Here is a 56127-nt window from a genome sequence, read left to right as displayed (position 1 = left end):
GCGGTGTCGTGCCGGCGGTACGCGCGCATCACCGCCGCGTCGGCCGGCACCGCCGCCATCGGGGCGTCCCAGGCGGGGCTGTTGTCCAGCCCGGACTCCCACGGGTGCACGATGCTGGCCAGCCCGCCCCCGCCCGCGTCGCGCCGCTCGGCGAGGTAGCGCTGCTGGGCCACCAGCCGCGGATAGAGCCGGCCCAGCGCCGCCCGGGTGGCCGGGCCGGGGTCACGGCGGTGCACCAGCCAGGCGGCGAGCGCGTGCACCGGCGGCTGGACCAGCCCGGAGGTGGCCACCGCCGGCGCCGCCGCGGCCACCTCGGTACGCCAGAAGTCCGGTCCGGGAAAGTACGCGCCGACCCGCGTCGCCGGGTTGAACACGATGTGCGGCACCCGCCCGTCGGCCCACTGGGCCCGGAACAGGCTGTCCAGCTCCCGCCACGCCCGCTCGGGACGCACGTGCGCCAGCCCGATCGCGATGAAGGCCGAGTCCCAACTCCACTGGTGCGGGTAGAGCGTGCGCGAGGGCACCGTGTGGTCGTGCTCCCAGTTGCCGTCCAGGGTGGACAGCGCGAGACGGCGCAGCCGGGTGAGCGTGCCCGCGCCGGCCGTCCCCGCGCTCACGCCGGCCCCCCGCTGCGCTCCGCGCCGCCAGGAGACACCACCGCCCGGCACCGATGATTCGCTCGCTCACGCTCGCTCATGCCGCCGCCTGCCGGGGCTGGGCGTGCCGCAGCACCGTGGCGGCCTGCTGGAGGGCGCGTACCGGGTCGCCGCGCAGCCGGCACTCCAGGGCCAGCCAGCCCCGATAGTCGATCTCCAGCAGGGTCCGCAGCAGCGCCGGCCAGTCGAGGTGCCCGGCCCCCGGCTGGTAGCGGTTGGAGTCGCTGACCTGCACGTGCCCGAGATACGGCGCGGCGGCGCGCAGCGCCCGGTGCACGTCGTCCTCCTCGATGTTCATGTGGAAGGTGTCGGCGACCACCCGCACCGACGGCAGCCCGACCGCGGCGCAGAGCCGGACCGCCTCGTCGAGCCGGTTGACCATGTGGTCCTCGTACCGGTTGAGCGGCTCCAGGAAGAGGCTCACCCCCTCGGCGCGGGCGTGCTCGCCCAGCTCGCCGAGGGTGTCGACGAGCAGTTGCCGGTCGGCGGCGGGCGAGCGGGGCGGGTCGAAGGGTGGCAGCCGCCGGGAGAACATCCCCCACGCGGCGGGGGTCATCGCGCCCACCCCGCCGATCTCGGCGATCACCGACAGCTGGGAGCGCAGGTTGCGCACGGCGTCCCGGGACCGCTCGGCGTCGAAGTCGCCGATGAAGTGGTCCATCTCGACGCAGACGGTGGGCATCACCACCCCGGCGGCGCGGGCCCGGCGCAGCTCGGGCAGCCGGCGGGCGAGGGCGAGGTCACCCCGGCCGCGCAGCTCGATGGCGTCGTAGCCGAGCGCGGCGGCCAGAGCGTACTTCTGGATCAGGTCGGTGCCCGGCAGGAGCTGTTCCTGGCAGGCGATCGGAATGGTCATCTCATTCGCGGCGTGGATCCCAGCTCTTCAGTGCCGGGGGAACGCCGCTCCCTCCCCTCGGGCAACGTCTTGTCTGGACTGCCGGCATGATCTGGGGTGTGGGTGTGGTGGTGAAGCGGGCGTACAGGTACCGCTTCTATCCCACGGTTGAGCAGGCTGATCAGCTCAACCGCACCTTCGGCTGCGTGCGTAAGGTCTACAACCTCGCCCTGCAGGCGCGCACCCGCGCATGGTCGGTCGACGGACAGCGCAGCACCTACGTGCAGTCCTCGGCCTGGCTGACCGAGTGGAAACGCACCGACGATCTGGCGTTTCTCAACGAGGTGTCGTCCGTGCCGCTGCAACAGACGCTGCGGCACCTTCAGGCCGCCTTCGCGGCGTTCTGGAGCAAGCGTGCCCGCTACCCGCGGTTCAAGTCCAAGCGCAAGTCCCGGGCGTCGGCGGAATACACCCGCTCGGCGTTCCGCTGGCGCGACGGACAGCTCACCCTCGCCAAGATGGACGCACCGCTGGCCATCGCGTGGTCGCGGCCCCTGCCAGCCGAGCCGTCGACGGTCACCGTGTCCCGCGATTCGGCCGGCCGGTGGCACGTGGCGATCCTGGTCGAGGATCCCGGCGTGCAGCCCCTGCCCCCGCAGGCCACGGCGGTCGGCGTGGACGCGGGCATCACCAGCCTGCTCACCCTCTCCACCGGCGAGAAGATCACCAACCCGCGACATGAGCGCGTCGACCGACGCAAGCTGGCCAGCGCACAGCGCAACCTGTCTCGCAAGACCAAGGGCTCCGCCAACCGGGCCAAGGCCCGCCTGGCGGTGGCCCGCATCCACGCCCGCATCGCCGACCGGCGGCGCGATCACCTGCACAAGCTGTCGACTCGACTCGTCCGCGAGAACCAAACAGTCGTGATCGAGGACCTCAGCGTGCGCAATATGCTGCGCAACCACCGCCTGGCCCGCGCCATCTCCGACGCAGCCTGGTCGGAACTGCGCCACATGCTGGAATACAAAGCCGCCTGGTACGGGCGCACCGTGATCGCCATCGACCGCTGGCATCCGAGCACGAAGACCTGCTCGGCATGCGGACGGATCAACACCACGATGACCCTCGCCATGCGCGTCTGGACGTGCCCGGGCTGCGGCTCGGAACACGACCGGGACGTCAACGCCGCCAACAACATCCTCGCCGCCGGGCTGACGGAGAGGTAAAACGCCTGTGGAGGGCCGGTAAGACCCCACCCGCGCATGCGGCGAAGGCACGACCCAGCGAAGCAGGAATCCCCTCGGGCGACCGAGGGAATCCCCGCCCTTCAGGGCTGCGGAAGATGTCAACGGAACCTCAGCACGACTTGGAGGGCCTCAGCGTCACCGCGGTCGAGCAGCGCCAGCGCGTCGGCCACCGCGCTGGCGTCGACGACGTGGCTCACCAGCGGCAGCGGGTCGACGCTGCCCTCGGCCACCAGGTCCATGAAGGTGTGTGCGACGCGGGCACCGGTCCACCGGCCGGCCATGCCGGGCGCCGGCGTCGGCCCGGACACCTGGGCCGCCACCAGCTGGATCCGGTTGTGGTGGAACTCCTCGCCCAGGCCGAGCCCGTCGGCCTGGCCCTGGTAGAAGCCGGCGGCCACGACGCGGCCGGCGTGGGTGGTGGCCCGGATCGCCTCGTGCAGCGCCGGGTACGCGCCGGACAGCTCCAGGCAGACGTCGGCGCCGCTGCCGCCGGTGGCCCGGCGCAGCACGTCGGCCGGGGACTCGACGGCCGCGTCGACGACCAGCCGGGCGCCGAACCGCCGGGCGTGCGCCAGCCGGCCGGGCACCCGGTCGACGGCGACCACCCGGGCGCCGGAGAGGGTGGCGAGCCGGGTGGCGAGCAGCCCGATCACGCCCTGCCCGAAGACCCCCACCCAGTCACCGAGGTGCAGGTCGCCGGCGAGCACGGCGGTGAGCGCGATGGCGCCGGGCCGGGCGAAGACCGCGGCGAGCGGATCCAGGCCGGCGGGGAGCGGATGCACCAGGTCGGCCGGCACCACCGCCTCGGCGCGGTGCCCCCAGATGCCCCAGACGACCTGCCCGGGTTGCCGGTCGGTGACCTCGGGCGCGACCTCGACGACCTCGCCGACCTCCTCGTAGCCGAAGCCGACCAGCGGGTAGGGCACGGCGGTCTGCCGGGGCACGAACATCCGGGTGACGTCGTCCCAGTCCTTGCTCAGTCGGGGATTGCTGCCCCGGTAGAGGGTGAGCTCGGTGCCGGCCGAGATGCCGGAGTAACAGGTGCGGACCCGGACCTGGCCCGGCCCGAGTGGATCCGGGGGGCAGGGCTCGAGGCTGATCCTGCGCGGCCCGGCCAAGGAGACAACCCAGTTGACCATGAGTCACATCCCGGTAGCACTGGGTTCCATCCTAGAACAAAAAATCGGTATATGTCTTGTAATTGATCAATCGACGGCGTTGAATCCCTCATGTACCCTTCGAGAGGAGTGCCACCGATGTCAGCACCTCCGATGCGGATGCTCGCCGCCACCCTGATCATGACACTCACCGGGGCCAGCCTGCTGGCCTGCGGGGACGACGATTCCGGCGGCGACAGCAACAAGATCACGGTGTGGAGCCTGGAGGACGTGGCCGACCGGGTCACCGCCACCAAGGCGATCATCGCCGACTTCACCGCGAAGACCGGGATCACCGTCGACCTGGTCACCGTCAACGAGGACCAGTTCCCCTCCCTGATCGCCTCCAGCGCCGCCGCCGGCGAACTGCCCGACGTGGTCGGCTCGGTGTCGCTGGCCGGCGTCCGCACCCTGGCCGGCAACGAACTGCTGCACCCCACGGCGAACGGCGAGGTGGTGGATTCGCTCGGCCGGCAGACGTTCTCGCCGCGGGCGCTGGAACTGACCTCCGACGACGGGCGGCAGCTCGCCGTGCCCAGTGACGGCTGGGGTCAGCTGCTCGTCTACCGCAAGGACCTCTTCGCCGCCGCCGGGCTGCCCGCCCCCGACACGTACCAGAAGATCACCGACGCGGCGCGGCGGCTGCACCGCGACGGCGTCGCCGGCATCACCGCGGCCACCGCGCCCGGCGACGTGTTCACCCAGCAGACCTTCGAGCACCTGGCGCTGGCCAACAACTGCCAGCTCACCGACGACTCCGGCGCGGTGAAGCTGGACTCGCCCGAGTGCGTCGAGGCGTTCCGCTTCTACGGCGACCTGATGCGGAACTGGTCGGTCAAGGGCGGGCAGGACGTGGACACCACCCGGGCCACCTACTTCGCCGGCAAGGCCGCCATGCTGGTCTGGTCGCCGTTCATCCTCGACGAGCTGGCCGGGCTGCGCAACGACGCCAGACCCACCTGCCCGCAGTGTCAGGCCGACCCGACCTTCCTCGCTCAGAACAGCGGCTTCGTCACCGGGATCCAGGGCCCGAACGGCAGCGGACCCGCGCAGTACGGCGAGATCAGTTCCTGGGCGGTGCTCGACGGCGCCGCCGCCGGCCCGGCGAAGTCCTTCGTGTCGCACCTGCTCGACGAGGCGTACCCGCGCTGGTTCGGCATGTCACCGGAGGGGCGCTTCCCGGTCCGCAAGGGCACCACGGCCGAACCGGAGAAGTTCCTCACCGCCTGGAACACCAGCCAGGCCGGGGTGGACGCGAAGAAGCCGCTGGCCGAGGTGTACGGCGACGAGGTGCTCGCCGGGCTGCGCCGCAGCCCGGACACCTTCCAGCGCTGGGGCCTCACCCAGGGCCAGGGCAAGCTGGTCGGCGCGATCCTCGGCGAGCTGCCGGTGCCCAAGGCGCTCAGCGACGTGGTCGCCGGCAAGTCCGACGCCGCCGCGGCCGCCGGACGGGCCAAGAAGGACGTGGAGGCCATCAAGGCGGGCGTCAATTGACCACCACCGCACCCGGCACCGGCCGCTCCCCCACCCGGGAGCGGCCGGCGCCGGCCCGCCGCCGCCGGCCGCTCACGCTGCGCCGCCGCGAGTCCCGGGCCGGGCTCGCCCTGGTCGCCCCGACCCTGCTCGTCGTCGTCGCGGTGATCGGCATCCCGATCGTCTGGACGGTGGTGCTCGCCTTCCAGCGGGTCCGCCTGGCCACCCTGCGCCGGACGGGCCTGTTCGGCGAGTTCACCCTGGACAACGTCGAACGGGTGCTGAACACCCCGGGCTTCGCCGACACCCTCTGGACCACCCTGGTCTACAGCCTCGGCGCCACCGCCGGCTCGATCGCGCTCGGGCTGGTGGCGGCGCTCGTGGTCCGCCGGCCGTTCCGGGGCCGCACCCTGGTCCGCGCGTCGATGCTGCTGCCGTACGTGGCCCCGGTGGTCGCCGTCACCTTCGTCTGGCAGGTGATGCTGGACCCGCAGCTCGGCATCGTCAACGACTGGGGCCGGCGGTTCCTCGGCTGGGACACCCCGGTGCCCTTCCTGTCCCAGGAGTCGACCGCCCTGGCCACCGTCATCGCGTTCGAGGCGTGGCGCTACTTCCCGTTCGCGTTCCTGTTCCTGCTCGCCCGCCTCCAGGCGGTGCCCGGCGAGCTGGAGGAGGCCGCCCGGGTGGACGGGGCCACCCCCACCCAGCGGTTCCGGCACATCCTGCTGCCCCAGCTGATGCCGGTGATCGCCATGCTCGGCGTGCTGCGCTTCATCATGACGTTCAACAAGTTCGACGACGTCTACCTGCTCACCGGCGGCGCGGCCGGCACCGAGGTGGTCAGCGTCCGGGTCTACCAGTTCCTCACCGCCCGTACCGACATCGGCGCGGCCGCGGCGCAGGCCGTCGTGCTGGCCGTGGTGCTCGTCGTGTTCGTCCTGATCTACCTGCGCTTCTTCGGACGGAGGGTCGAGTGATGGACCGGGACCGGGTCGAGACGGTCAGCCTGCGCTGGCTGCGCCGGCTGCTGATCGCGGCGTTCCTGCTGGTCACCGTCTTCCCCTTCTACTACATGCTGCTGCTGTCGGTACGCCCCATCGAGCGCCTCCTGCTCGACCCCGGCTCGCTCCTGGTCGGGCTCGGCGAACTGACCGTCAGCACGTACGCCGAGGTGCTGCGCACCGCCGACGACGGCGGCCGGGGCTTCCTCACCTTCATGCGCAACAGCGGGCTGGTGGCCGTCGCGGCGACCCTGCTCACCCTGCTGGTGTCGATCCCCGGCGCGTACGCCGTCTCCCGGCTGCGGTTCTTCGGCCGCCGGCAGGTCCACTTCCTGTTCCTGGCGGTCTACCTGTTCCCGTCGATCGTCATCGCGATCCCGCTCTTCGTGGTCTTCACCCGGGCCGGGCTGCGCGGCTCGCTGTTCGGCCTGATCCTGGTCTACATCTCGCAGACCCTCCCGGTCTCGGTCTACATGCTGAAGAACTACTTCGAGACCATTCCGGTCAGCCTGGAGGAGTCCGCGGCCATCGACGGGGCCGGCCGGCTCGGCGTCATCCGTCGGGTCAGCCTCCCGCTCGCCGCCCCCTCGATCATGGCGGTCGCCCTCTACGACTTCATGATCGCCTGGAACGAGTTCCTCTTCGCGCTGCTCTTCCTCGTCGACAAGCCGAACCGGTGGACGGTGTCGCTCGGGCTGGCGCAGCTCGCCGACGGGGTCGAGGTCCCCAAGACGGTGCTGATGGCCGGCTCGGTCATCCTCACCCTGCCCATCGTGATCCTCTTCTTCGCCAGTGAGCGCCTGCTCACCGAGGGTCTCACCAGCGGGGCCGAGAAGGGGTGACGGGCCGTCGGCGGGGCGGACGCCGGTGACGCCCCGCCGACCACCCGGTCACCCGGCGCACACCCGCACAAACTGGCCGGTCAGTTACCCCACAGGCCGCCCCGTAGGCCGTAGCATCGGGGCCGGCCCGCCCCGGGCGGCCGGGGGCGACCCGGTCGACCCGCCGCGCGTGGACCGGCCGCGACGCGCACCAGCTTCTACCGACGCAGATAGAGGAACCGGCGATGAGTCAGACAGGGCAGGAGAACCACACGGGCACGGCGGGCGAGGACTACACCCGCCGGCTGCAACGACTGGGCGGCGCCCGGTGGAAGCAGGTGCTCGACGTGCAGGCGCCCTACCGCTGGAACCTGCGCCGGCTCCAGCTGGGACGCACCCTCGACGTCGGCTCCGGCCTCGGTCGCAACCTGATCAACCTGGGCCGCGACAGCGTCGGCGTGGACCACAACCCCACCTCGGTGGCGCACTGCCGGGAGCTCGGGCTGGAGGCGTACACCACCGAGGAGTTCCTCGCCTCCGAGTACGCCCGCCCGGGCGCCTTCGACTCGATGCTCGCCGCGCACCTGCTCGAACACATGCCGGCCGAGCAGGCCCGCGAGGTGATCTCGATGTACCTGCCGTACCTCCGCTCCGGCGGCCGGGCGGTGTTCATCACCCCGCAGGAGCGCGGTTACCGCAGCGACGCGACGCACGTCCGGTTCGTCGGCTTCGCCGAGGCGGCGGAGACCTGCCGCGACCTGGGGCTGACCGTCGAGCGGCAGTACTCGTTCCCGTTCCCCCGCGCGTTCGGCAAGCTCTTCACCTACAACGAGTTCATCACGGTGGCCCGGCTGCCCTGACGCCGCGGCGGCCTCGATAGCGTTGGGGGCATGGCCAACCCCACCCGCTGGGCCACCGACACCGGCCCGGAGCACTCGCAGTGGTACATCGACCGGTTCCGCCGGCTGGCGGCCGAGGGCGCCGACCTGGCCGGTGAGGCCCGGTTCCTGGACGCGATGGTGGCGCCCGGGTCGCGGATCCTCGACGCGGGCTGCGGCACCGGCCGGGTCGGTGCCGCGCTCGCCGCCCGCGGGCACACGGTGGTCGGGGTGGACGCCGACCCGGCGCTGGTCGAGGCCGCCCGGGCCGACCATCCCGGGCCACGGTGGCTGGTCGCCGACCTGGCCGAGCTGGACCTGGCCGCGGCCGGCGAACCCGAACCGTTCGACGCGGCAGTGGTCGCCGGCAACGTGATGGCCTTCGTCGCGCCGGGCACCGAGCCGGCGGTGCTGGCCCGGATCGCGGCGCACCTGCGTCCGGACGGCGTGATGGTGGTCGGCTTCGGCACCGACCGGGGCTATGCGCTGACCGAGTTCGACGCCCACGCGGTGGCCGCCGGGCTGCGCCTGGAACACCGCTTCGCCACCTGGGACCTGCGCCCGTGGCGGGACGACGCGGACTTCGCGGTGACCGTGCTGCGCCGCCCCGCCTGACGGGCGCTCAGGTCGGGGCGGCCACCACCCGGGCCGCCGCGGGGTCGAGGGTGGCGCCGGCGGGCACCAGGCTGACCAGCCCGGCGGGCAACCGGGCCGGCCGGACGTCGCGGTAGCCGAGCATGCCGAGCACCTCGCCGCCGGCCAGCACGTACCGCCGGCCCAGGTCGGTGACGACGGAGATCGCGCCGCCGCTCGCCCCGGGCGCGGCGACCGACTCGACGACCGCGCCCCGGCCCGGCTCGACCAGGACGTGGTCGGCCAGCACGCCGCCGCCGGCCGGTGCCGGGGTACGGGGCGTGGCCCCGAGGTCGGGCAGGGTCGCGCCGAGCCGGACGTCGACCACCGCGCCGTCGTCGCCGAACCGGGCGCAGAGCGCGGCCCCGTCCGGGGCGGCCAGCCTCGGCGGCACGGTCGGCGGGGCGGCCGGGCCGGTCGGCGCGAGGTCGGGCAGCTTCGGCAGCGCGGCGAACCGGCCCAGGGTGATCGACTCCGGCTCGCGCTGGCCGGTACGGGCGAGCAGCAGGCTGGCCTGGAGCTCGGTGATCCCGGCCAGCCCGTCGCGCAGCGCGACGGCGTACTGCCGGCCGCCGCCGGAGTTGCGCACCAGGTAGACGTCGCCGATCCGGGCGCCGGACACCCGCTCGGAGGGCTCACCCTCGTCGGGCAGTGCCAGCGGCGCCAGGTCGGCGCCCGCCGGGAGCACGTTGAGCAGGGCCGGGGCGACCGGGACCGCCCGGGCCCGGGTGGCCGCCAGCGCCGCGAGCACCCGGTTGGCGTCCCGGACGAGGTGCCGGCGGTGCTGCCAGAGCAGGTGCAGCCCGCCGTCCGGGTGCCGCAACAGCAGCGCGTCCTCGCCGAGCGGCCGGCCGCCGGCGGCGTCGACGCCGACCAGCAGCGCCGATCGGGGCGCTTCCGGCGCGGTCGGGGCCGGAGGCGCCGAGCAGACCGTCCAGGGCGCGGTGACCAGCCGGCCCGGGGCGGGCAGCGAGTCGGGGGCGTCGGCGATGCCGAGCGGGAGGCCGCGCGGCACGCCGTCGATGGAGCGGCGGGAGACCAGGACGGTCTTCGGCCGGTCCGCCCCGATGATCAGAAGCGCGGAGGCGTAGTTGAGCACCGGGTGCAGCTTCTGGTCCCGGTAGACGAACCGGGCGCCGGACTCCTTCTCCACGATCACCGCGCCGGCGTCGCGCCACTTGGTGCCGCCCCCGGCGAACAACCCGTAGAGCGCGGCGCCGCCCACCCCGATGGCCGCGACCAGGACACTGGCCAGCGCGGCGCCGGCCAGCCGCCGGAACGGCGACTGCGCCGGGTCGGTCTCGCGCATGACCAGCGCGGCGACCGCCCGCTGGACGGTGAACTGGTAGGAGTGCAGCTGGTCCTGCCGCGACGGCATGGGATCCCTTCCGGCGAGTCGGTCGGGGCACAGGATAAGCGCTGCGTCGATATCCCGACGACCCTGCGTCGCGGGCCACCGCGACCGGCTGGCGGCCAGGTACCCCCGGGGGTATGCTGGGCATCGTGAAGCTACGACCCGAGATGACGGCGGACGCGCTGACCCGGCTCAAGCGGGCCCGCGGGCAGCTCAACGCCGTGATCGAGATGATCGAGACCGGCCAGGACTGCCGCGACACGCTGACCCAGCTGGCCGCCGTCTCCAAGGCACTCGACCGCGCCGGCTACAAGCTCATCGCCTCCGGGATGCGGCACTGCAGCACCGCCCGCGAGCGCGGCGAGCAGCCGGAGATGACCGAGGACGAGCTGGAGAAGCTGTTCCTCGCCCTGTCCTGATCCGCCCTCCGTCCGTCCCGGTGTGACCACACCGGGGCGGGGTAGCCGCACGGGCGGACGTCTGCCCATAGCATACCCCCTGGGGTATTTCCGAAAGGATCGGCCATGACCGTCCAGGTCTCCGTCATCACCACCTCGTCGCTGGGTGACCGCAGCTACCTGGCCCACGACGGCGAGGTAGCGGTCGTCGTCGACCCGCAGCGCGACGTCGACCGGGTGCTGGCCCTCGCCGGCCGGCTCGGGGTCCGGGTGACCCACGTCGTCGAGACCCACCTGCACAACGACTACGTCTCCGGCGGCCGGCAGCTGGCCCAGCTGACCGGTGCCCGCTACCTGCTGGCCGACGCGGAGCGGGCCGACTTCGACCGCACGCCGGTGACCGACGGCGACGTGCTGCCGGTCTCGCACCGGATGCGGCTGCGCGCCGTCGCCACTCCCGGCCACACCTTCCACCACCTGTCGTACGTGCTGGACACCGCCGACGACGGCGGCTGGTCGCCGGCGGGTGTGTTCACCGGCGGCTCGCTGCTCTTCGGCACGACCGGCCGGCCGGACCTGCTCGGCCCGCAGCACGCGCACGACCTGGCCCGGCACCAGCACGCGTCGGCCCGCCGGCTGGCCGACCTGCTGCCCGACGGCGCCGAGGTCTGGCCCACCCACGGCTTCGGCAGCTTCTGCTCGGCGACCCAGGCCGACGCGCCGGAGTCGACCATCGGCCGGGAGAAGCAGGTCAACCCGGTGCTGCGGCTGGCCGCCGAGGAGTTCGTCAGCGAGATCCTGGCCGGCCTGGACGCCTACCCGGCGTACTACGCCCACATGGGGGTGGCCAACGCCGCCGGGCCGGCGCCGGTCGACCTCACCCCGGCCACCCGCGCGGACGCCGCCGAACTGCGCGACCGGATCGCCGCCGGGCAGTGGGTGGTCGACCTGCGCAACCGCAAGGCGTACGCGGCCACGCACCTGGCCGGCACGGTCAGCCTCGGCCTGGACGGGCCGATGTCCACCTGGCTCGGCTGGCTGATCGACTGGGGGGTGCCGGTCACCCTGCTCGCCGAGACGCCCGAGCAGCTCGCCGACGCCCAGCGCGAACTGGTGCGCATCGGCATCGACCGGCCGGCCGCCGCCGCGACCGGCGCCCCCGCCGAGTGGGCCGCCGACCCCGCCGACCTGCGGCAGCTGCCCACCGCCGACTTCGCCGCCCTGGCCGCCGCGCAGGCCGGCCGGACCCCCGACGGCCTGCCCGCGCCCGACGTGGTGCTCGACGTGCGGATGACCAACGAGTGGCGGGCCGGCCACCTGGCGGGCGCGGTGCACCTGCCGCTGCCGGACCTGCCGAAGCGGCTCGCCGAGGTGCCGGCCGGCACCGTCTGGGTGCACTGCGGCTCGGGCTACCGGGCCACCGCCGCCGCCTCGCTGCTGGCCAACGCCGGCCGGCGGGTGGTGGTCATCGACGACCGGTACGCCGCGGCCGGGAGCGCCGGTCTCCCCATCGTCCACCCGGCCTGACGCCCGGATCGCCCGGCCCGGTCCCGCGCCCGCCGGGCGGGGCCACCCCGGCCGGAGCAGCCCGGCCGGGTGGCCCGCCGCGCCCGCCGGCCCGCGAACACCCGCCCTGCCCACCGACCTTGCCCCGCACCCGCCGACCCTGCCCCGCACCCGCCGACCGGCGGGGGCCGACCCGACCCGAGGAGACATGGACACCTCACCCGCCACCCTGGACGCGGCCACCCTGCGCGAGCTGATCGAGAGCGGCCGCCCGCCCCGGATCCTCGACGTGCGCACCCCGGGCGAGTTCCACACCGCGCACATCCCCGGCGCGTACAACGTGCCGCTGGACCTGCTCCGCGAGCACCGCGCCGAACTGCGCGCCCACCTCGACGACGACGTCGTGCTCATCTGCCGCTCCGGCGCGCGCGCCGCGCGGGCCGGGCAGACGCTGGCCGGGGCGGGCCTGCCCAACCTGCGGGTGCTCGACGGCGGCATGCTCGCCTGGCAGGCCGCCCGGGCGCCGGTCCGGCTGGGCCGGGCGCGCTGGGACCTGGAACGGCAGGTCCGCCTGGTCGCCGGCACGATCGTGCTGGCCAGCATCCTCGCCTCGGTGGTGCTGCCCGGCGCGAAGTGGGTGGCCGCCGCGATCGGCGCCGGGCTCACCAGCGCCGCGGTCACCAACACCTGTGCGATGGGCATGCTGCTGGGCAGGCTGCCGTACAACCGGGGTGCCAGCTGCGACCTCGACACCGTGGTCGGCCAGTTGCGCGACGGCGCGCCCGACGCGGGCCGGTCGTGACCGGCCTGGTCCTCACCGTCGCCGGCGCCGTGCTGATCGGGGTCAGCCTGGGGCTGCTCGGCGGCGGCGGGTCGATCCTCGCCGTACCGCTGCTGGTCTACCTCGCCGACCTGCCGGCCCGGGAGGCGATCGCCACCTCGCTGCTGGTCGTCGGGGTGACCAGCGCGGTGGCCGCCGTGCCGCACGCCCGCGCCGGCCGGATCCGCTGGCGCACCGGGCTGGTCTTCGGCGCCGCCGGCATGGCCGGCGCGTACGCCGGCGGCCGGCTCGCCGCGTTCGTCCCGCCCTGGCTGCTGCTCACCGGGTTCGCGCTGATGATGCTGGGCACCGCCACCGCGATGATCCGCGGCCGGCGGGACGCCGCCGGGGCACCGCCGCCCGGCCAGCTCCCGCTGCCGCGCGTGGTCGCCGACGGCCTGGTGGTCGGCCTGGTCACCGGCCTGGTCGGCGCGGGTGGCGGATTCCTGGTGGTGCCCGCGCTGGTGCTCCTCGGCGGCCTGCCGATGCCGGTCGCGGTGGGCACCTCGCTGGTCGTCATCGCGCTGAAGTCCTTCGCCGGCCTGGCCGGCTACCTGGCCAGCGTCACCGTCGACTGGCGGCTGGCCGCCGTGGTGACCGCGGCGGCGGTCGCCGGCAGCCTCGCCGGTGCCCGGCTCGCCGGGCGGCTGCCCGCCGACGTCCTGCGCCGGGCCTTCGGCTGGTTCGTACTCGCGATGGGCGGGTTCGTGCTCGGGCAGCAGCTCCCCGCGCCGGTCCGCGGCGAGCCGCTGCTCTGGGTCGCCCTCGGTGCGGCGGCCCTGCTGGCCGGGTACGCCCGGCTGCTCGTCGCCGAGTGCGGCGGGCGCCGGCGGGGGCCGACCACCGCGCCGGTGTGCCGCGTCCTGCGGGCGCTCGCCGCCCGGTGACCGGCGCGGGTCAGGGCCGCAGGATCAGCCGGATCGGGTTGCCCTGCTTGCTCTGCACCCGCCGCACCGCCTGCTCCGCCTCGGCCAGCGGCAGCACGTCGCTGACCGAGGCGGACAGGTCCAGCCGCCGCTGCCGGGCCAGCGACACCAGCTGCACCACGTGTTCGGCCTCCGAGCCGTAGTGCCCGAGCACCGCCTGCCGGAGGTAGTTGAACGAGCTGTCCGACGGGATCGTCACCGGCTGGTTGGCGATCCCGGCCAGCACCAGCCGCCCGCGCCGGCCGAGCACGGTGAGCGCCTGTTCGCGGACCGGGGTGACCCCGGCGAAGTCGAACGCCACGTCCAGCCCCCGGCCGTCGGTCAGGCCCAGCACGGTGTCCCGGAAGGCGTTGTCGGCCGGGTCGAGCGCGGCGTCCGCGCCGAGGCTCAGCGCCCGCTCCCGGGCCGCCGCCAGCGGCTCCACCGCGATCACCGGGGCGGCGCCGACCAGCCGCAGCAGTTGCACGGCGTGCGCGCCCAGCCCGCCGACGCCCCAGACCGCGACCGCCTCGCCGGGCCGGGTCCGCCCGGTGTCGGTCACCGCCGCCCAGGGCGTGGAGACCGCGTCGGGGATGATGCAGGCCTGCTCGAACGGCAGCTCGTCCGGGATCGGCACCACGGTCTCCTGGCTGGCCACGGCGTACTCGGCCCAGCCGCCGTCGTAGTCCACGCCCCGGGTGAACACGGTGCCGCGCTGGTCCCGCTCCCCCGCCTGGAGCAGCACCCGCTGGCCGGGCTGCCACCCCGCCACGCCGTCGCCGAGCGCGTCGACGACACCGGCCACCTCGTGGCCGAGGGTGACCACGTCGCCGGGCAGGTAGAGCGGGGTGAGCGTGCCGTCGATCAGGTGGACGTCCGACAGGCACACCCCGGCCGCCGCGACCTTGATCCGCAGCTGCCCCGGCGCCGGTTCGGGCACCGGCACCGTCTCCAGGCGCAGCGTCCGCTCCGTCAGGTGCAGCCGTCCGGCCAGCATCTCCGCCACTGTGCGTACTCCCTCGTCCGGCCCCCGTCCGGGGCCTCGGCCAGCTCGCATACCCGGCGACGGCGGATCGATGCGTTGCCGCCCGCCCGCGCGCCGGCACCGGCGCCGGGCGCCCGGGCGGGTAGCATCCCGGCCGGTGAGCGCGCGATTCGAGGAACTGGCCTGGCGGGAGACCCCGATCGGCGCCATCAGCCTGCGCCGGCGCCGCGACCCCTTCCTCGACACCGAGGTGTACGAGGTCAAGCTCGACGACGAGTACCTGATGTCCAGCCTCTTCCCGGTGGCGGAGATCGAACTGGCCCGGCTGGGGCTGGCCGCGCTGGCCGGGCCGGCGCTCGACGTGGTCGTCGGCGGCCTCGGCCTCGGCTACACCGCCCGCACCGCGCTGGCCGACGACCGGGTCCGCTCGCTGGTCGTGGTGGAGGCGATCGAGGACGTCATCGACTGGCACCGGCGGGAACTGCTGCCCTTCGCGGCCGGCCTGGCCACCGACCCGCGGACCCGGTTCGTGCGGGCGGACTTCTTCGCCGCTGTCGCCGACGGCACCGGCCTCGACCCGGACGCCCCCGGGCGACGGTTCCACGCCGTGCTGCTCGACGTCGACCACTCCCCCCGCCAGGTGCTGCACCCGAGCCACGCCGACTTCTACACCCCCGACGGGCTGCGCCGGCTCGCCGCCTGCCTGCACCCGGACGGGGTGTTCGCGCTCTGGTCGGACGACCCGCCCGACGCCGGCTTCGAGGCGGTCCTCGCCGAGGTGTTCACCGCCGCACGGGCGCACGTGGTGCCGTTCGCCAACCCGCTGACCGGTGGGGAGTCCGCCAACACCGTCTACGTGGCGCACACCCCGGCCTGACCGCCCGCCGGGCGGGTGGGCGACCGAGGTCCACAGCGGACCGGTCGCCGATCCGACAGCGCCGCAACCTTCCCCCGCGACCACGCGTCTTGCGTGTGCCAAGGCCCGGACAGCCGGGCCGTACACGGGGGAGGAACCCATGACCCAGATCGCTCGACGCCGGATCCTGGCCGGGGTCGCGGCCGGCCTGCTGACCGCCGCGCTCGGCGTCGCCAGCACGCCGGGTGCGGCCACCGCCGACCCGGGCCGGAGCATCCGCCTCTGCGCCCTGCGCCCGCTGGCCTACCCGGCGGACTCCTACCGGGCGTCGGCCGACGCCATCGACCCGAGCGGCCGGTACATCGCCGGTTCCGGGCTGCGGACCACCGGTGGCGTCAACCAGCGGCTGCTGCTGGTCTGGGACGGCGGACGGCTGACCACCGTCGAGTCCGCCATCACCGACACGGTGGTCGACGTCAACTCCAGCGGGGTGGTGGTCGGCAACGGCTGGGAGAACAGCATCGGCCGGCCGTGGCGCTACCAGGCGGGCCGGGTCGAGTTCCTGCCCGTGGTGCCCTCGTACGGCATCTGGGTGACCGGGATCAACGGCGCCGGTGACATCATCGGGTACGGCACCTCCGCCACGACGAACGAGAGCTTCCCGCTGCTGTGGCCCGCCGCCCGACCGGGCACCGTCGAGGTCCTCGACGCCCCCGCCACCGGGCAGACGGACGGGATCACCGAGGACGGCACCATCGTCGGCACGGGCGGCTCGTTCACCGAACCCACCGGCTGGGTGCGCACCCCGGACGGCGAGGTCCGGGAGCTGACCGTCCCGGGTGCGCGGTCAGCGCGGGTGCTGGGCGCCGGCGGCCGGTACGCGATCGGCTGGGTCGACCTCGGCGGCCCGAACACCGTCAAGGTGCGCTGGGACCTGACCAGTGGCGCCAGCATCGGCATCGACCCCCGGTTCGAGTGGCTGACCGACGTCAACCGGCACGGCGTGGTGGTCGGTGGGGACCGGATCAGCCGGGGCACCGGCTCGGTGGTCCTGCCGGGCGGCGGCACCGGCGTCGGCATCGGGGCCACCGCGATCTCGGACAACGGCATCGTGGTCGGCTTCCAGAACGGCACCCGGATCAGCCCGGTCCGCTGGACCGGCTGCTGACGCGGCACCCCGCTCGCGGGAGGTGGCCCGCGACCGTCGTCCGGCGGTCGCGGGCCACCGGCGGGTCAGCCGACGGGTGGGCCGATCCGCAGGACGCGCCGGGCCCGCCGCCGGTCCAGCCAGTGCGGCGCCGGCGGGTCGGTGGGCTCGGCCCCGGTGACCAGGTCGAGCAGAATCAGCACCCAGAAGCCGGCGGCGCTGGCGATGTTGCGGGCCCGACCGGGTTCCGGCGCGCCCGGCGGGAGCACCACCTGCGCCCACCGCCAGGCGATCCAGGCCACCTCCGGGTCGGGGTGGCGCTCCCCGCGCCGGCTGAGCCGCCGGACCTCGCGGCGGGTCGCGGCCGGCAGCCGCCACCAACCTCGCAGCGCCGTCATCCGATCGTCTTCGGCGGGTCGCGCCGCCATCGCCTCACCGGAGTCCATGACCGGCAAGGATAGGTCGTTGCCGCACCCGGCCGGCCGGGTCAGAACCAGTCCTCGCGCATCTCCAGGGTGGTCCGGTCCAGGCTCTCCAGCAGGTCGAACTGCGGGCCGGTACGGGGCAGCTCGTACCGGAAGAAGTACCGGGCGGCCTGCCGCTTGCCGGCGTAGAAGGCCACGTCCTCGGCGGTGTCGGTCGGGCCGGTGGCGGCGTCGACGGCGAGCAGCTGCTCCAGCCACATCCAGGCGATCACCACGTGGCCGACCGCCTCCAGGTAGACGCTGGCGTTGGCCAGCGCCAGCTCCGGATCGCCCCGCTCCCACAGCCGCCGGGTCACCAGGGCGACCCGGTCCAGCGCGGCGCCGAGCCGGGCGGCCAGCTCGGCGGGCTCCCCCTCGGCCTTCCAGGCCCGGGCGACGGTGGCCCGGACGGTGTCGACCAGCAGCGCCAGCCCCGCCCCGTCGCGCATGGTCACCTTGCGACCGAGCAGGTCCAGCGCCTGGATGCCGTGGGTGCCCTCGTGGATCGCGTTGAGCCGGTTGTCCCGCCAGTGCTGCTCGACGTCGTAGTCGCGGGTGTAGCCGTAGCCGCCGTGCACCTGGATGGCCAGGTCGTTGGCGGCCAGGCACCACTGCGACGGCCAGCTCTTGGTGATCGGGGTGAGCACGTCCAGCAGCAGCCGGGCCCGGTCCCGGTCGGCCTCGGCGGGCGCGGTCCGCTGCTCGTCGAGCAGCCGGCCGCAGTAGAGCACCAGCGCGAGCGCGCCCTCCACGTAGCTCTTCTGCGCCAGCAGCATCCGCTTCACGTCGGCGTGGGCGACGATCGGCACCTGCGGCGCGGTCGGGTCCTTGTCGGCCACCGGCCGGCCCTGCGGGCGCTGCCGGGCGTACGCCAGGGACTTCAGGTAGCCGGTGTAGCCGAGCGCCGTGGCGCCGGCGCCCACCCCGATGCGCGCCTCGTTCATCATGTGGAACATCTGCGCCAGCCCCTGGTGCGGCTCACCGACGAGATAGCCGACCGCCCCGGCGCGCCCGCCCGGGCGGTGCACCCCCTCGCCGAAGTTGAGCAGGGTGTTCGTGGTGCCCCGGTAGCCCATCTTGTGGTTCAGGCCGACCAGCACCACGTCGTTGCGGGCGCCCAGCGCGCCGGCGGCGTCCACCAGCACCTTGGGGACGATGAACAGTGAGATGCCCTTGACCCCCGGCGGGCCGCCGGGAATCCGGGCCAGCACCAGGTGCACGATGTTCTCGGCGAGTTCGTGGTCCCCGCCGGAGATCCACATCTTGGTGCCGTGCAGCCGGTACGTCCCGTCGTCCTGCGGCTCCGCCCGGGTGGTGATGTCCGCCAGCGAGCTGCCGGCCTGCGGCTCGGACAGGCACATGGTGCCGAAGAAGCGGCCCTGCACCATCGGCCGGACCCAGGTGTCGACCTGCTCGGCGCTGCCGTGCGCCAGCAGCAGGTTGGCGTTGCCCAGGGTGAGGAACGGGTACGCCGAGGTGGCCACGTTGGCGGCCTGGAACCAGGCGGAGCAGGCCGCCGAGACGGCGTGCGGCAGTTGCATGCCGCCGACCGACGAATCCAGGCTGGCGCCCAGCAGCCCGGTCTCGGCGAACACCTCCAGCGCCGCCTTGACCTGCGGGATCAGCCGCACCCGCTGGCCGTCGAAGGTCGGCTCGGTGAGGTCGGCGGCCCGGTTGTGCGGGGCGAACCGCTCGGTGGCCACCCGCTCGGCGAGGTCCAGCGCCGCGTCGACGGTCTCCCGCGAGTGCTCGGCGTAGCGGGGCCGTTCGGTCAGCCGCACCACGTCCAGCCACTCGTGCAGCAGGAACCTCAGGTCACGGCGGGAGAGCAGGGTGGACGGCACGGGTCTCCTTCCTCGGCGGGCCGCCGGCACCGCGATCCGGTCCGGCCACCCGTCCGCAGCTCATCCTGACCGATCGCGCCGCCCGACGCAGCAACCGCGCGTCCGTGCCGCGCCCGCGCCGGATCCGCTCGGGCCGGCCCGCCCCCGTCCCGCCGGGCCGGCCCGCCCGCCGCCCCCGTCGGCTACACCGGCCGCCAGGACGCCGGGTCGTCCCACCCGTCCACCAGCCGGAGGGACGCGGCCAGCTCGAGCGCGCCGGTCCGGCCGCCCACCGCCGCCTGCCCCGCCACCGTCTCCGGGTTGACCTCGGCGACACAACCGGTGCAGCCACCGGGCAACTCGCCGACCCGGTAGACGCCCGTACCGTTGGAGAACTCGTCGGCCATGGCCCGCCGGCCGGCCACGGTGAGCCCGGCCTTGAATTCGCCGTCCTTGAAGATCCCGTTGCTCACGCCGAGCATGTAGTCGGAGCGGACCTCCGCCGAGCCGACGTTCTCCGGCAGCACGTACCGCAGGCTCGCGTCCAGCCACCCGCCCCGGAACGTCCGTATCTCGGTGCCCTCCAGGACCGCCCCCCCGGGGGCGGCGACCGACGCGAAGGGCACGGTCACCGGCCGCTCCTCCCAGACCAACCCCTCGGCGATCTGGCGGGCGAGTTCCTCCGGGCGGTCGTACTCCCAGACGCTGATCGCGATCCAGCCGTCCGGGGCGTACTGCCAGGAGAGCACGGCAGCGTGCTGGTGGGTGTAGAAGAACGCGGGCTTGCCGTTCACCGGCGCCACGGGCGCGCCGGGCAGCGGAACCTCTGGCGGGGGACCGCCCATCCGCCGGTCCTCGACCCGTTCCCGCTCGTTGAAGAAGACGTCCACCCCCCGGGCACCCATCCGGACGGTCACCGACGCGGAGAACGCCATGATCGGGCCCGCCTCGACCGGTCCGCCCGGGCTGATCGCGTCCGGCACACTCGCGTTGACAGTCACCATCCGGACGTCCGTCTCGTAGGTCTGGTGGCCCACGTTCGGGGGCAGCGAGCCGAGCCGGAACGGCTGGCGGGTCGGGTCGAACCGCTCGGGCGCGACGGTGGGCGGCCCGGCCGTCGGTGACGCGCTGTCGGCCGGCGGGACCGTCCGCGCGGCCCGGGGGCCACCGGCGAGGACGGTCCCGCCGAGCAGCGCGACCACGGTCAGCACGGCGGCGGCCCCGGCGACGGCGAACCGCCGCCGCCGCAGCATCCGCTGGCCGCCGGTGACCAGCTCCTGCGCCGGCACGCCGCCGGGCGGCAGTTCGTCGGCCACCCGGTGCAGCAGGAGGCGGACCGCCCGCTCCTCGTTGTCGTTCACCGCGCCACTCCCTCCGAGTCCGTGTCCACCGGCAGCCAGCGGCGCAGCGCGGCGAGGCCCCGCGCGGTCTGGCTCTTCACGTTGCCCGTCGAGCAGTCGAGCACCGCGGCGGTCTGCTCGACGGAGAGGTCCGCGTAGAACCGCAGCACCAGCACGACCCGCTGCCCCGGCGGCACCGACGCCAGCGCGCGGCGCAGCGTGACCGCGTCCACCACGGCCTCGTCCGCGCCGGGTGGATCACCGCGCGGCACCGGTTCGGGCGTACGGTCCAGCAGCCGCACCCCCCACCAGCGGGACCGCCGCTCCTCCTGGAAGACGCGCACCAGCATCCGGTGCACGTACGCCTCGACGTCGTCGGCGCCCCGCACCCGGGGCCACTTGAGGTAGAGCTTGGTCAGCGTCTGCTGCACCACGTCGTCGGCCCGATGCTGGTCGCCGGTGAGCAGGTAGGCGGTGCGGCGCAGCTTCGGGGTGGTGGCCGTGACGAATTCGACGTACTCGTGCCGTTGTGTCGCCTGCATCCACCACTCCCGTCCGCCGCCGTCACCGTAGGGATGGGCGCGGCCCCCGATCCGGTTGCACGCGCCCGCGACGGGTCAGCCCAGCTGACCGACCAGGTGGTCGACCAGGTCGCGGGGCAGGCCGTGGGTGTCGTGCAGCCAGCGGTAGTCCTCGCCGGTCAGCGGCCCCCGGGAGCGCCGCCGGGTGACCACCGGCCGGCCCCGCCGCAGCAGCTCCCGGAACCGGCGCTCCTCGTCGCCGAACACGTCGCGCACCTCGCCGACCCCGGTACGCTGCCCGAACCCGTCGAGGGTGTGCCGGATCGGCTCGGTCGGCAGGTCGCCGAGGCTGCGGGACGCGTCGTCGCGCCACAGCGTGGTGAGCACCCGGCGGACCAGCCGGCGCAGCACGTATCCCTGGCCGGTGTTCGACGGGCGCACGCCGTCGCCGACGACGACCACGCCGGAGCGGAGGTGGTCGCAGACCTGGCGCAGCGGCACCTCGTCCAGCCGCCACAGGCCGCCGACGCCGCGTACCCACGGTCGCAGGCCGTCGCCCTCGAAGACCGACCGGGTGCCGCCCAGCACCATCTCCAGCCGCTCCAGTCCCATCCCGGTGTCCACGTTGGGCTGCCGCAGCGGCTCCAGCCGGCCGTCGTCGTGCCGGTGGTAGCGCATCTGCACGTGGTTCCACACCTCCATCCAGCGCTCGTCGGTGCCGGGCGTGCCGCTGGGCGGGCCGTCCCCGGTCCAGACGAAGATCTCCGAGTCCGGCCCGCAGGGTCCGGTCGGGCCGTTGGACCACCAGTTGTCCTCGCCGCGGGTCAACTCCACCGGTACGCCGAGTTCCGCCCAGGTCTCCAGCGAGACCCGGTCCGGTCCGAGCTGGTCGTCGCCGCCGAACACGGTCGCGTGCAGCCGGTGGGAGTCGACCCCGAAACCCTCGCGCAGCAGCTGGTGGCCCCAGCGCAGGCTCTGCGAGACGTCGTAGTCGCCGAGCGACCACGAGCCGAGCATCTCGAACACGGTCAGGTGGGTGCGGTCGCCGACCTCGTCCAGGTCGGTGGTGCGCAGGCAACGCTGGACGTTCACCAGCCGGCGGCCCAGCGGGTGCGGGCGGCCCGCCAGGAAGGGCGTCAGCGGGTGCATCCCGGAGGTGGTGAACAGGACCGGGTCACCCGGCGGCGGGATGAGCGAGCTGTCCGGGACCGGCAGGTGTCCGCGCTCGCGGTAGTAGTCGAGGAAGGTGCTGACGATCTGGTCGCGGTTCACGGCGGTGGCCTTTCGGGTCGTGACGACCGGAAAGGGTCCGCTGGCGCGGCGAGGGCTGCCCCGGAGCACGAAGAAGCCGGCGGACCGTTTCCGGTCGCCGGCGAAGGGGTCGGGAGATCAGGCGGCGGCGACCGACGAGCTGGCAGCTCGTGCGGCCGCGGCGATGCGTCGGCGCCTGGACTCCATGCCCCCGACTGTACGTCGCCCGGGCGCCGCCGCCCACCGGGTTTCCGCCGGCGCCCGCCCCTCCCCGGGTGCCGGCGAGCCGACCGCGGGCCGGGGTCGGCCCGCCGGACGGCACCGCGGGTGCCGGATCAGCCGCCCAGGGACGGCGCGAGGACCCGCGCCGGCCGGTCGTCGGCCGGGCTCGGGTCGGCCGGGCTCGCGGCGGCCGGGGTGCGGTTGGGCAGGGAGAGCCGGAAGACCTTCCTCCAGGCGGAGAAGACCTGCCGGGGCAGCGACCCGGTGGTGTAGCGCAGCCCGTACCGGTCGAAGAGGGCCCGCACCTCGGGGGCGATCTCCTGGTAGCGGTTGCTCGGCAGGTCCGGGAAGAGGTGGTGCTCGATCTGGAAGGACAGGTTCCCGGTCATCAGGTGCAGCAGCCGGCTGCCGCTGATGTTCGCCGACCCGAGCATCTGCCGCAGGTACCACTCGCCGCGGGTCTCCCCCTCGATGGAGCGCTTCTCGAAGGTCTCCACGCCCTCCGGGAAGTGCCCGCACATGATCACCGAGTGGCTCCACAGGTTACGGATCAGGTTCGCGGTGAAGGTGGCGGCCAGGGTGCTGAGGAACGACGGCCCGGACAGCAGCGGGTGCAGCACGTAGTCCTTCAGCACCTGCCGGCGGATCTTGCGCCCGACCGCCTTGGCCCGGGCCCGGAACTGCGGGTCCCGGTGCCGCCCCCGCTGGAGGTTCTTGCCCAGCTCCAGGTCGTACGCGGCGATGCCGTACTCGAAGAAGCACGCGTTGAGGAAGTTCCACAGCGGCTGGCCGAGGTGCATCGGGTGCCACGGCTGGTCCTCGTCGACCCGCATGATGCCGTAGCCGAGGTCGTTGTCCTTGCCGACCACGTTGGTGTACCGGTGGTGCAGTTCGTTGTGCGAGTGCTTCCACTGGTCCGCCGGCGAGACGTGGTCCCACTCCCAGGTGGTCGAGTGGATCTTCGGGTCGCGCATCCAGTCCCACTGGCCGTGCAGGACGTTGTGCCCGATCTCCATGTTCTCCAGGATCTTCGCGACCGCGAGACCGGCGGTGCCGACCACCCAGGCCGGCGGGAAGAGCGAGAACAACAGCACCGCCCGGCTGCCCAGCTCCAGCCGCCGCTGGGTGGTGATGACCCGGCGGATGTACGCGGCGTCCCGCTCGCCCCGGCTGGCCACCACCCGGTCGCGGATCGCGTCCAGTTCCCGGCCGATGGTCTCGATGTCCTCGGCCGTCAGGTGCGCGATCGGGTTGTCGGGCTTCTTCTGCAGCACAGTCATGTCGGGGCTCCGATCAGAGGTCGAGGTCGCAGGGCCCGGCGGCCGCCGACACGCAGGTCTGCACGAGCACGCCGTCGCCGGGCACGGCGGTGGTGAGCTGGCCGTTGCGCAGGTCGCGGACGGCCCCCTGGCGCAGCGGGACGACGCAGCCGAAGCAGATGCCCATCCGGCAGCCCGAGGGCATCAGCACCCCGGCCCGCTCGCCGGCGTCCAGGATCGGGGTGGCGCCGTCGGCCTCGACGGTCACCGCGGCCCGGGCGAAGGTGAGCGTCCCGCCCTCGCCGGGGGTCACCACTGTCGGCCGGAACCGCTCGGTGTGCAGCCGGTCGGCGCACCCCCGCGACGTCCAGTGCTCCTCCAGCGCGTCGAGCAGGCCGACCGGCCCGCAGGCCCAGGTCTCTCGGTCGAGGTGGTCGGGCACCAGGGCGTCGAGGTCGGCGACGCCGAGCAGGCCGTCGGTGTCGGTGTGCCGTTCCACCAACCGGATCACCCCGTCGGCGGCGAGCCGGCGCAGCTCGGCGCCGAAGATCACGTCGGTCGCGGTGGGCGCGGAGTGCACCACGACCACGTCCGCACCGGCGAGCGCACCCGCGCGCAGCATCCCCATCACCGGGGTGATCCCGCTGCCGGCGGTGAGGAAGAGGACCCGCCGCGGGGCCGGTTCCGGGAGCACGAAGTCGCCCTGGGCCTGGTCGAGCTGCACGACCGTCCCGGGTCGCAGCCGGCGGACGAGGTGGTTGCTGACCAGCCCGTCGGGGATCGCCTTGACCGTCACGGTGATCGGGTCGGCGCGCCGGCCGGGCGCCGAGGTGACCGAGTAGGCCCGCCACTGGCGTACGCCGTCGACGTCGACGCCGAGCCGCACGTACTGCCCCGGGGTGTGCCCGCGCCAGCCACGGCCCGGCCGGATGACGAGCGTCGCCGCGTCCGGGGTCTCCGGGCGGACGGCGAGGATCCGGCCGCGCAGGTCCGCCGAGCGCAGCGGCGCGACCAGGTCGAGGTAGTCCTCGGGCAGCAGCGGGGTGGTGACCGCGGCGGCCAGCCGGAGCAGTCCGCCCCGGACGGACCGCTTTGCCCGAGAGGCGGGGACTGTCGTGGTCATACCTCGATGGTCGCGGCGCCCTGGCATAAAATCTTGGCCCAGGCGGGTGAAGCGGTCCCGCATTCTTGTGCGGAGGGAACAAGTCGTGACGGAGGGTACCGGGGCGACCCACCGCGCGGCCCGGCTGGAGCTCGACGAGCGGGTGGCCGACGCGCTGCGCGACCGGCTGCCGCTGCTCGCCGAGCGTACGGTCTCCGCGATTACCGCCGAGGTGCCCAGCTACTCCGGCGCCCTCACCGGCCAGATGCGCGCCAAGATCGCCAACGCGGTGCAGATCGCGCTCGGCACCTTCCTCCAGCTGATCGAGCGGCCCCGGACGGCCGATCCGAGCACCCCGCTGGTCCCCGCGCTGGAGGCCGCGTACGCGCTGGGCAGCGGCGAGGCGCGCTCCGGGCGGAGCATGGACGCGCTGCTGGCCGCCTACCGGGTGGGCGCCCGGGTCTCCTGGCGGGAGATGGCCGCCACCACCGTCGAGGGCGGGCTCGCCGCGGCGACCGTCGCCGAGTTCGCCGAGCTGATGTTCGCCTACATCGACGAGCTCTCCGCCGCGAGCGTCGCCGGCCACTCCGACGAGCTGGCCAGCGCCGGGCGGGCCCGGCGGCGCAACCTGGAACGGCTGACCCAGCAGCTGCTCACCGGCGAGCCGGAGGAGGTGCTGCTGCGCAGCGCCGAACGGGCCGACTGGCCGCCGCCGCAGACCCTCACCGTCGTCCTGCTGCCGCGGGCCAACCTGCGCTCGGCGCTGGCGCTGCTCGACGAGCACACCCTGGAGAGCGCGGAGGACCTGCCCACGGCGGAGCCGGACGCGGAGCTCGCCGTGCTGCTCGTCCCGGACGCGCACGGCGACCGGCGGCGCCAGCTCGCCCGGGTGCTGCACGGCCGGCGGGCCGTGCTCGGCCCGGCCCGCCCCTGGACCCGGGCGGCGTACGCCTACCAGCGGGCCGTGCGGGCACACGCGCTCGGCATCGACCACCCGGCGGACGGCGCCGCGCTGGACACCGAGCAGCACCTGGCCGAGCTGCTGCTCGGTACCGACCCGGAGGCGCTGGCCGACCTGCGGGCCCGGGCGCTGGCGCCGCTGGCCGGGCTGCCACCGGCCACCGCCGACCGGCTCGCCGAGACGCTGCGCTCCTGGCTGCTGCACCACGGCCGGCGCGACGACGTGGCGGCCGACCTCTTCGTCCACCCGCAGACCGTCCGCTACCGGATGGGCAAGCTGCGCGAGCTGTACGGCGACCGGCTCACCGACCCGGCCAGCGTCCTCGACCTCACGGTGGCCCTGGCGTTCCGGCAGCCGCCCGGGCCCGACGCGGTGGATCGGGCCTGATCCCCGGATCGGGTTGCCGAGCCGGTGGTGTTGGTGCTATATCCGGGATTAGCAGTCCAACCCTGTGAGTGCTAACGGTACCGGGGACGGGCGGTGGGTTCTGCCGTGCGCGGTGCGCGCCGGCCGGGGTTGCCGTCGCGGGCGCCGCCTGACCGCCGGACCGGTGTGTGCGGAGGGCAAGTAATGGCAGCAAAGATGATCGCGTTCGACGAAGAGGCGCGCCGCGGCCTCGAGCGGGGCATGAACCAGCTCGCCGACGCCGTGAAGGTGACCCTCGGCCCCAAGGGCCGCAACGTCGTGCTCGAGAAGAAGTGGGGTGCCCCCACCATCACCAACGATGGTGTGAGCATCGCCAAGGAGATCGAGCTCGAGGACCCGTACGAGAAGATCGGCGCCGAGCTGGTCAAGGAGGTCGCGAAGAAGACCGACGACGTGGCCGGTGACGGCACGACGACGGCGACCGTCCTGGCCCAGGCCCTGGTTCGTGAGGGCCTGCGCAACGTGGCCGCCGGCGCCAACCCGATGGCCCTGAAGCGGGGCATCGAGGCCGCCGTGGCGCAGGTGACGGAGAACCTGTTGCAGCAGGCGAAGGAAGTGGAGACCCGCGACCAGATCGGCTCGACGGCGACGATCTCCGCCGGCGGCGACGCGGCGGTGGGCCGGGTGATCGCCGAGGCGATGGACAAGGTCGGCAAGGAAGGCGTCATCACCGTCGAGGAGAGCAACACCTTCGGCCTGGAGCTGGAGCTCACCGAGGGCATGCGCTTCGACAAGGGCTACATCTCGCCGTACTTCATGACCGACCCGGAGCGGATGGAGGCGGTGCTGGACGACCCGTACGTCCTCATCGCCGACTCGAAGATCTCGGCGGTGAAGGACCTGCTCCCCCTGCTGGAGAAGGTCATGCAGGCGGGCAAGCCGCTGCTGGTGATCGCCGAGGACGTCGAGGGCGAAGCGCTGGCCACGCTGGTGGTCAACCGGGTGCGCGGCACCTTCTCGTCGGTGGCGGTGAAGGCGCCGGGCTTCGGTGACCGCCGCAAGGCCATGCTCGCCGACATGGCGGTGCTCACCGGCGGCCAGGTGGTCAGCGAGACCATCGGGGTGAAGCTGGAGAACGTCACCCTGGACATGCTGGGCCGGGCCCGCAAGGTCGTGGTGACCAAGGACGAGACCACGATCGTCGACGGTGCCGGTGACGCCGAGCAGATCCAGGGCCGGGTGAACCAGATCCGGGCCGAGATCGACAAGAGCGACTCCGACTACGACCGGGAGAAGCTGCAGGAGCGGCTGGCCAAGCTGGCCGGTGGCGTCGCGGTGATCAAGGTCGGCGCGGCCACCGAGGTCGAGCTGAAGGAGCGCAAGCACCGCATCGAGGACGCCGTGCGCAACGCGAAGGCCGCCGTCGAGGAGGGCATCGTCCCGGGTGGTGGTGCCGCGCTGGTGCAGGCCGGCAAGACCGCCTTCGACAAGCTGGACCTGACCGGCGACGAGGCGACCGGGGCGCAGATCGTGCGGTCGGCGCTGGAGGCGCCGCTGCGGCAGATCGCCCGCAACGCCGGCCTGGAGGGCGGCGTCGTCGCGGAGAAGGTCAAGACGCTGCCGGACGGGCACGGCCTGGACGCCGCGACCGGCGAGTACGTCGACCTGCTGGCCGCGGGCATCATCGACCCGGCCAAGGTGACCCGCTCGGCGCTGCAGAACGCGTCGTCGATCGCGGCGCTGTTCCTCACCACCGAGGCGGTGGTGGCGGAGCGGCCGCAGCAGGAGAAGAAGACGCCGGCCGCCGGCGCGGGTGACCTCGACATGTGAGGCCGCGGCCGGAGGCCGGGTGATGGGTCGGATGTCCCGCCGACCGGCGGGACGAGTCACATCGGAGGTGATGTTCACATGGCACTGATGAGCTGGGATCCGTTCACGGCGCTGGCCCGGCTGGACAGCACGTTCGATGAGCTGATCCGGCAGAGCTTCGGCACCCGGACGCAGCACTACGTGCCGGGCGTCGACATGGCCACCGACGGTTCGGACGTGGTCATCAGCATGGAACTGCCGGGGGTGCACCCGGACGACGTCGACCTCGAGGTCGTCCCGGGCCGGCTGACGGTCTCGGGTGAGCGCCGCGACACCCTGGACCAGCACCGTGGCCGGCTCCTGGTTCGGGAGCTGCGCTACGGCACCTTCCGGCGCAGCTTCCAGCTGCCCGACGGGGTCGACGCCGACCGGGTCGAGGCGCAGTACGACAACGGGGTGCTGGCCATCCGGGTCAGGGACGTGACCCGGCCGATGGAGCAGCCCCGGAAGATCGCCGTCCGGTCGGCGGCGCCGGTGCGGCAGATCGAGGGCGCCGACGCCGCGGCCGACCACAGCCGTCGGGCGGAGACGTCCACCGCCTGACGCGCCTGCCGGTGCGGACCGGCGACCCATCGCAGCAGCGCCCGGGGTGGTGGCCGGCGGTCACCACCCCGGGCCGGCCGGACCGGAAGGAGTTGCTCGCCATGCGTTCACGGTCACCTCTCGGCGCCGTCGCCGGCCTGCGCGGCGCCCGGTCGCGCCGGGCCGACCCCGACCAGTTCGGCGGTCTGCGCGTCGACGACGTCATGACCCCCGATCCGGTCACCGCCGTACCGTCGGCGTGGCTCGCCGCGTTCGTGGAGCACACCGTGCTGTGCCGGCCCTTCTCCACCTATCCCCTGGTCGACCTGGACGGGCGCTTCACCGGCCTGGTAACGCTCAACGACATCCGCGCCGTCCCGGCCGACCGGCGCTGGTGGACCCGGCTCGGCGACATCGCCACGCCCGCCGACGAGGCGGTCACCGCCGCTCCCGGTGAGCCGCTGTCCGCGCTGGCGGCCCGGATCGACGCCCGCGACCCGGCGTGCCGCGGGCGGGTGGTGGTGCTCGACGACCACCGCCGGGTGGTGGGCGTCATCACCCCGAGCGATCTGGCCCGCGCCACCCTCCGGGCCGAACTCGGCACCGCCCCGGGCACGCCCCGGCGTCGTCCGCCTGCCCGGACGAGCGAACCGCCGGCCGCTGCCGGCGACCGCCTCCTGCCGGCCTGACGCATCGGGTACGCCACGTCGCCCGGTGACCGGCCCGCCGCGGCGCGAGGTCGACGTGGGACGGTCCGGGCATCCCCCGGCAGCGACACCACGGGCGGGCCGGACGGCCCGCCCGCCCCGCTCAGGCGACGTGGTCGAGGTAACCGGCGATCGCCTCGTCCAGCACCGCCCGGCCGGGCCGGGACCAGACCTCCTCGGCGAAGACCTCCACCTCGATCGGGCCGGTGTAGCCGGCGGCGTCCACCGCCTCGCGGAAGCGCCGCAGCTCGACGCAGCCCGCGCCGGGCAGGCCCCGGCCGAGCAGCACGCCGGCGGGCAGCGGCGTGACCCAGTCGGCGACCTGGAAGCAGGCGATCCGCTCCGCCCGCCCGGCCCGGGCGATCTGCGCCCACACCTGGTCGTCCCACCACAGGTGGTACGTGTCCACCACCACGCCCACCGCCTCCGGCGGGTACGGCTCGGCCAGGTCCAGCGCCTGGCCGAGGCTGGCGACCACGCACCGGTCGGAGCAGAACATCGGATGAAGCGGCTCGACCGCGAGCCGTACGCCCGCGGCCAGCGCGTGCGGCACCAGCGCACCGATCGCCTCGCCGACGTGCGCCCGGGCGGCGTCGAGGTCCCGGCTGCCGGCCGGCAGCCCTCCGGAGACCAGCACCAGCACCGGCGCGCCGACGCCGGCCGCCTCGTCGATCGCCCGCCGGTTCTCGTCGAACCAGCCCGGCGCGTCGAAGAAGCCACCGCGGCACAGCGAGGTGACGGTGAGGCCGGCGTCCCGGACCAGGGCGGCGGCCGCCTCGACCCCGTACGCGGACAGGTCCTCGCGCCACAGCCCGACGTTGCCCACGCCGGCGTCCACGCAGCCGGCGACCAGGTCCGGCAGCGGCCACCGGCGGGTGGTGGCCGAGTTCAGCGCGAACCGCTTCACTGCGCCACCCCCGCCGTGGTCAGGAACGCCCGCGCGCGGTGGGCGGCCAGGTCGGCGTCGGGCAGCAGGCCGGCGGCGTCGGCGAGCCGCAACAGCCGGCTCAGGTGCGCCGGCGACCGGCCCGACTGGAGGCCGCCGACCATGGTGAAGTGGTCCTGGTGGCCGGCCAGCCAGGCCAGGAACACGATGCCGGTCTTGTAGTAGAAGGTTGGTGCGCCGAACAGGTGCCGCGCCAGCGGCAGCGTCGGCGCCAGCAGCCGGTCGTACCCGGCCAGGTCACCGTTGTCGAGGGCGCGCAGCGCGGCGGCCGCCGGCGGGGCGATGGCCGCCAGCACGCCGAGCAGCGCGTCGGAGTGGCCCTGCGCGTCGCCCCGGATCAGCGCCGGGTAGTTGAAGTCGTCGCCGGTGTAGAGCCGCACCCCGGCCGGCAGGCGCCGGCGCAGCGCCACCTCGAACGCCTCGTCGAGCAGCGACAGCTTGATCCCGTCGACCTTGCCGGGGTGGCCGGCGACCAGCGCCAGCACGGTCTCCGCGGCTCGCGCCGGGTCGGCGTCACCCCAGTAGCCGGCCAGCGCCGGGTCGAACGCCGGCCCCAGCCAGTGCAGCACGACGGGCCCGTCCGCGTCGTCGATCAGCCGGCCGTAGACGTCGAGGTACTCCTCCGCGGAGCGGGCCGCGGCGGCCAGGTGCCGGCTGCACATCAGCACCGGCCGGGCGCCGGCCTCCTGCACGTCGGCGAGCTGTTCGGCGTACGCCTCGCGGATCTCGTCCAGAGTGGCCGGGCCGGCCGGCAGCTGGTCGGTGGCGACACCGGCGCAGATCGCGCCGCCCTCGGCCCGGGCCGCCGCCGCCGAGCGCCGCACCAGCTCCCGCGCGGTCGGGTAGTCCAGCCCCATCCCCCGCTGGGCGGTGTCCATCGCCTCGGCCACCCCGAACCCGTACGACCACAGGTGCCGGCGGAACGCCAGCGTCGCGTCCCAGTCGACGGCCGCCGGTGCGCCCGGCACGTTCTCGGCCCGCGGGTCGGCGACCACGTGCGCGGCCGCGTACGCCACCCGGCTGGTGAACGGCGCGCCCGGGGTGGCGTGCTCGCCGCCCGCCCCGGAGAGCGTGTACGCCCGGTCGGGCAGCCGAACCGTGTTGCTCATGCCGGCACTCCGCTTCGCTCCGTGCCGCCATGAGGCACCACCGCACCGAGCCCGATGATTCGCTCGCTCCGCTCGCTCATGCCGGCACTCCGCTTCGCTCCGTGCCGCCATGAGGCACCACCGCACCGAGCCCGATGCTCCGCTCGCTCCGCTCGCTCATGCCGCCAGCTCCGGGATCTCCACGCGCCGGCCCTCCCGCGCGGACAGCAGGCCCAGCTCGGCCAGTTGCACGCCGCGCGCGCCGGACCACAGGTCCCAGCTGTACGGGGCGTCCTCGGCGACGTGCCGCAGGAACATCTCCCACTGCGTCTTGAACCCGTTGTCGTACACCTCGTTGTCCGGCACCTCCTGCCACTGCGACCGGAAGTCGTCGGTGGACGGCAGGTCGGGGTTCCACACCGGCTTCGGGGTGCTGGCCCGGTGCTGCACCCGGCAGCGGCGCAGCCCGGCCACGGCGCTGCCCTCCGTGCCGTCGACCTGGAACTCGACCAGCTCGTCCCGGTTGACCCGGACCGCCCAGGACGAGTTGATCTGCGCGACGATGCCGCCGTCGAGTTCGAAGATGGCGTACGCGGCGTCGTCGGCGGTGGCGTCGTAGGGCTCGCCGTCCTCGTCCCAGCGGCGCGGGATGTGCGTGGTGACGTGCGCGGTGACCGCCCGCACCGGCCCGAAGACCTGCTCCAGCACGTAGTGCCAGTGCGGGAACATGTCGACCACGATGCCGCCGCCGTCGGCGGCCCGGTAGTTCCAGCTCGGGCGCTGCGCGGCCTGCCAGTCGCCCTCGAAGACCCAGTAACCGAACTCGCCGCGCACCGACAGGATCCGGCCGAAGAACCCGCCGCGCACCAGCCGGTCGAGCTTGCGCAGCCCGGGCAGGAAGAGCTTGTCCTGCACCACGCCGTGCCGCACCCCGGCCGCGTCGGCGGCCCGGGCCAGCTCGACGGCGCCGTGCAGGGTGGTGGCCAGCGGCTTCTCGGTGTAGATGTGCTTGCCGGCCTCGATGGCCAGGCCGATGGCCTTCTCCCGCTCGCTGGTCACCTGGGCGTCGAAGTAGATCGCGGTGTCCGGGCGGGCCAGCGCCGCGGCGAGGTCGGTGGTCCAGTCGGTCAGCCCGTGCCGGTCCGCGACGTCCCGCAGCTTGGCCTCGTTGCGGCCGACCAGCACGAGTTCCGGCCACAGCCGTCCGCCGCCGCGCAGCGGGACGCCGCCCTGCTCGCGGATCGCCAGCAGGGACCGGACCAGGTGCTGCCGGTAGCCCATCCGCCCGGTCACGCCGTTCATGACGATCCCTATCGGGATACGTGCCGTCATCGCCTCGCCCTCCAGGTAAGCGGGGTTCTCGCGCACCCGACCGGGTGCCGCGTCTCGGGGTGCCCCGGCGGGGTACGGCGGCCACGTCGCCGCCGCACCCCACCGGCGCGGGTCAGGCCGGCGTGCCGGTCACCGTGAGGTGACGCAGCCGGCCGACGTTGTCGAAGGAGCCGAAGCCGACCCGGCCGGAGCCGAAGGTGGTGTCCTTCGCGGTCATCAGCGGGTCCTTGCGCCCGTCGACGTAGACGGCGATCTCCCCGGTGGCCGGCAGGTGCTTCACCCGCACCTTGTGCCAGTCGGCATCGGTGATCGCCGGGTTGGCGCCGCGGGACCGGCCGTTCCACTGGTGGTCGATGCGTTCCCGGTCGGCGTTGTTGACCTTGAAGATGCCGTTGTGCGGGTAGATCGTGTGGTCGGTGGAGAGGTGGGCGTAGTAGAACTCGGTGTCCGACCGCCAGCCGAAGACGATGATGACGTCCCGGTTGGTGACCTCCACCGGCGTGTCCAGCCGTACCCGCGCCTCGACCTCGACCGACGACCAGGCCGGCCCGGCGGTCAGCACCGCGTACTCGAAGGGCCGGCGCGGGCCGGGCCGGCTCACCCCGGCCTCGGCGAGGATCACCTCGTCCCTGGTGAACCGCCACTTCGCCGGGGTGACCGGCGCCCAGTTGGGCGCGCCGGCGGTCCTGCGCAGCCGGGTGTCGCCGACGTCGCCGGCGGCGAAGACCCGGGTGCCGGTGACCTTCCAGACCTTGCCGTTGGCCTTGGCCAGGATGTAGAGCTCGCCCGCGGCGTCGGTGCCGAAGCGCAGGTCGACCCGGTTGGGGTCGCCCGGCGCGCCGGGGCCGGAGAGGTCCTGCATGCGCACCGGGTTGCCGGCGGCGTCGAAGAGCGCGAGCCGGTGGATCGGGGCGAGGCCCGCACCCCGGCGCATCCGGTTCGCCTCGGTGTAGAGCACCCGGCCGTCGACCAGGTCGCCGAAGACGTACTTGCCGCGCAGCGCGGGCAGCTCCTTACCCCGGTAGACGAAGCCGCCGGCCACCGCGACCCCGACGTCCGAGGTGCAGTTCCAGCCCGGCGCCGGGTCGTGGTCGTACGCGGCGACCGGGTAGGTGTAGCCGTAGCTGGCGTCGTCGGCGGGCAGCGGCAGCAGCTTGTCGCAGGGGTTGCTGGCCGTCTTGTCGAAGACGTACGCGCCCTCCCGCTCGCTCCAGCCGAAGTTGTCGCCGGCACGCACCTCGTAGATCGCCTCGACGGCGTGCTCGCCGATGTGCCCCAGGTACATCCGGCCGGTGGCCCGGTCCCAGCTGAACCGGTGCGGGTCGCGGAAGCCGACCGCGTAGATCTCGCCGAGCGCGCCGGCCCGGCCGACGAACGGGTTGGTGGCCGGGATGCCGTACTGCCCGTTGGCGGAGTTGGTGCCGCGCGGGTCGATGCGCAGCAGCTTGCCGTGCGGCATGGCCAGGTTCTGCGGGTCGCTGTTGCGCACCCCGAGGCCACCGTCGCCGACGGCCAGGTACAGCAGCCCGTAGTCGCTGTCGTGGCGCGTCGCCGTCGGGTTGAAATTGATCTCCTGGACGCCGTGGATCTGGCCGCCGAACCCGATCCGCAGGATCTCCCGCCGGCTGCCGGCGAAGGTGTCGGCGGCCGGGTCGCTCGCCGTCCACTCGGTGATCACCCCGTGGAACAGGGTGCTGGACTGCACGTAGTCGGGGACCTCGGTGGTGGCCGACGCCTGTTCGGTGTGGATGGTGTAGAACCGGCCGTTGCTGCCGAACTCGGGGTGGAAGGCCACGTAGCCGAAGCCCTGGCCGAGCCCGCGGCCGGAGAAGAACCGCGGGGCGAAGGTCGCCGCGACGTCCAGGTAGACGTGCGGCACGCCGTCCTCGACCAGGTAGAGCTTGCCGTTGAGGTCGGGCACCGCCCGGCGGCCGGAGCCGTCGGGCAGCTCCATGATGGTGTTGATCCGGGCGGTGCGCATGAGCCGCTGGTCGGTCGGCGCGGGGGTGGGGACGGACTGCGGGAAGCTGGCGTACTCGGTGAGCACCAGGCCGAGCCGGGACTGGGTGGGCATCTCGATGACCGGATCGTCGATCGGGTCGGCGGCCCGGGCGGGCGCGGCGACCAGGGTGGACAGGACCAGGGCGGCGGCCGTGAGCCCGGCCGCCAGCGCGGATCTGCGGATGCTGCCGATACTGTGCACGCGGGTCTCCTTCTCGGTGGGGTCGTGCCGAGGGTGGTCAGCGGGCCAGGTAGCGGTACTGCTTCTCGACGTCGCGGGCGGAGACCGCGGTGTCGAGGAACATCAGGGCGTCCATGCGGCAGTCGCACGGGTTGCGTTCCAGGTTGTCCTGCGGGAAGCTCCCGCCGATCTTGATGCCCCGCGGGTCGGAGGCGGTGGTCACGTGCGGGCCGGGCCCGGACACCAGCCACGGGTCGTCGGTGCGGGTGTAGAAGCCGTCCAGCGGCCGGCCGTTGCGGTAGAGCGCCATCGTTCCGGTGCCGAAGTCGAAGGTGGCGGCCAGGTGCACCCACTCCCCCTTCGGCAGCAGGGTGCGCCAGTCCGCGTTCGCGGCGAAGGTCTGCGAGTTGCCGCCGTCGAGCCGCCGGCCGAGGGCGACCAGCCGCAGTTCGCCGTTGACGTCGATGAGCTCCAGCAGCGCCCGGACGCCGTGGCCGTCGGAGTCGCCGGTCAGCACGCCGGCCAGGCCGATGGCGTTGAACCGGTCGTCCGGGTTCGGGGTGGTGGAGTTGGGCAGCGGGGCGTCCATCTCCAGCTTGAACCAGCCCATCACGGTGGTGCCGGCGACGGCGCTGAACGGGCGCAGCGTACGTACGCCGCTGGCCGAGAAGATGCCGGCCTTCCAGTCGTCGTTGCCGGCCCGGTCAGGGTCGACCTGCCGGGTCTGCAACGCTCTGCCGCTGCCCGGGTAGGCGCGGTCCGGCACCCGCATGGCGGCGCCGCCGTTGACCAGTTCGATCTCGGTGCCGGAGCGGCCCTGGTCGCGCTCCAGCGCCACGTCGCCCGGCACCGGGTGGTCGAAGTCGTAGTAGGCGACCAGGTGCTCGCGCAGGGTGGGGTGGACGTCGCGGGGACGGTTCCGGTCCGCCTGGGCCGGCGCGGTGGCGGCGCCGGCCAGGACACCGGCCGCCAGCAGGGCGGCGGTGACGGCGGCGGCGCGTCTGGTTCGGGTCATCGCGTACACCTCTCCTCGGGTCCGCGTGGCACGTAACCGCTTCCGTAAGCGCTTACGTGACGCGCCGGGTCATCTCGTCGTGCCGTTCGTCGCGGGGTCGCCTCGGGAGTCGCGGGCTCGGTGGACAGTCGGGGTCGGGTCAGCGCTTGGGCGTGACCGCCGGTTCGGCGGGCCGCCCGCCGAGGTACAGCTCGCCGAGCTGGGGGTCGGCGAGCAGTTGCGCCGCCGGCCCGGAGATGTGCACCCGCCCGAGGTCGAGGACGCAGCCCAGGTCGGCGGTCTCCAACGCCCGCCGGGCGTTCTGCTCCACCAGCAGCACCGCGGTTCCGGCGTCGCGCATCCGCACCACCTGCTCGAACACCGTGCTGGTCGCCTTCGGGTCCAGCCCCATCGAGGGCTCGTCGAGCAGCACCACCTTCGGGTCGACCATCAGCGAGCGGGCGAACTCCACCTGCTTCTGCTGGCCGCCGGAGAGCAGCCCGGCCAGCGCGGTCCAGCGCTGCGCGACCACCGGGAACAGCTCCCGGACGAACTCGGTCCGCTCGGCGATCAGCGCCTTGTTCCGCAGCGTGTAGCCGCCGAGCAGCACGTTCTCCGCCACTGTCATCTCGCGGAAGACGCTGTGCCCCTGCAGGACGTGTGCCACCCCGGCGGCGAGCATCCGTTGCGGGCCCTGGCCGGTGACGTCCTCCCCGCCCACCAGGATCCGCCCCGAGCGCGGCCTGAGCAGGCCGCTGGCCACCTTCAGCACGGTGGACTTGCCGGCTCCGTTCGGGCCGACCAGGCAGACGATCGTGCCGGCGGGCACCGAGACGGTGAGACCGCGCAGCACCGGCGCCGCGCGCCCGTAGCCGGCGTGGACGTCGACGAGTTCGATTTCAGACGCCAAGGTAGGCCCCCAGGACGCGTTCGTCGGAGCGGATCAGCGACGGCGGACCCTCGGCGATCGGGCGACCACGGTCGAACACCACGATGTGGTCGCTGACGCTCATCACCAGGTCCATGTTGTGCTCGACGATGACGAAGGTCCGCCCCTCGGCGTTGAGCTCGCGCACCAGGGAGCCGATCCGGTCCAGCAGCGCCGGGTTGACCCCGCCGGCCGGCTCGTCGAGCAGCACGGTCTCCGGGTCGCTCATCAGCACCCCGGCGAGTTCCAGCAGCTTCTGCTGCCCCCAGGACATGGTGCGCGCCTCGGACCCGGCGAGGTGCTCGATGCCCAGCCGGGTGAGCCACGCCCGGGCCCGGTCCACCTCCGCCCGGGTGTGCGCGCCGCGCAGCGACCCGGCCAGCCCGTGCGGGCGGACCGCCGCGAGCACGTTGTCCAGCGCCGACATCCGGGGGAACACCCGGCACAGCTGGAAGGTGCGGCCGATGCCGGCGCGGGCGATGGCGTGCGGCGACCGCCGGGTGATCTCCTGCCCGCGGTACGTCGTCCGCCCGGCGTCCGGCCGGATCATCCCGGTGACGCAGTTGAAGAACGTCGTCTTGCCCGACCCGTTCGGCCCGATCAGGGCGTTGACCTGGCCGTGCCGGAACGTCACCGTGGCACCGTCGAGCGCGACCACGCCGCCGAACGCCTTGGTCAGCCCCTCGGTCGCCAGACTGCGCGGCTGGCTCATCCCGGCACTCCGCATCGCCGCGTGCCGCCTGGCGGCACCACCGCGCCGCGTCGTCTGACGTCTCGCCCACTCATGGCCGCTCCTTCGTCGGTTGCGCGCCGCCGGGGACCGCGACGGCGTCGACCCGCGCCCCCGCCGTACGCTCCTCGCGCAGTTGGGCGGCGGTGACCTCGCGGATGGAACTCTGTGTCGTCCCGAACAGCCGGTTGGCCAGCGCGCCGATCGCCGGCAGCACGCCGTCGGGCATGAACAGCACGACGAGCGCGAGCAGCACGCCGGTGGCGACCAGGTGCAGCGGCGTGTTGCCGAACTCGACCTTGAAGTACTCCAGCGCGATGCCGACCACCAGGGCCCCGACCAGCGGGCCGAACAGGTGCCGGACCCCGCCGAGCAGCGCCATCAGCACCAGGTAGGAGCCGGTCAGGATGGAGAACTGGAAGACCGGGTCGAGGTCGCCGAACCAGAGCGCGTAGAGCCCGCCGGCCAGCGCGGTGAACCCGGCCGAGACGACGAACACCACGAGTTTGTACGCGAACGTCGGTGTGCCGAGCGCCTCGGCCTTGTCCTCGTCCTCCCGGATCGCCTTGAGCCCGAGGCCGAACCGCGAGCGGTCGATCAGCCACCAGGCCAGCAGCGCGAGCCCGAGCAGCCCGGCGAAGAGGAAGTAGAACACCCGGTGGTGCTCCGGGCGCAGCAGCCCGGGGAACGGTCGCGGCACCACCAGGCCCCGCGAGCCGCCGGTGAGCGAGGCCCAGCTCTGGAAGACCAGCAGCAGGATCAGCACCAGGGCGATGGAGACGATGACGAACGAGGCGCCGCGTACCCGCAGCGCCGCGTAGCCGATCGGCACCGCCAGCACGGCCACCAGCAGCGCCGCCACGGCCAGCGCCACGAAGCTGGGCAGCCCGGCCTTGGTGACCAGCAGCGCGGTGCCGTAGCCGCCGAGGCCGGCCAGCGCGCCGTGGCCGAGCGAGATGTAGCCGGTGAACCCGCCCACGAAGTTCCACGACGTGGAGAGCACCGCGTAGTTCAGCACCACCACGCCCGCGGACAGGATGTACGGGTTGGGCGCCAGCGACGGGAAGGACAGCACCGCGGCGGCGAGCGCCACCAGCGCGACCGCCCGCACGATCCAGCCGACCCGCCCGCGGGCGAGCACCCTGGTCGTGGCCGGTGTCGTGGTGCCGCCGTCCGGCGCGGCGCCCGACTCCGGCCTCCCGGTGGCGGCCGGGTGCGGCCCCGCCGCGGTGGCCGGCCCCGGTCGGGCGGCGGCCGGCTCGGCGGCGGCGGTGGGCGGCTTCGGGGCGGTGGTGGTCGCCTCCGGCGAGGTGGGGGCCGGGTCCGGCCCGGTGGTGGCCGGGGTGACGGTCGGGTCAGAAGCGCTGGGCAAGGCGACCTCCGAAGAATCCCTGTGGCCGGAACGCCAGCGTGGCGAACAGGGCGAGGTAGAAGATCGTCTGCGCCCAGGTGGTGCCGAGCGGGATCTGCAACAGGCTCTGCGCCATCCCGAGCACCATGGCGGCCATCGCGGCGCCCGGCACGCTGCCGAGGCCGCCGACCACGATGATGGCCATCAGCGGACCGATCCAGTGCCAGTGCAGCGACGGGTAGATGGTGGTGTCCAGGGCGAGGGCGGTGCCGCCGACGGCGGCGGTGGCCAGGCCGATGCCGAAGCCGTACCCGGCCACCTTCTCGGTCTCGATGCCGACCAGCCGGGCCGCGTCGCGGTGCTGGATGGTGGCGCGCAGCGCCCAGCCGAACGTGGTCTTCTTCATCAGCAGGTAGAGCGTGAGCAGCGCGACGGCGGCGAGGCCGAACGCGATCAGCTTCACCACCGCGATCCGGGCGCCGAAGAGGCCGAAGCTGGCCGAGCCGTAGCCGAGCTGGATGCGCCGCTGGGTGCCGGTGAAGGCGTAGCCGAGCAGCCCCTCGATGGTGACCGCGATGGCGAAGGTCAGCAGCACCGACATCATGGTCAGCGTCGCCGCGCGCAGCCGGGCCAGCAGCAGCCGTTGCAGCAGCACGCCGGCGCCGAAGAAGAGCGGCACGGTGACCACCATCGACAGCAGCGGGTCCACCCCCAGCCGGGTGTGCGACCACCAGGCCAGGTACGCGGCCAGGATGAGGAACGCCGAGTGGGCGATCATCACCACCCGCATGATGCCGAAGTAGAGGGTCAGGCCGGCCGCCAGGAGGGCGTAGAGCCCGCCCAGCAGCAGACCCAGGATGACGCTCTGGAAGAGCAGCGCACCGGAGGGCATCGCCGCGCCTACCAGGCCGGCTTCGGGTAGACCAGGTCGGTCTCCTTGGCGTCGGCCGGGAGCACGATCTGGATCTCGCCGCCCACCCACTGCTGGATCATGTGGGCGCCCTTCGGCTTGCCGGTCTCGTCCCAGGAGAGCGGGCCGACGACCGTCTCGACGGTGTTGCCGCGCACCCACTCGACCAGCTTCTTCTGGCACTCGCCCTGCTCGGCGCAGCCCACCGCGGTCACCGCCGCCGCGACGACCTGGCCGGTCGTGTACGCGTTGGCCTCGTCCTCCTCGGGCGGCGTGCCGAACTGCGCGGTGTACTTCTCGACGAACTCCTTGTTGCTGGGGTACGGCGCCTTCTGCGTGTAGCCGGTGGGCGAGAGGATGCCCTCGGTCTTGTTGCCGATGGCCGCCGCGAACTCCGGGTTCGTCGGTGCGGTGGAGAACGCCGCCAGCTTCGGCTGGTACTTCAACTGCTGGAGGGCGACGATCAGGTTCACGCCGTCCTGGTACTGCGAGCCACCCACCACGATGTCGGCCCGCGAGGCCGCGATCTTCGCGGCGATGCTGCCGAAGTCGGTGGTGTTCGGTGGGTAGACCTCGTCGACGACCGTACGGATGCCGGCCGCCTCCAGCTTCTCCTTGAGCCCGTACGCCGTGCCCTGCGCGAACGGGTCGTCCATGGCCGCGTACGCCGCGGTCTTCGGCCGCTGGTCGGCCGGCAGCGCCAGCAGGTACTCGGCCAGGTGGTTGTAGTGGTCGTTGGCCACCGCCGGGGCCGCGTAGAACAGGTTCTTGAAGCCCTGCTCGAAGACCTCCTTCGCGGCGCCGGCCGGCTCGACGAAGAGCATGCCGTACTCCTCGGCCACCCGGGCCGCGGGCACCACCAGGCGGGTGGAGAACGGCCCCACCACGAGGTCGACCTGGTCGGAGCCGATGAGCTGCTCGTAGTCGGCGACCACCCGGTCGGCGTTGGACTGGTCGTCGAGGATCTTCAACTCGACCTTGCGGCCGAGCAGACCCCCCTTGTCGTTCGTGATCTTCGCCCAGGCCTCGTACCCGCGCTGCACGCCCTTGCCCGGCTCGGAGAAGTCTCCGGTGAGCGGGAGGGAGATGCCGACCACGATCGGATCGTCGCTTCCGGCGGAGTCCCCGCCGCCGTCACCACCGCAGGCCGTCAACGCGAGCGTCATCGTCGCGCCGAGAGCCGTCAGCCATCGGATTCGCCTGTATCGGTTCGTCATCCCGCAACGCTCCTTTGCCCGGGACGGAAGCGCTTACGAAAGCGCTTTCGTAGCCTAAGCTGTGTCCTGCGCCACTGGCAATACCGTCGATGCGTTGTTGTTTCCGGGGAGTTGCGGATGCCCAAACCTGGCCCGAGGCTGCGCCTCGTGGACGTCGCCGAACGCGCCGGCGTCTCGCTGGCCACCGCGTCCCGCGCGCTCTCCGGGCGCGAGGGCGTCAGCGAGGAGGTCGCCCGGCACGTCCGGCAGGTCTCCCGCGAACTGGGTTACGTCGCCAACCCGTACGCCCGCACCCTGGCCGGCGGCGCCAGCTCCACGGTGGGCCTGGTGGTGCACCAGGTCGACGACCCGTACTTCTCGGAGATCGCCGGCGGCGTCATCCAGGTCGCCGCCGAGGAGGGGCTGCTCGTGCAGATCTGCCACTCCGGCCGCGACCCCGACAACGAGCTGCAACAGCTGCGGCACCTGATCGCCCAGCGGGTCGGCATCATCCTGATCGCCGGCTCCGGCTACAACGATCCCCGGATCGAGGCGGCGGCGCGCGCCGAGCTGTCGGAGTTCCAGCGCGGCGGCGGCCGGGTCGCCGTCATCGGCCGGCACGCCCTCGGCGTGGACGCCGTGCTGCCGGAGAACGAGGCCGGCGGCCGCGCGCTCGCCGAGCACCTGCTGGAACTCGGCCACCGGCGGATCGCTGTCGCCGCCGGCACCGCCGCGCTGACCACCGTCGCCGACCGCCTCGCCGGCGTCTCCGCCGCGCTCGGCCGGCACGGGCTCACCCTCGACGACCTGCCCGTGGTCCACTGCGACTTCACCCGCGACGGTGGCCGGGCGGCCGCCGAACAGATCCTGCGCGAGCACCCCGAGACCACCGCGATCATCGCGCTCAACGACGCGATGGCCATCGGCGTGCTGTCCACGCTGCGCGCGCACCGGGTCCCGGTGCCCGAACGGATGTCGGTGGTCGGCTTCGACGACGTCTCGGTGGCCGCCGACCTGGCGCCCAGCCTCACCACCATCCGGCTGCCGATGACCGACATGGGCCGGATGGCGCTGGGCCTCGCCCTCAAGCCCCGCGCGGCCCGCCCCCGCCGCCGCTCCACCGGCCACTCCCTGGTGGTACGCGACTCCACCGGCCCCGCCCCGACCCTCCGTCGATCATGAGGTTGTCGACCCGACACGCCGACGTCGCCATCGACAACTTCATGATCGACGCGATGCCGGCGGGCAGCGGGCAGCGGTCGGCCCCGCCCGGGAGGGCGGGGCCGATGGTTGGGGTCAGCGGGCTGGGGCCACGGGTTTGTCGTCCGGTTCGGTGGTGGCGGTCGCGGCCGCCTCGGCCTCGGCGATGATGCGCCGTTCCTCCTCGCGGTTGGCCAGGTACCGGCGCACGGAGTAGGCGAGGGCGGCCGCCCAGACGACGTAGATGACCGCGTAGACCGGGTAGCGGACGCTGTCGGGGGCGTCGATCCAGTCGCTGCGCAGCAGGGTGCGGGTGTTGGTCAGGATGATGATGCCGCCGACGGCCGAGCCGAGCACCCGCGGCGGGATGTGCCGCACCAGCCAGGCGGCGATCGGCGCGGCGATGATGCCGCCGACGAGCAGGGCGGCCACCCAGGCGAAGTTCACGCCCTCCGAGCCGATGCCGACGATGAAGCCGATGCTCGCGGCGACGGCGACGAGGAACTCGCTGGTGTCGATCGAGCCGATCGTCTTGCGCGGCTCCAGCCGGCCGCTGGCCAGGATGGCCGGCGTGCCGACCGGACCCCAACCGCCGCCACCGGTGGAGTCGACGAACCCGGCCACCACCCCGAGCGGGGAGAGGAAGCGCTTGCGCAGCGGCTTGCCGAGGTTGCCCTTGGGCAGGCCGACAGCGGTGAACCGGACCAGGATGTAGAGGCCGAGCGCCAGCAGGATCAGCGACATCAGCGGCGCGGCGGTCTCGGTCGACAGGCTGGACAGGAACGTGGCGCCCGCGAACGCGCCGACGGCGCCCGGTATGCCGATCTTCCAGACCACCTTCCAGTCGACGTTGCCGAACCGCCAGTGCGCGGCCCCGGAGACCAGGGTGGTGCCGATCTCGGCCAGGTGCACGGTGGCCGACGCGGCGGCCGGGTTCGTGCCGATGGCCAGCAGCAGCGTCGTCGAGGTGACCCCGTACGCCATGCCGAGACTGCCGTCGACGAGCTGGGCGCCCAGGCCGACGAGCGCGAGCAGGATGAGTTTTCGCATGTCAACCACCAGTCCGGGTGAGGGGGTTCAGGTTCGTCGGTCGATCGGTCGTCGGGCGGTCGGGCGGCGGTGCCCGGTCGCGCACCCACGCGGGGCGGGCCGGCGGGGCGGAGCCCAGCATCCCGATATTTCCCACTGGTTAGGTGGAGAATAGGAGCCGCGCCGGGCCGGGACAAGCCCTCGTCCCAGCAACTGGTCGCCGACCCGGTCGCCGGCGTGGCCTTGCGTCGTACCGGTCCCCTAGCCTCGATCCGTGACCCTCCATGAGCTGTCCCGCACCGACGCGCGCCGCATCGCCGTACGGGCGCAGCTGCTGGACGCTTCCCGGCCGACCGACCTGCTCGACGTGGTGCGGCACCTCACCCTGCTCCAGATCGACCCGACCGCCGCCGTCGCGCCGAGCGCCGACCTCGTGGCGTTCAGCCGGCTCGGGCCGTCGTACTCACCGGCGCGGTTGGCGGCCGCCCTCGCCGACCGGGTCCTGCTCGAACTCCGCGCGATGATCCGGCCCAGCGAGGACCTGGCGCTCTACCGCGCCGAGATGGCCGACTGGCCCGGGCGCGGGGGGCTGCGCGACTGGCAGCAGGACACCCGCGACTGGGTACGCGCCAACGACGCCTGCCGGCGCGACATCCTCGAGCGCCTCGCCACCCAGGGGCCGCTGACCTCCCGCGAGATCCCCGACACCTGCGCGGTGCCGTGGACGTCCACCGGCTGGACCAACCACCGCGACGTCACCCAGCTGCTGGAGTTCATGGTGCGGCGTGGCGAGGTGGCGACCGCCGGGCGCCGGGGCCGGGAGCGGCTGTGGGACCTCGCCACCCGGGTCTACCCGGCCGACCCCGTCGTCCCGGCCGACGAGGCGCGCCGCATCCGCGACCGACGACGGCTACGCGCGCTCGGCATCGCCCGCGCGCAGGGGCCGGAGTGCCCGGTGGAGCCGGTGGACGTGGGAGTGGCCGGGGAGCCGGCCGTGGTCGAGGGCGTCGCCGGGCTGTGGCGGGTGGACCCGTCGTACCTGGCCCAGCCGTTCTCGGGGCGGGTGGCGCTGCTCTCCCCCTTCGACCGGCTGATCCACGACCGCAGGCGCACGACCGAGCTGTTCGGCTTCGACTACCAGCTGGAGATGTACAAGCCGGTGGCCAGGCGGCGCTGGGGCTACTACGCGCTGCCGATCCTGTCCGGCGACCGCCTGGTCGGCAAGCTCGACGCGACCGCCGACCGCACGGCCGGCGTGCTCCGGGTCGACGCGATCCACGAGGACGAACCCTTCGACCGGGCCACCGCCGCCGCGGTGCACGCCGAGATCCGGGAGCTGGCCGGCTGGCTCGAACTGGACCTCGTGCTGCCCGGAGGCCGTCCCCCACGACCGTCGTCCGGCTAGCCCGATGCGCCGGGAGACGACAGCCGTCGGGGCCGAGCCGGGCACGGTGACGTGGCGGCCATGACGCGGCCCCACGGCACACCTCGGGTCACGGCCCCGCCGCCCGGCGGCCGCCGGGGGCACCTCCGCCGAGCCCTGGCGGTGCCCGGTCTGCTGCTGGTGGCGGCGCTCGCCGGGGACGCGGACGTCCGGCCCGGCGCCCCGGCCGGGCGGCCGGCGTCCGAGGTACGCGCGTTCTGTCCGGCGTCGGGCCCCTGCGCCGAGCTGGGTGGCCTGACCGGCGGCTCGACCGGCCGTACCCGGGACGAGCCGGTGGCGCGGCGGCCCGGCACGCCGTTCGCGGTGTTGCAGCTCAACCTCTGCAACAGCGGTTTCGCGGCCTGCTACGCCCAGGTCAACAACGGCCGGGCGGTGGCCGAGGCGTTCGCGGCGATCACCGCGCTGCGTCCACAGGTGGTGACCCTCAACGAGGTCTGCCGGGACGACGTGGTGAGCGGCCTGCACCCGGCGATGGTCCGCGCGTTCCCGGGCGACCCGGTGTTCTGGGCGTTCCAGCCGGCGGCCGAGCGGGTCGTACCCGCACGGTCCTACCGGTGCCGTAACGGCGAGCCGTACGGCATCGGGATCCTCGGCCGGGTCGACCCGGCGGCCCGCGGTGGCGTCTCGGTGTTCAACGGGCTCTACCCACAGCAGGCCGACGGCCCGGACGAGTTGCGGGTCTGGCTCTGCGTGGCGGCGGCCGACCGCTACCACGCCTGCACCACCCACCTGACCTTCGCCTCGGCAGCGGTGGCGATCCGGCAGTGCCAGCACCTGCTGCGCGTGGAGATACCCGCGATGCGGGCGGCCACGGGGTCGTCGGCACCGGTGCTCGTCGCCGGCGACCTGAACCTCACCGCCGGCGGCTCGCCGGACGTGCGGGACTGCGTCCCCGCGGGCTACCACCACGTCGGCAACGGCAACGTCCAGCACGTCATCGCCACCGGCGACCTCGACCTCGCCGACGCCCGCTCCTACCCGATGCGCCGCACCGACCACAACGGCTGGTTCGTCAGCGGCGAACTCTGACCGCTCCCGGCCGCCCGTCCCGCCGGAACCGGTCCGCCGGGCCCGCTCGGGTCGGTCCCGAGCCGGAACGCGGGCCGCCAGCGCCCATCCCGTCGCCGTCCAGCAGATCCCCCACAGCAGGAAGAACGGCGACCAGAGCAGCAGGTCCCAGCGCGCCAGGTCGCGGGCCAGGGCGGCCTGTTCGACCGGCGGCGGGCGGACCCCGGCCAGCAGCAGCCCGTCGCCGACGAAACCGAACCCCAGCGCCCCGACCGCCCGGGCGATCATGAAGATCCCCAACACCCACGCGACCGCCAGCAGCAGCCGACGCGGCACGAGCGCACCCCACGGGCGTACGGCGGCCAGCGCGACGACGACGCCGACCACCGCGGCCCCGGCCAGCACCCAGTGGCTCGCCACGAACAGCGGATCACGGGCCAACAGCCGCTCGCGTAGCTGCGGAGGCAGCGGGTCCTTGTCGGCGAGGGCGTTGGCGCCGAGTGCCTGCGCGAGCTTCATCGATCCGTACGCCGCCGCGCCCGCCGCCGCCCCGTACGCCGCGAGGATCCCCCGGTCAGCCCGCGACACGTCGCCTCGTCGCCGTCTCGTAGGAGCGGATCGTCGCCAGCAGCAGCCCGATCACGACGAGCCCGAGGACGCCGTGGTACCACCGCCAGCCGACACCGAGACCGACGAACCCGTCCAGGATCATGATCACGGCGCCGCCGCCGACGGCGAGCAGCATCCCGGCCAGCGCCGGCAGCATCACGGCCCGCGACACCCGGCGACCCAGCGGCGTGACCGTGGCGAGGGCGAGGCTCGCGCCCAGCACACCGGTCGCGGCGGCGGACCACTGCGCCACCGCCGGATCCAGGAAGTAGGCGTCGGCTTCGGCGGCCGAGACGGGCGGGCCGCCCGGAAACCCGAGCCGGGACTGCGCGGCGAAGGCGGCCTTCCCCACGGCGTAACCGAGGAACACCACCGCCATCGCGTACGCCGGCCACCGCCGGGAGGAAGCAGGATCGACCATGGTCACGACGCTAGCCACCCCGCACCGGGCCCCGACTCCCGAAGGGAGGGGAGGTTTCTCCCCCGCGGGAGGGAGCGAGCCCGGGGCGGCGTGATCTGCTTCACCCGCCGTCACGCGGCTCGACCGGGCGGTGTCTCGATGCCGAATCCCGCCAGACGAAGGAGACACCATGATGGGCAGTACCGACGTGGTCGTGATCGGCGGCGGATACGCCGGCGTCCTGGCCGCCAACCGCCTGACGCAGCGCGACGACGTGACAGTGACCCTGGTCAACCCACGCCCGAGCTTCGTCGAACGGATCCGCCTGCACCAACTGGTCGGCGGCTCGCACGGCGCGGTGGTCGACTACCGGGACGTCCTGGCCGGACGCGTCCGGTTGGTGGTCGACACGGTGACCCGGATCGACCCCACCGCGCGCAGCGTGACGGTGGCGTCCGGCGGCACGCTCGACTACGACTACCTGATCTACGCGGTGGGCAGTGGCGGTGCGGACCTGCGCGTGCCCGGAGCGGTCGAGTTCGCGTACCCGATCGCCAGCCTGGAGGACGCCCAGCGGCTGCGTACCGCCGTTGCCGCCGCGCCGGCGACGGCCACGGTCACGGTCGTCGGAGCCGGACCGAGCGGCATCGAGGTCGCCGCCGAGCTGGCGGAGGCGGGCCGCCGGGTGACCCTGGCCTGCGGCGGGGTGCTCGGCCCGTACCTGCACCCGCGCGGCCGACGCTCGGTCGCCAAGCGGCTGGCCCGGCTCGGGGTGACCGTGCTCGAAGGCCCCGAGGCGACGGTGACGGCGGTGACGCCCGACGCCGTGCGGCTGGCTGACGGCCGGGAGCTGCCCAGCCGGGTGACCATCTGGACCGCCGGGTTCGGGGTGCCGGACCTGGCCAAGCGCAGCGGGCTGCGCACCGATGCCCTGGGCCGGCTGCTCACCGACGAGACGCTGACCAGCGTGGACGACCCGCGCATCGTCGCGGCCGGGGACGCGGCCGCCCCCTCGGACCTGCCGTTCCGGATGAGCTGCCAGGCCGCCACGAGAATCGGCGCACACGCCGCCGACACCGTGCTCAGCCGGATCGCGGGTGACCGACCCGCGCCCATCAACCTGGGCTTCTTCGGCCAGTGCATCAGCCTGGGCCGGCGCGCGGGCATCTTCCAGTTCGCCGCCAGGGACGACACCGCGACCGGGGTCCACCTCGGCGGCCGGCCCGGCGCGAAGCTCAAGGAGTTCGTCTGCACGCACACCGTCAAGCACCTGGCGAACGAGGCACGCAAGCCCGGCTCGCTCACCTGGGTCAAGGACGACAAGCGCCAGGAGGTGCTGCGGGCCAGGCGCGGCGGCGCACCGGCCGGCGCGCCACGGGTCTAGCGAGGCCCGGCCGGGCGCCGGCCGGCGCGGGACCGCCCCGGCGAGGCACCCCCACTCGGTCCGGCCGAGCGCAACGGATCCGAGCGCGGGTCGTGCGGCGACGCCCGGGTCGGGCGTCGCCGCACGCAGGCGTTCGTCAGCGGCCGCGATGACGGATCATCGTCGAGATGGCCGGCTGGTGTCCCACTCCCGATCGGGGCGGATCGCACGCCCACCGAGCAGAGAGGTCGAGAGATGAGCGACCACGGCACTGACCCGGCGACGGAGAGTTTCGTCGCCCACCGCAACCTGCTCTTCACCGTCGCGTACGAGCTGCTCGGATCGGCGGCCGACGCCGAGGACGTGCTGCAGGAGACCTGGCTGCGGTGGGTCAAGGCCGACCTGGAGCAGGTACGCGACCAGCGCGCCTACCTGGTCCGGATCACCACCCGGCAGTCGCTCAACCGGCTGCGCACGATGAGCCGCCGCAAGGAGGCGTACGTCGGCCCCTGGCTGCCCGAACCACTGCTCACCACCCCGGACGTGGCCGAGGACGTCGAACTCGCCGAGAGCGTCTCGATGGCGCTCATGATCCTCCTCGAGACCCTGTCGCCCACCGAGCGCGCCGTCTTCGTGCTGCACGAGGCGTTCGGCATCAGCTACGACGAGATCGCCGCCGCCCTCGACAAGAGCCCCGCGGCGGTGCGCCAGATCGCGCACCGCACCCGCCGGCACGTCGATGCCCGCCGCCCCCGCGGGGTGGTCTCGCCGAGCGAGACCCGGGCGGCGCTGGAGTCGTTCCAGCGCGCGATCGAAACCGGGGACCTGCAGGGCCTGCTCGACGTGCTCGCCCCGGAGGTCGTCCTGGTGAGCGACGGTGGCGGCGTCAAGCACGCCGCGCTGCGGGCGATCACCGGCGTCGAGAAGGTGGCCCGCATGTTCTTCCGGGGCCTGGACAGGGTCGACGGCACGCTCACCACCGAACCGACGGTGGTCAACGGCAGCCCGGCACTGCTCGTACGCCTGGACGGCGAGCTCGACGGCATCATGGCGGTCCGGGTCGAGGAGGCCCGCATCACCGGCCTCTACTACGTCCGCAACCCCGAGAAGCTGACCCGGATCGCGTCCGAGACCCCGCTCACCCGGCGCTGACCGAGCGCCAGCTCCGGCCGGCGGAGGCCAGGTGAAGCGCCCGCCGCTCCGCGCTGCTGACATCGCGCTGCTGCGGGTGAGCCGGCCGCGTCAGCGCGCTGATAGGGCGGTGTCAGTGGTGGCAGCCATGGTCGGTGTGCGCGGCGGACAGGAGCCGCGGAGCACCAGCCACGACCGCCCGTTGGAGAGCATGATGCGAAGCAGGACACCGCCGCCCCGATCTCCGCTGTTCCGGCGAGGAGTGCCGGGCAGGCGGCTGGCCGGCATGGTCGCGACCGGCGCGCGCTGCCGGCCGCAGCGGCACCGGCAGGCCGGTCGAGGGAGATGCTCCCGTTCGGACGTTCCGTCGATGCTGCGACCCGATCGCCGCCGCGCTGCTCCGGGGCGCGACGGTGAGCCGACCTCGTCGCCGCTACCGCCGAAGCCAGCCGGAGCGTCCGAGGCTCGACCGGTGGGCCCGAGCGCATTCGGCTCGTTCGCCAGGTTCGTTCTGTTCGGCGGCGGTGTCGGGCTCGCCTCCAGCATCGCGGTGTCGGCGGTGGCCACGCTCATGCCATGGGCCGTCGCGAACGCGCTGATCACCGTGGCATCCACGCTGCTCGGCACGGAACTGCACGCCCGGTTCACCTTCGGCACCGGTCGGCGCGCGCGATGGCACCAGCACCTGCAGTCCGCCGGCTCGGCCGCCGCCGCCTATCTGGTCACCTCGGCTGCCATCCTCGTCCTGCACGCGGTGCAGCCGTCGGCCGGTATCCGCTGGGAGCAGGCCGTCTACCTCGGCGCCTCCGGACTCGCCGGAGTCGGGCGGTTCCTGGTGCTCCGCCTGCACGTCTTCGCCCACCGCCGCCCCCCGAACTCCGACCTGGAGGGTGCGCGGCCGGAAGGTGCCGGCGCCGCACCGGACGGTCGTCGACCCGGCCCTGTCGCTGCCGTAGCGCCCCCGAGGGCGCGCCACCCGCGGCCGAGCGGCCGTCGCGTGTGACGGCCGCATGCTGACCAGGAGCTGACGACGAGGTCTTCTCGGCAAGGTGACGGTTGCCGCGTGTGGACGGGGTGGGGGTGCCCGCGCCCGGTCTAGTCCTGGGGCGCCAGGGTGCGCAGGACGCAGAACTCGTTGCCCTCCGGGTCTGCCATGACCACCCAGTTCCGGTCTGCGCCCTGGCCCACGTCCGTCCTGGTGGCACCGAGGCCGAGCAATCTGGTCACCTCGTCGTCGGTGCTGCGGTCGATCGGGCTGACGTCGAGGTGGAGCCGGTTCTTCCCGGCCTTGCCCTCGGGCACCCGGATGAACAGCAGGGTGGGCGGCATCTGGCGGGCCCGAACGTCCTCGACGGTCGGCACCCAGGAGCCGATCTCGACCTTGCTCTCGGTCCGGTCGATCACCGTGAAGTCCAGCACCTCGCACCAGAAGGCCGCGAGCCTCTCCGGATCGTGGCAGTCAACGGTCAACTCGGTGAACCGACTCGTCATGGTTCTCCCAGCTGGTGCTGACGGGGCTCGGGTATCGGCCAGGAGCCGTTGCTGCACTTCGCGGCCGTACAGATCGAAAGGGGTCATCCGGAAAGCTTCCGAATGACCCCTGCACTGCGTCGGGACGGCCGGATTCGAACCGACGACCCCTTGACCCCCAGTCAAGTGCGCTACCAAGCTGCGCCACGTCCCGATGCTCCCGCGTGGGTTCCCCCGCGACAGCCGGTACAGCTTAGCGCAGATCTTGCCGTCGTCCGCACACGCCCCTCCCGGCTCACGGATGCGTCGCCCGCCGCACCACCGCTAGATCTTCCTAGGAGGATAGGGAGGGCGTCGGTGCCCTTCTAGGGCGCCCCGCTTGGTGCCTACCCGAGCCATGAGCGGGTTCGCCCGGAACGGCGATACCGCGGAGTCATCATGATGACTCCGCGGTATCGCGCTCGCGGGACAGACTGACGGCCGTCAGCGGCACGCCCCGAGACCGCACGGCCCGGAGCTGTCCGGGGCCACCGGGAGGGCCCGGCCGTCACGGACCGGCGTCCGCCACGGGCGTGTGGCGGGAACGGAAACGTCAGCCGTGCGCCTTGCCGCGGCCCCCGGGGCCGAGCTTCTTGCGCGGGCGTACGGAAATCTCGATCGGGCTGCCCTCGAAGCCGAACTCCTCGCGGAGCTTGCGCTCGACGAAGCGCTGGTAGCCGGCGTCCAGCGGACCTGTCGTGAAGAGCACGAACCGCGGCGGGGCCACGCCCGCCTGGGTGGCGAAGAGGATCTTCGGCGCCCGCCCACCGCGCACCGGGTGCGGGGTGGCCTGCACCAGGGCGGTCAGCCACGCGTTGAGCTGCGCCGTCGGGATCCGGGTCTCCCAGCTGGCCAGCGCCCTGCGCAGCGCGGGGGCGAGCTTGTCGACCGCCCGCCCGGTCTTGGCCGACAGGTTGAGCCGGATCGCCCACGGGATGCGGCGCAGCTCGCGCTCGATCTCCTTGTCCAGGTAGTACCGGCGGTCAGCGTCGACCATGTCCCACTTGTTGAAGGCGATCACCAGCGCCCGGCCGGCGTCGGTGACCATGGACAGGATCCGCTGGTCCTGCTCGCTGATCACCTCGCTGGCGTCGAGCAGCACCACCGCCACCTCGGCCGCCTCGATCGCCGAGGCGGTACGCAGGCTGGCGTAGTACTCGGTGCCGCTGGCCTTGCCGACCCGCTTGCGCAGCCCGGCGGTGTCCACCAGCTGCCAGGTCTCCCCGCCGATCTCGACCAGGCTGTCCACCGGGTCCACCGTGGTCCCGGCGACCGCGTCGACCACCGCCCGCTCCTCCCCCGAGAAGCGGTTGAGCAGGCTGGACTTGCCCACGTTCGGCCGCCCGACCAGCGCCACCCGGCGCGGGCCGCGGGGCCGGTGCTCCACGATCTTCGGGGCCTCCGGCAGCGCGTCCATGATCGCGTCCAGCAGTTCGCCGGAGCCGCGGCCGTGCAGCGCCGACACCGCGTGCGGCTCACCCAGGCCGAGCGACCACAGCGAGGTGGCCTCCATCTCGATGGCGGTGTTGTCCGCCTTGTTCGCCACCAGGATCACCGGCTTGGCGCTGCGCCGCAGCATCCGCACCGCCGCCTCGTCCACGTCGGTGGAGCCGACCACCGCGTCGACCACGAAGAGCACCACGTCCGCGGTGGCCACCGCCGCCTCGGCCTGCGCCGCGATCGCGGCCGCCCGGTCCCGGGCGTCCGGCTCCCAACCGCCGGTGTCCACCACGGTGAACTGCCGGCCGGCCCACTGCGCGTCGTACGGGACCCGGTCACGGGTCACCCCGGGCACGTCCTCGACGACCGCCTGTCGGCGGCCGATGATCCGGTTAACCAGTGTCGACTTGCCCACGTTGGGACGGCCGACCACGGCCACCACCGGCTGCGGACCGGGCTGCTCCTCGGCGTCGAGGTCCAGTTCCCGCAGCTCCACCCAACCGTCGCTCTCGGTCACGCCACTCCCCGCTCGGTGAGCAGCTCGCGCAGCCGCGCCACGACCTCGTCGATGCCCAGCTCGGTGGTGTCCAGCACGACCGCGTCCGGGGCCTGCTGCAACGGGTTCACCTTCCGGGTGGAGTCGAGCCGGTCCCGGCGAGCCAGGTCGGCGGCGGTGGCGGCCACGTCGGCGGCGTCCTCGGCGCTGCGCCGGGCCGCCCGGGCCGCCTCGGAGGCGGTCAGGTAGACCTTCAGGTCGGCCTCCGGCGCCACCACCGAGCCGATGTCGCGGCCCTCGACCACGATCCGGCCGTGGTTGGCGATCATCTCCCGCTGCCGGGCGACGAGCAGCGCCCGCACCGCCGGCACGGCGGCGACGGCGGAGACCGCCGCGGTCACCTCGGGGCCACGAATCTCGACGTCCACGTTCACCCCGTCGGCGGTCACGCCGTAGCCCTGGGGGTCGGTGCCGATGCGCAGGTCCACCTCGCCGGCGACCTTGGCCACCGACTCGGCGTCGGTCAGGTCGACCCCGGAGCGCAGCACCGCCCAGGTGATCGCCCGGTACATCGCCCCGGTGTCCAGGTAGCGGGCACCGAGGCCGGCGGCGAGCCGCCGCGAGACGGTGGACTTACCCGAACCGGACGGCCCGTCCACAGCGACCACGCAGCGCCCGGTCCGTACGTTTTCCTCCACCGTCGTCCTCCTCAGCCCGTACCCCACGGGTCGCCGGTAGCGGCGCCGTGAGCGGTCGTTCCATCGTCAATCATGCCCGCGGCCCGACACCGGGCCGCGCGTACCGACCGCCGGGCGCCACCCGCGCCCGCGCGCCGGGCGCGCCGGCGGCCGTCACGGAGCCTACCGGCTGCCGTACCCCGAACGGCGGGGTCAGTCACCCACCGCCTTGAACAACGCCGCCACCTCGGCGTTGGTGAGCCGGCGGGTCCGCCCGGCGCGCAGGTCGCCCAGCCGGATCGGCCCGATCGAGGTACGCACCAGCCGGGACACCGGGTGGCCGACCTCGGCCAGCAGCCGCCGGACGATGTGCTTGCGCCCTTCGTGCAGGGTCAGCTCCACCTGGGCGGTCCGTCCCAGGGTGTCCACCACCCGGAACGCGTCGACCCGGGCCGGGCCGTCCTCCAGCTCCACCCCGGCCATCAGCCGCTTGCCCAGGTTGCGCGGGATCGGCCCGGCCACCTCGCACAGGTACGTCTTCGGCACCCCGTAGGAGGGGTGCATCAGCCGGTGCGCGAGCGTGCCGTCGTTGGTGAGCAGCAGCAGCCCCTCGCTGTCCGCGTCCAGCCGCCCGACGTGGTAGACCCGCTGCTCCACCCGGTTGCCGAGGAAGTCGGCCAGCGCGGTGCGGCCCTTCTCGTCGGCCATCGTGGAGACCACCCCGCGCGGCTTGTTCATCGCCAGGTAGACCAGGCGGGTGTCGGCGACCACCCGTTCCCCGTCCACCTCGATCACCGCGGTCGTCGGGTCGACCTTGTCGCCCAACTGCGCGACCCTGCCGTTCACCGTCACCCGGCGCCGGAAGATCAGGTCCTCGCAGGCGCGGCGGGACCCGACACCGGCGGCGGCGAGCACCTTCTGCAGGCGCTCGACGCCGGTGTACACCGGCGCGTCGGGTCGGGGGGCACGGTCATCGCGTGGCATCGGCAAGCTCTTCTACGTCGTCGGGCAGGAACGGGGCGAGCGGCGGCAGGTCGTCGAGGCTGTTCAGCCCGAGCTTCTCCAGGAACATCGTGGTCGTCCGGTACAGGAACGCCCCGCTGTCCGGTTCGGTGCCACACTCCTCGACCAGCCCGCGGGAGACCAGGGTACGGATCACCCCGTCGCAGTTGACTCCGCGGATCGCGGAGATCCGCGAGCGGGTGACCGGCTGCTTGTAGGCGACCACGGCCAGGGTCTCCAGCGCGGCCTGGGTCAGCCGGACCGACTGCCCGTCCAGCACGAACCGCTCGACGTACCCGGCGTATTCCGGGCGGGTGTACAGCCGCCAGCCGCCGGCAGCCCGGCGCAGCTCGAAGCCGTGCCCGGCCGCGGTGTAGCCGGCGGCGATGTCGTCCAGCATCGGGCCGATCCGCTCGACCGGCTGCTCCAGCACGTCGGCCAGGGTCAGCTCGCTGACCGGCTCGTCGACCACCAGCAGGATCGCCTCCAGCGCCCCGCGCAGCTCCGCGTCGTCCAGCTCGGGCGCCGGCTCCGGCGCCGTCCGCCGCCGCCCCCGCTTCTCCGGTACGCCGCCAGCGCCGCCCTCCCCCGCGACCGGTTCCGCCTCCGCAAGCGGCACCTCCGCCTCGCCACGCCCAACCGCCACCGCCCCCTCGGCAACCGATGGGGTCGTCGCAGCCGTCGGCACGCCCTCCCCAGCCACCGGCGCGCCCTCCACGGCCGCTGGCTCCGCGGAGATCTTGGAGGAATTCGGCCCCTCTGGGGGCCGTTCCGTTCCAAGATCTGCGGCGGGCGCGGGCGACCGCGTCGGCGCGGCGGTGGGCACGGAAGCCGGTTCGTCGGCGGGTGAGGTGGCAGGCTCGCCCTGCGAGGCGGGCTCCTCGGCGGGTGGGGTGGCAGGCTCGCCCTGCGAGGCGGGCTCCTCGGCGGGTGAGGTGGCAGCCTCGGCGGGCGGCGGAGGCGGCTGGGCAGCCCGCGGGCTGGGACGTTGCCAGGGCGGCACCCAGGCGGCGGCCTGGTCGGCCAGGGAGTCGCGGCGCTCCTCGTTGCTCATCGCGGTCCCTCCTCGGTCCGTGCCGGCGCGTCCCCACCGGCGGTGCTCACGTCTCCATCGGCGCCAGCATCGGCACCGGCGCCGGAGTCGCCGTCGGCACCCGTGTCGACATCGGCCTCCGCGTCGCCGCCGGCGCGGGCGTCAGCACCGGCACCGGCGTTCTCGTCCGGGGTGCCGGCGTACTCGTCGATGTGCAGGTCCGGGCCGCCCTCGGCGGGACCCGTCCAGCGTACGGTCAGCTCCTCCAGGGCCTGTTCCTGGACGAACGCGACCAGGCCCTCCCGGTAGAGCTCCAGCAGCGCCAGGAACCGGGCCACCACCTCCAGGGTGGCGTCGCAGTCGGCGCAGAGCAGGGAGAAGCTGGCGGTGCCGGCCCGGCGCAGCCGCTCGGTGATGATCGCCGCGTGCTCCCGGACGCTGACCCGGACCATGTGCACGTGGGCGATCGAGACCTCCGGCACCGGCTTCGGGGTCATCGCCCTGATCGCCAGCTTGAGCAGCCGCTGCGGGCCGATACCGAGCACCAGCTCGGGCAGCGCCTCGGCGTAGCGGGGCTCCAGGGTGACCGCCCGCGGGTAGCGGCGGCCGCCGACCTCCTCCAGCGCGGCGATGTGCGCCGCCGCCTCCTTGAACGCCTTGTACTGCAACAGCCGGGCGAAGAGCAGGTCCCGGGCCTCCAGCAGGGCCAGGTCCTCCTCGTCCTCCACCTCGGCGGCGGGCAGCAGCCGGGCCGCCTTCAGGTCGAGCAGGGTCGCGGCGACGAGCAGGAACTCGCTGGCCTCGTCCAGGTCCCACCGGTCGCCCATGGCCCGGATGTACGCGATGAACTCGTCGGTGACCCGGTGCAGCGCCACCTCGGTGACGTCGAGCTTGTGCTTGCCGATCAGTTGCAGCAGCAGGTCGAACGGGCCGGTGAAGTTGGCCAGCCGGACGGTGAACCCGCCACCCCCGGCCGCGTCCCCCACCGCCGGGGTGTCTCCCGTGGCGTCGACCGGGCCGGTGGGGTCCTTGGCCACGGCGCCGTCCGGG

At 73.8% G+C, this 56127-nt stretch carries 52 protein-coding genes, 1 tRNA gene and 1 pseudogene (2 of these 54 only partly in view); 22 read left to right on the top strand and 32 right to left on the bottom strand.

The window, feature by feature from the left end; genetic code table 11:
* Both Q3W71_RS22255 and Q3W71_RS22250 read right to left on the bottom strand, forming a co-directional pair.
* Positions 1–617, bottom strand: the 5' end (the start) of a protein-coding gene (locus Q3W71_RS22255) for a hypothetical protein (protein ID WP_302921322.1). It extends 715 nt beyond the left edge of the window; the window shows 617 of its 1332 coding nt (coding positions 1–617); it begins with the start codon at positions 615–617; its stop codon lies beyond the left edge, outside the window.
* Positions 618–693: 76 nt separating this feature from the next.
* Positions 694–1512, bottom strand: a complete 819-nt coding sequence (locus Q3W71_RS22250; RefSeq protein WP_302921321.1) for a sugar phosphate isomerase/epimerase family protein — start codon at positions 1510–1512, stop codon at positions 694–696.
* Between the two features lie 86 nt (positions 1513–1598).
* Here Q3W71_RS22250 and Q3W71_RS22245 point away from each other — a divergent pair, with 86 nt between their 5' ends.
* A complete protein-coding gene (locus Q3W71_RS22245; protein WP_302921320.1) occupies positions 1599–2717 on the top strand; it encodes an RNA-guided endonuclease TnpB family protein in 1119 nt (372 codons plus the stop codon).
* A gap of 119 nt (positions 2718–2836) precedes the next feature.
* On the opposite strand, the gene Q3W71_RS22240 is transcribed toward Q3W71_RS22245, so the two are convergent.
* On the bottom strand, positions 2837–3877 hold the full coding sequence (locus tag Q3W71_RS22240; RefSeq protein ID WP_302921319.1) for a zinc-binding alcohol dehydrogenase: 1041 nt from the start codon (positions 3875–3877) through the stop codon (positions 2837–2839).
* Positions 3878–3994: 117 nt separating this feature from the next.
* Between Q3W71_RS22240 and Q3W71_RS22235 the strand changes: the two genes are divergently transcribed.
* The 5 genes from Q3W71_RS22235 (at position 3995) to Q3W71_RS22215 (ending at position 8683) form a co-directional block, all read left to right on the top strand.
* Positions 3995–5389: an ABC transporter substrate-binding protein gene (locus tag Q3W71_RS22235; protein ID WP_302921318.1), complete on the top strand. Its 1395-nt coding sequence runs from the start codon at positions 3995–3997 to the stop codon at positions 5387–5389.
* Positions 5386–6345 (top strand): carbohydrate ABC transporter permease, encoded by a 960-nt coding sequence (locus Q3W71_RS22230; RefSeq protein WP_302921317.1) that lies wholly within the window; start codon positions 5386–5388, stop codon positions 6343–6345. The genes Q3W71_RS22235 and Q3W71_RS22230 overlap by 4 nt, the downstream gene beginning before the upstream one ends.
* Positions 6345–7211, top strand: a complete 867-nt coding sequence (locus Q3W71_RS22225; RefSeq protein WP_302921316.1) for a carbohydrate ABC transporter permease — start codon at positions 6345–6347, stop codon at positions 7209–7211. The genes Q3W71_RS22230 and Q3W71_RS22225 overlap by 1 nt, the downstream gene beginning before the upstream one ends.
* Positions 7212–7435: 224 nt before the next feature.
* Positions 7436–8050, top strand: coding sequence for a bifunctional 2-polyprenyl-6-hydroxyphenol methylase/3-demethylubiquinol 3-O-methyltransferase UbiG (locus Q3W71_RS22220; protein ID WP_302921315.1), 615 nt, complete (start codon positions 7436–7438; stop codon positions 8048–8050).
* Positions 8051–8080: 30 nt separating this feature from the next.
* Positions 8081–8683, top strand: a complete 603-nt coding sequence (locus tag Q3W71_RS22215; protein WP_302921314.1) for a bifunctional 2-polyprenyl-6-hydroxyphenol methylase/3-demethylubiquinol 3-O-methyltransferase UbiG — start codon at positions 8081–8083, stop codon at positions 8681–8683.
* Positions 8684–8690: 7 nt separating this feature from the next.
* Here Q3W71_RS22215 and eccB read toward each other — a convergent pair whose 3' ends face one another.
* The gene (eccB, locus tag Q3W71_RS22210; protein WP_302921313.1) at positions 8691–10079 is read right to left on the bottom strand and encodes a type VII secretion protein EccB; all 1389 of its coding nucleotides are present in this window, start codon (positions 10077–10079) and stop codon (positions 8691–8693) included.
* Between the two features lie 125 nt (positions 10080–10204).
* On the opposite strand from eccB, the gene Q3W71_RS22205 reads away from it, so the two are divergent.
* From Q3W71_RS22205 to Q3W71_RS22190, 4 genes are all read left to right on the top strand, one after another.
* Positions 10205–10474 (top strand): metal-sensitive transcriptional regulator, encoded by a 270-nt coding sequence (locus tag Q3W71_RS22205; protein WP_302921312.1) that lies wholly within the window; start codon positions 10205–10207, stop codon positions 10472–10474.
* Between the two features lie 105 nt (positions 10475–10579).
* Positions 10580–11980: a rhodanese-like domain-containing protein gene (locus Q3W71_RS22200; RefSeq protein WP_302921311.1), complete on the top strand. Its 1401-nt coding sequence runs from the start codon at positions 10580–10582 to the stop codon at positions 11978–11980.
* A gap of 187 nt (positions 11981–12167) precedes the next feature.
* Positions 12168–12761, top strand: coding sequence for a rhodanese-like domain-containing protein (locus tag Q3W71_RS22195; protein ID WP_302921309.1), 594 nt, complete (start codon positions 12168–12170; stop codon positions 12759–12761).
* Positions 12758–13666 carry a sulfite exporter TauE/SafE family protein gene (locus Q3W71_RS22190; RefSeq protein ID WP_302921308.1) on the top strand — a complete coding sequence of 303 codons (909 nt, stop codon included), beginning with the start codon at positions 12758–12760 and terminating at the stop codon, positions 13664–13666. The genes Q3W71_RS22195 and Q3W71_RS22190 overlap by 4 nt, the downstream gene beginning before the upstream one ends.
* A gap of 10 nt (positions 13667–13676) precedes the next feature.
* Here the strand turns inward: Q3W71_RS22190 and Q3W71_RS22185 are convergent, their stop codons facing one another.
* Positions 13677–14681, bottom strand: coding sequence for a zinc-binding dehydrogenase (locus tag Q3W71_RS22185; protein WP_302921470.1), 1005 nt, complete (start codon positions 14679–14681; stop codon positions 13677–13679).
* 145 nt (positions 14682–14826) lie between these two features.
* Here Q3W71_RS22185 and Q3W71_RS22180 point away from each other — a divergent pair, with 145 nt between their 5' ends.
* Together Q3W71_RS22180 and Q3W71_RS22175 are read left to right on the top strand one after the other, a co-directional pair.
* The gene (locus tag Q3W71_RS22180) at positions 14827–15546 is read left to right on the top strand and encodes a spermidine synthase (protein WP_302921307.1); all 720 of its coding nucleotides are present in this window, start codon (positions 14827–14829) and stop codon (positions 15544–15546) included.
* 139 nt (positions 15547–15685) lie between these two features.
* A complete protein-coding gene (locus Q3W71_RS22175; protein WP_302921306.1) occupies positions 15686–16693 on the top strand; it encodes a hypothetical protein in 1008 nt (335 codons plus the stop codon).
* 65 nt (positions 16694–16758) lie between these two features.
* Here the strand turns inward: Q3W71_RS22175 and Q3W71_RS22170 are convergent, their stop codons facing one another.
* The 7 genes from Q3W71_RS22170 to Q3W71_RS22140 all read right to left on the bottom strand — a co-directional run bounded on the left by Q3W71_RS22170 (position 16759) and on the right by Q3W71_RS22140 (position 24675).
* Positions 16759–17118: a hypothetical protein gene (locus Q3W71_RS22170; RefSeq protein ID WP_302921305.1), complete on the bottom strand. Its 360-nt coding sequence runs from the start codon at positions 17116–17118 to the stop codon at positions 16759–16761.
* Positions 17119–17159: 41 nt separating this feature from the next.
* Positions 17160–18980 carry an acyl-CoA dehydrogenase gene (locus tag Q3W71_RS22165; RefSeq protein ID WP_302921304.1) on the bottom strand — a complete coding sequence of 607 codons (1821 nt, stop codon included), beginning with the start codon at positions 18978–18980 and terminating at the stop codon, positions 17160–17162.
* 182 nt (positions 18981–19162) lie between these two features.
* Entirely contained in the window at positions 19163–20320 is a 1158-nt protein-coding gene (locus tag Q3W71_RS22160; protein WP_302921303.1) for a hypothetical protein, read from the bottom strand.
* On the bottom strand, positions 20317–20841 hold the full coding sequence (locus tag Q3W71_RS22155) for a SigE family RNA polymerase sigma factor (protein ID WP_302921301.1): 525 nt from the start codon (positions 20839–20841) through the stop codon (positions 20317–20319). Before Q3W71_RS22155 ends, Q3W71_RS22160 begins: the two co-directional genes overlap by 4 nt.
* 75 nt (positions 20842–20916) lie before the next feature.
* Complete coding sequence (locus tag Q3W71_RS22150; RefSeq protein ID WP_302921300.1) at positions 20917–22092, bottom strand: alanine--tRNA ligase-related protein; 1176 nt, start codon at positions 22090–22092, stop codon at positions 20917–20919.
* A gap of 314 nt (positions 22093–22406) precedes the next feature.
* A complete protein-coding gene (locus Q3W71_RS22145; RefSeq protein WP_302921299.1) occupies positions 22407–23573 on the bottom strand; it encodes an acyl-CoA desaturase in 1167 nt (388 codons plus the stop codon).
* Between the two features lie 13 nt (positions 23574–23586).
* Positions 23587–24675, bottom strand: coding sequence for a ferredoxin reductase (locus Q3W71_RS22140; RefSeq protein WP_302921298.1), 1089 nt, complete (start codon positions 24673–24675; stop codon positions 23587–23589).
* An 85-nt stretch (positions 24676–24760) separates the two neighbouring features.
* Here Q3W71_RS22140 and Q3W71_RS22135 point away from each other — a divergent pair, with 85 nt between their 5' ends.
* From Q3W71_RS22135 to Q3W71_RS22120, 4 genes are all read left to right on the top strand, one after another.
* Positions 24761–26002 (top strand): CdaR family transcriptional regulator, encoded by a 1242-nt coding sequence (locus Q3W71_RS22135; protein ID WP_302921297.1) that lies wholly within the window; start codon positions 24761–24763, stop codon positions 26000–26002.
* 183 nt (positions 26003–26185) lie between these two features.
* Positions 26186–27811, top strand: coding sequence for a chaperonin GroEL (groL, locus tag Q3W71_RS22130; protein WP_302921296.1), 1626 nt, complete (start codon positions 26186–26188; stop codon positions 27809–27811).
* Positions 27812–27898: 87 nt separating this feature from the next.
* Complete coding sequence (locus Q3W71_RS22125; protein ID WP_302921295.1) at positions 27899–28393, top strand: Hsp20/alpha crystallin family protein; 495 nt, start codon at positions 27899–27901, stop codon at positions 28391–28393.
* Positions 28394–28494: 101 nt separating this feature from the next.
* The gene (locus Q3W71_RS22120) at positions 28495–29061 is read left to right on the top strand and encodes an HPP family protein (RefSeq protein WP_302921294.1); all 567 of its coding nucleotides are present in this window, start codon (positions 28495–28497) and stop codon (positions 29059–29061) included.
* A gap of 121 nt (positions 29062–29182) precedes the next feature.
* Here Q3W71_RS22120 and Q3W71_RS22115 read toward each other — a convergent pair whose 3' ends face one another.
* From Q3W71_RS22115 to Q3W71_RS22070, 10 genes are all read right to left on the bottom strand, one after another.
* Complete coding sequence (locus tag Q3W71_RS22115; protein WP_302921293.1) at positions 29183–29986, bottom strand: sugar phosphate isomerase/epimerase; 804 nt, start codon at positions 29984–29986, stop codon at positions 29183–29185.
* Positions 29983–31134, bottom strand: coding sequence for a DUF993 family protein (locus Q3W71_RS22110; protein ID WP_302921292.1), 1152 nt, complete (start codon positions 31132–31134; stop codon positions 29983–29985). The genes Q3W71_RS22115 and Q3W71_RS22110 overlap by 4 nt, the downstream gene beginning before the upstream one ends.
* Before the next feature lie 156 nt (positions 31135–31290).
* The gene (locus tag Q3W71_RS22105) at positions 31291–32445 is read right to left on the bottom strand and encodes a Gfo/Idh/MocA family protein (RefSeq protein ID WP_302921291.1); all 1155 of its coding nucleotides are present in this window, start codon (positions 32443–32445) and stop codon (positions 31291–31293) included.
* A gap of 112 nt (positions 32446–32557) precedes the next feature.
* Positions 32558–34648, bottom strand: a complete 2091-nt coding sequence (locus tag Q3W71_RS22100; RefSeq protein ID WP_302921290.1) for a sorbosone dehydrogenase family protein — start codon at positions 34646–34648, stop codon at positions 32558–32560.
* A gap of 37 nt (positions 34649–34685) precedes the next feature.
* Positions 34686–35642: a LamG-like jellyroll fold domain-containing protein gene (locus tag Q3W71_RS22095; protein ID WP_302921289.1), complete on the bottom strand. Its 957-nt coding sequence runs from the start codon at positions 35640–35642 to the stop codon at positions 34686–34688.
* A gap of 139 nt (positions 35643–35781) precedes the next feature.
* Positions 35782–36531, bottom strand: a complete 750-nt coding sequence (locus Q3W71_RS22090) for an ABC transporter ATP-binding protein (RefSeq protein ID WP_302921288.1) — start codon at positions 36529–36531, stop codon at positions 35782–35784.
* Positions 36521–37261: an ABC transporter ATP-binding protein gene (locus tag Q3W71_RS22085; protein WP_302921287.1), complete on the bottom strand. Its 741-nt coding sequence runs from the start codon at positions 37259–37261 to the stop codon at positions 36521–36523. The genes Q3W71_RS22090 and Q3W71_RS22085 overlap by 11 nt, the downstream gene beginning before the upstream one ends.
* Before the next feature lie 70 nt (positions 37262–37331).
* Positions 37332–38651, bottom strand: coding sequence for a branched-chain amino acid ABC transporter permease (locus Q3W71_RS22080; protein WP_302921286.1), 1320 nt, complete (start codon positions 38649–38651; stop codon positions 37332–37334).
* On the bottom strand, positions 38635–39522 hold the full coding sequence (locus tag Q3W71_RS22075) for a branched-chain amino acid ABC transporter permease (protein ID WP_302921285.1): 888 nt from the start codon (positions 39520–39522) through the stop codon (positions 38635–38637). Before Q3W71_RS22075 ends, Q3W71_RS22080 begins: the two co-directional genes overlap by 17 nt.
* An 8-nt stretch (positions 39523–39530) precedes the next feature.
* Positions 39531–40637: an amino acid ABC transporter substrate-binding protein gene (locus tag Q3W71_RS22070; protein WP_302921284.1), complete on the bottom strand. Its 1107-nt coding sequence runs from the start codon at positions 40635–40637 to the stop codon at positions 39531–39533.
* A 237-nt stretch (positions 40638–40874) separates the two neighbouring features.
* On the opposite strand from Q3W71_RS22070, the gene Q3W71_RS22065 reads away from it, so the two are divergent.
* Positions 40875–41918, top strand: coding sequence for a LacI family DNA-binding transcriptional regulator (locus tag Q3W71_RS22065; protein ID WP_302921283.1), 1044 nt, complete (start codon positions 40875–40877; stop codon positions 41916–41918).
* 114 nt (positions 41919–42032) lie between these two features.
* On the opposite strand, the gene Q3W71_RS22060 is transcribed toward Q3W71_RS22065, so the two are convergent.
* Complete coding sequence (locus Q3W71_RS22060) at positions 42033–42986, bottom strand: sulfite exporter TauE/SafE family protein (protein WP_302921282.1); 954 nt, start codon at positions 42984–42986, stop codon at positions 42033–42035.
* 253 nt (positions 42987–43239) lie between these two features.
* Between Q3W71_RS22060 and Q3W71_RS22055 the strand changes: the two genes are divergently transcribed.
* Both Q3W71_RS22055 and Q3W71_RS22050 read left to right on the top strand, forming a co-directional pair.
* On the top strand, positions 43240–44370 hold the full coding sequence (locus Q3W71_RS22055; RefSeq protein WP_302921281.1) for a crosslink repair DNA glycosylase YcaQ family protein: 1131 nt from the start codon (positions 43240–43242) through the stop codon (positions 44368–44370).
* A 141-nt stretch (positions 44371–44511) separates the two neighbouring features.
* Positions 44512–45438: an endonuclease/exonuclease/phosphatase family protein gene (locus tag Q3W71_RS22050; RefSeq protein WP_302921280.1), complete on the top strand. Its 927-nt coding sequence runs from the start codon at positions 44512–44514 to the stop codon at positions 45436–45438.
* Between the two features lie 114 nt (positions 45439–45552).
* Here the strand turns inward: Q3W71_RS22050 and Q3W71_RS31030 are convergent.
* Both Q3W71_RS31030 and Q3W71_RS22045 read right to left on the bottom strand, forming a co-directional pair.
* Positions 45553–45936 (bottom strand): annotated as a pseudogene (locus Q3W71_RS31030) (DUF3995 domain-containing protein); the annotation flags it as partial.
* A 55-nt stretch (positions 45937–45991) separates the two neighbouring features.
* Positions 45992–46447: a hypothetical protein gene (locus Q3W71_RS22045; protein ID WP_302921279.1), complete on the bottom strand. Its 456-nt coding sequence runs from the start codon at positions 46445–46447 to the stop codon at positions 45992–45994.
* A gap of 169 nt (positions 46448–46616) precedes the next feature.
* Between Q3W71_RS22045 and Q3W71_RS22040 the strand changes: the two genes are divergently transcribed.
* The 3 genes from Q3W71_RS22040 (at position 46617) to Q3W71_RS22030 (ending at position 49923) form a co-directional block, all read left to right on the top strand.
* Entirely contained in the window at positions 46617–47810 is a 1194-nt protein-coding gene (locus Q3W71_RS22040) for an NAD(P)/FAD-dependent oxidoreductase (protein WP_302921278.1), read from the top strand.
* A gap of 234 nt (positions 47811–48044) precedes the next feature.
* Positions 48045–48941 (top strand): RNA polymerase sigma-70 factor, encoded by an 897-nt coding sequence (locus tag Q3W71_RS22035; RefSeq protein WP_302921277.1) that lies wholly within the window; start codon positions 48045–48047, stop codon positions 48939–48941.
* 451 nt (positions 48942–49392) lie between these two features.
* On the top strand, positions 49393–49923 hold the full coding sequence (locus Q3W71_RS22030; RefSeq protein ID WP_302921275.1) for a GtrA family protein: 531 nt from the start codon (positions 49393–49395) through the stop codon (positions 49921–49923).
* Between the two features lie 92 nt (positions 49924–50015).
* Here Q3W71_RS22030 and Q3W71_RS22025 read toward each other — a convergent pair whose 3' ends face one another.
* The 7 genes from Q3W71_RS22025 to Q3W71_RS21995 all read right to left on the bottom strand — a co-directional run.
* Complete coding sequence (locus tag Q3W71_RS22025) at positions 50016–50411, bottom strand: VOC family protein (protein WP_302921274.1); 396 nt, start codon at positions 50409–50411, stop codon at positions 50016–50018.
* Between the two features lie 119 nt (positions 50412–50530).
* Positions 50531–50604: transfer RNA gene (locus Q3W71_RS22020), tRNA-Pro, on the bottom strand.
* 378 nt (positions 50605–50982) lie between these two features.
* Positions 50983–52365, bottom strand: coding sequence for a ribosome biogenesis GTPase Der (gene der / locus Q3W71_RS22015; RefSeq protein ID WP_302921469.1), 1383 nt, complete (start codon positions 52363–52365; stop codon positions 50983–50985).
* A gap of 17 nt (positions 52366–52382) precedes the next feature.
* Positions 52383–53063 carry a (d)CMP kinase gene (gene cmk, locus Q3W71_RS22010; RefSeq protein ID WP_302921273.1) on the bottom strand — a complete coding sequence of 227 codons (681 nt, stop codon included), beginning with the start codon at positions 53061–53063 and terminating at the stop codon, positions 52383–52385.
* 192 nt (positions 53064–53255) lie between these two features.
* Positions 53256–54026 (bottom strand): pseudouridine synthase, encoded by a 771-nt coding sequence (locus Q3W71_RS22005; RefSeq protein ID WP_302921272.1) that lies wholly within the window; start codon positions 54024–54026, stop codon positions 53256–53258.
* The gene (gene scpB, locus Q3W71_RS22000; RefSeq protein WP_368051034.1) at positions 54013–54870 is read right to left on the bottom strand and encodes an SMC-Scp complex subunit ScpB; all 858 of its coding nucleotides are present in this window, start codon (positions 54868–54870) and stop codon (positions 54013–54015) included. The genes Q3W71_RS22005 and scpB overlap by 14 nt, the downstream gene beginning before the upstream one ends.
* Before the next feature lie 224 nt (positions 54871–55094).
* Positions 55095–56127, bottom strand: partial view of a ScpA family protein gene (locus Q3W71_RS21995; RefSeq protein WP_302921270.1) — the 3' portion only. It continues 83 nt past the right edge of the window; only the last 1033 of its 1116 coding nucleotides appear in the window; its start codon lies beyond the right edge, outside the window — the gene reads right to left on this strand; its stop codon occupies positions 55095–55097.

The organism is Micromonospora sp. C28SCA-DRY-2, assembly GCF_030519475.1.
In the GTDB taxonomy this organism is placed as follows: domain Bacteria; phylum Actinomycetota; class Actinomycetes; order Mycobacteriales; family Micromonosporaceae; genus Micromonospora.
Note: the sequence above shows the minus strand (reverse complement) of the source record. Positions and strands in the feature narration are given on the sequence as shown.

Bases quoted from the DNA above. Each gene is read 5' to 3' on its own strand.
- Q3W71_RS22250 (WP_302921321.1), bottom strand. From the start codon at position 1,512: ATGACCATTCCGATCGCCTGCCAGGAACAGCTCCTGCCGGGCACCGAC.
- Q3W71_RS22245 (WP_302921320.1), top strand. From the start codon at position 1,599: ATGATCTGGGGTGTGGGTGTGGTGGTGAAGCGGGCGTACAGGTACCGC.
- Q3W71_RS22240 (WP_302921319.1), bottom strand. From the start codon at position 3,877: ATGGTCAACTGGGTTGTCTCCTTGGCCGGGCCGCGCAGGATCAGCCTC.
- Q3W71_RS22235 (WP_302921318.1), top strand. From the start codon at position 3,995: ATGTCAGCACCTCCGATGCGGATGCTCGCCGCCACCCTGATCATGACA.
- Q3W71_RS22225 (WP_302921316.1), top strand. From the start codon at position 6,345: ATGGACCGGGACCGGGTCGAGACGGTCAGCCTGCGCTGGCTGCGCCGG.
- Q3W71_RS22220 (WP_302921315.1), top strand. From the start codon at position 7,436: ATGAGTCAGACAGGGCAGGAGAACCACACGGGCACGGCGGGCGAGGAC.
- Q3W71_RS22215 (WP_302921314.1), top strand. From the start codon at position 8,081: ATGGCCAACCCCACCCGCTGGGCCACCGACACCGGCCCGGAGCACTCG.
- eccB (WP_302921313.1), bottom strand. From the start codon at position 10,079: ATGCCGTCGCGGCAGGACCAGCTGCACTCCTACCAGTTCACCGTCCAG.
- Q3W71_RS22200 (WP_302921311.1), top strand. From the start codon at position 10,580: ATGACCGTCCAGGTCTCCGTCATCACCACCTCGTCGCTGGGTGACCGC.
- Q3W71_RS22195 (WP_302921309.1), top strand. From the start codon at position 12,168: ATGGACACCTCACCCGCCACCCTGGACGCGGCCACCCTGCGCGAGCTG.
- Q3W71_RS22185 (WP_302921470.1), bottom strand. From the start codon at position 14,681: ATGCTGGCCGGACGGCTGCACCTGACGGAGCGGACGCTGCGCCTGGAG.
- Q3W71_RS22175 (WP_302921306.1), top strand. From the start codon at position 15,686: ATGACCCAGATCGCTCGACGCCGGATCCTGGCCGGGGTCGCGGCCGGC.
- Q3W71_RS22170 (WP_302921305.1), bottom strand. From the start codon at position 17,118: ATGGACTCCGGTGAGGCGATGGCGGCGCGACCCGCCGAAGACGATCGG.
- Q3W71_RS22155 (WP_302921301.1), bottom strand. From the start codon at position 20,841: ATGCAGGCGACACAACGGCACGAGTACGTCGAATTCGTCACGGCCACC.
- Q3W71_RS22145 (WP_302921299.1), bottom strand. From the start codon at position 23,573: ATGACTGTGCTGCAGAAGAAGCCCGACAACCCGATCGCGCACCTGACG.
- Q3W71_RS22140 (WP_302921298.1), bottom strand. From the start codon at position 24,675: ATGACCACGACAGTCCCCGCCTCTCGGGCAAAGCGGTCCGTCCGGGGC.
- groL (WP_302921296.1), top strand. From the start codon at position 26,186: ATGGCAGCAAAGATGATCGCGTTCGACGAAGAGGCGCGCCGCGGCCTC.
- Q3W71_RS22125 (WP_302921295.1), top strand. From the start codon at position 27,899: ATGAGCTGGGATCCGTTCACGGCGCTGGCCCGGCTGGACAGCACGTTC.
- Q3W71_RS22120 (WP_302921294.1), top strand. From the start codon at position 28,495: ATGCGTTCACGGTCACCTCTCGGCGCCGTCGCCGGCCTGCGCGGCGCC.
- Q3W71_RS22110 (WP_302921292.1), bottom strand. From the start codon at position 31,134: ATGAGCAACACGGTTCGGCTGCCCGACCGGGCGTACACGCTCTCCGGG.
- Q3W71_RS22105 (WP_302921291.1), bottom strand. From the start codon at position 32,445: ATGACGGCACGTATCCCGATAGGGATCGTCATGAACGGCGTGACCGGG.
- Q3W71_RS22095 (WP_302921289.1), bottom strand. From the start codon at position 35,642: ATGACCCGAACCAGACGCGCCGCCGCCGTCACCGCCGCCCTGCTGGCG.
- Q3W71_RS22085 (WP_302921287.1), bottom strand. From the start codon at position 37,261: ATGAGCCAGCCGCGCAGTCTGGCGACCGAGGGGCTGACCAAGGCGTTC.
- Q3W71_RS22075 (WP_302921285.1), bottom strand. From the start codon at position 39,522: ATGCCCTCCGGTGCGCTGCTCTTCCAGAGCGTCATCCTGGGTCTGCTG.
- Q3W71_RS22065 (WP_302921283.1), top strand. From the start codon at position 40,875: ATGCCCAAACCTGGCCCGAGGCTGCGCCTCGTGGACGTCGCCGAACGC.
- Q3W71_RS22060 (WP_302921282.1), bottom strand. From the start codon at position 42,986: ATGCGAAAACTCATCCTGCTCGCGCTCGTCGGCCTGGGCGCCCAGCTC.
- Q3W71_RS22045 (WP_302921279.1), bottom strand. From the start codon at position 46,447: ATGGTCGATCCTGCTTCCTCCCGGCGGTGGCCGGCGTACGCGATGGCG.
- Q3W71_RS22040 (WP_302921278.1), top strand. From the start codon at position 46,617: ATGATGGGCAGTACCGACGTGGTCGTGATCGGCGGCGGATACGCCGGC.
- Q3W71_RS22035 (WP_302921277.1), top strand. From the start codon at position 48,045: ATGAGCGACCACGGCACTGACCCGGCGACGGAGAGTTTCGTCGCCCAC.
- Q3W71_RS22025 (WP_302921274.1), bottom strand. From the start codon at position 50,411: ATGACGAGTCGGTTCACCGAGTTGACCGTTGACTGCCACGATCCGGAG.
- Q3W71_RS22005 (WP_302921272.1), bottom strand. From the start codon at position 54,026: ATGCCACGCGATGACCGTGCCCCCCGACCCGACGCGCCGGTGTACACC.